The sequence below is a fragment of the Streptococcus sp. HMSC074B11 genome, from assembly GCF_001808705.1.
Taxonomy (GTDB): Bacteria; Bacillota; Bacilli; order Lactobacillales; family Streptococcaceae; genus Streptococcus.
Map to the genome: position 1 here is coordinate 111,915 of NZ_KV794309.1, position 57,671 is coordinate 169,585.

At 39.3% G+C, this 57,671-nt stretch carries 57 protein-coding genes, 1 tRNA gene, 1 pseudogene, 1 riboswitch and 1 other annotated feature (1 of these 61 only partly in view); of the genes and pseudogenes, 51 read left to right on the forward strand and 8 right to left on the reverse strand.

The annotated features are described in order from the left end of the window. The first annotated feature begins 82 nt into the window (after positions 1-82). Entirely contained in the window at positions 83-1,489 is a 1,407-nt protein-coding gene (gene atpD / locus HMPREF2619_RS09945; protein ID WP_000094353.1) for a F0F1 ATP synthase subunit beta, read from the forward strand. A gap of 10 nt (positions 1,490-1,499) precedes the next feature. Beyond that, complete coding sequence (locus HMPREF2619_RS09950) at positions 1,500-1,919, forward strand: F0F1 ATP synthase subunit epsilon (protein WP_049503620.1); 420 nt, start codon at positions 1,500-1,502, stop codon at positions 1,917-1,919. 189 nt (positions 1,920-2,108) lie between these two features. Here the strand turns inward: HMPREF2619_RS09950 and HMPREF2619_RS09955 are convergent, their stop codons facing one another. Beyond that, positions 2,109-3,116: a lactonase family protein gene (locus HMPREF2619_RS09955; RefSeq protein WP_049528181.1), complete on the reverse strand. Its 1,008-nt coding sequence runs from the start codon at positions 3,114-3,116 to the stop codon at positions 2,109-2,111. Positions 3,117-3,325: 209 nt separating this feature from the next. Between HMPREF2619_RS09955 and HMPREF2619_RS09960 the strand changes: the two genes are divergently transcribed. The 5 genes from HMPREF2619_RS09960 to HMPREF2619_RS09980 all read left to right on the forward strand — a co-directional run bounded on the left by HMPREF2619_RS09960 (position 3,326) and on the right by HMPREF2619_RS09980 (position 7,770). Continuing rightward, the gene (locus tag HMPREF2619_RS09960; protein WP_049528185.1) at positions 3,326-4,489 is read left to right on the forward strand and encodes an AI-2E family transporter; all 1,164 of its coding nucleotides are present in this window, start codon (positions 3,326-3,328) and stop codon (positions 4,487-4,489) included. Beyond that, positions 4,479-5,708 carry a tetratricopeptide repeat protein gene (locus tag HMPREF2619_RS09965; protein ID WP_049528187.1) on the forward strand — a complete coding sequence of 410 codons (1,230 nt, stop codon included), beginning with the start codon at positions 4,479-4,481 and terminating at the stop codon, positions 5,706-5,708. Before HMPREF2619_RS09960 ends, HMPREF2619_RS09965 begins: the two co-directional genes overlap by 11 nt. Positions 5,709-5,889: 181 nt before the next feature. After that, complete coding sequence (locus HMPREF2619_RS09970; RefSeq protein WP_049528190.1) at positions 5,890-6,726, forward strand: DegV family protein; 837 nt, start codon at positions 5,890-5,892, stop codon at positions 6,724-6,726. A 106-nt stretch (positions 6,727-6,832) separates the two neighbouring features. After that, positions 6,833-7,108, forward strand: a complete 276-nt coding sequence (locus HMPREF2619_RS09975; RefSeq protein WP_001284633.1) for an HU family DNA-binding protein — start codon at positions 6,833-6,835, stop codon at positions 7,106-7,108. A 341-nt stretch (positions 7,109-7,449) separates the two neighbouring features. Next, positions 7,450-7,770 carry a heavy metal-binding domain-containing protein gene (locus HMPREF2619_RS09980; protein ID WP_070461032.1) on the forward strand — a complete coding sequence of 107 codons (321 nt, stop codon included), beginning with the start codon at positions 7,450-7,452 and terminating at the stop codon, positions 7,768-7,770. A 43-nt stretch (positions 7,771-7,813) separates the two neighbouring features. Here the strand turns inward: HMPREF2619_RS09980 and HMPREF2619_RS09985 are convergent, their stop codons facing one another. Next, positions 7,814-8,056, reverse strand: coding sequence for a type B 50S ribosomal protein L31 (locus tag HMPREF2619_RS09985; protein ID WP_000710764.1), 243 nt, complete (start codon positions 8,054-8,056; stop codon positions 7,814-7,816). Between the two features lie 96 nt (positions 8,057-8,152). After that, entirely contained in the window at positions 8,153-9,088 is a 936-nt protein-coding gene (locus HMPREF2619_RS09990) for a DHH family phosphoesterase (RefSeq protein ID WP_070461034.1), read from the reverse strand. A gap of 103 nt (positions 9,089-9,191) precedes the next feature. Here HMPREF2619_RS09990 and HMPREF2619_RS09995 point away from each other — a divergent pair, with 103 nt between their 5' ends. From HMPREF2619_RS09995 to HMPREF2619_RS10020, 6 genes are all read left to right on the forward strand, one after another. Continuing rightward, positions 9,192-9,635: a flavodoxin gene (locus HMPREF2619_RS09995; RefSeq protein ID WP_001162134.1), complete on the forward strand. Its 444-nt coding sequence runs from the start codon at positions 9,192-9,194 to the stop codon at positions 9,633-9,635. Between the two features lie 116 nt (positions 9,636-9,751). Continuing rightward, positions 9,752-10,018, forward strand: coding sequence for a chorismate mutase (locus HMPREF2619_RS10000; protein ID WP_070461038.1), 267 nt, complete (start codon positions 9,752-9,754; stop codon positions 10,016-10,018). Beyond that, complete coding sequence (crcB, locus tag HMPREF2619_RS10005; protein WP_070461040.1) at positions 10,015-10,389, forward strand: fluoride efflux transporter CrcB; 375 nt, start codon at positions 10,015-10,017, stop codon at positions 10,387-10,389. Before HMPREF2619_RS10000 ends, crcB (HMPREF2619_RS10005) begins: the two co-directional genes overlap by 4 nt. Then, the gene (crcB, locus tag HMPREF2619_RS10010) at positions 10,383-10,712 is read left to right on the forward strand and encodes a fluoride efflux transporter CrcB (RefSeq protein ID WP_070461041.1); all 330 of its coding nucleotides are present in this window, start codon (positions 10,383-10,385) and stop codon (positions 10,710-10,712) included. Before crcB (HMPREF2619_RS10005) ends, crcB (HMPREF2619_RS10010) begins: the two co-directional genes overlap by 7 nt. 118 nt (positions 10,713-10,830) lie before the next feature. Beyond that, complete coding sequence (gene rplS, locus HMPREF2619_RS10015; protein ID WP_001068670.1) at positions 10,831-11,178, forward strand: 50S ribosomal protein L19; 348 nt, start codon at positions 10,831-10,833, stop codon at positions 11,176-11,178. A gap of 42 nt (positions 11,179-11,220) precedes the next feature. Next, positions 11,221-11,292, forward strand: a tRNA-Arg gene (locus HMPREF2619_RS10020). Positions 11,293-11,613: 321 nt separating this feature from the next. Here HMPREF2619_RS10020 and yidA read toward each other — a convergent pair. Continuing rightward, a complete protein-coding gene (gene yidA / locus HMPREF2619_RS10025) occupies positions 11,614-12,420 on the reverse strand; it encodes a sugar-phosphatase (protein WP_070461042.1) in 807 nt (268 codons plus the stop codon). A 13-nt stretch (positions 12,421-12,433) separates the two neighbouring features. After that, positions 12,434-13,738, reverse strand: a complete 1,305-nt coding sequence (locus tag HMPREF2619_RS10030; RefSeq protein WP_070461044.1) for an HD domain-containing protein — start codon at positions 13,736-13,738, stop codon at positions 12,434-12,436. Positions 13,739-13,809: 71 nt separating this feature from the next. Between HMPREF2619_RS10030 and HMPREF2619_RS10035 the strand changes: the two genes are divergently transcribed. Then, positions 13,810-14,187 (forward strand): YwiB family protein, encoded by a 378-nt coding sequence (locus HMPREF2619_RS10035; protein WP_083279655.1) that lies wholly within the window; start codon positions 13,810-13,812, stop codon positions 14,185-14,187. A gap of 115 nt (positions 14,188-14,302) precedes the next feature. On the opposite strand, the gene HMPREF2619_RS10040 is transcribed toward HMPREF2619_RS10035, so the two are convergent. Then, positions 14,303-15,385 carry a DEAD/DEAH box helicase gene (locus HMPREF2619_RS10040; protein WP_070461046.1) on the reverse strand — a complete coding sequence of 361 codons (1,083 nt, stop codon included), beginning with the start codon at positions 15,383-15,385 and terminating at the stop codon, positions 14,303-14,305. Then, the gene (locus HMPREF2619_RS10045) at positions 15,382-16,359 is read right to left on the reverse strand and encodes a Gfo/Idh/MocA family protein (RefSeq protein ID WP_070461048.1); all 978 of its coding nucleotides are present in this window, start codon (positions 16,357-16,359) and stop codon (positions 15,382-15,384) included. Before HMPREF2619_RS10045 ends, HMPREF2619_RS10040 begins: the two co-directional genes overlap by 4 nt. 145 nt (positions 16,360-16,504) lie before the next feature. Between HMPREF2619_RS10045 and HMPREF2619_RS10050 the strand changes: the two are divergent. The 10 genes and pseudogenes from HMPREF2619_RS10050 (at position 16,505) to sdbB (ending at position 24,225) form a co-directional block, all read left to right on the forward strand. Continuing rightward, positions 16,505-17,145: pseudogene (locus HMPREF2619_RS10050) on the forward strand (YoaK family protein). A 64-nt stretch (positions 17,146-17,209) separates the two neighbouring features. Continuing rightward, positions 17,210-17,296 (forward strand) — a sequence feature (ribosomal protein L21 leader region). A gap of 35 nt (positions 17,297-17,331) precedes the next feature. Then, positions 17,332-17,646 (forward strand): 50S ribosomal protein L21, encoded by a 315-nt coding sequence (gene rplU, locus HMPREF2619_RS10055; protein ID WP_000109137.1) that lies wholly within the window; start codon positions 17,332-17,334, stop codon positions 17,644-17,646. 15 nt (positions 17,647-17,661) lie between these two features. Next, positions 17,662-18,006: a ribosomal-processing cysteine protease Prp gene (locus HMPREF2619_RS10060; RefSeq protein WP_000613695.1), complete on the forward strand. Its 345-nt coding sequence runs from the start codon at positions 17,662-17,664 to the stop codon at positions 18,004-18,006. 16 nt (positions 18,007-18,022) lie between these two features. Further along, the gene (gene rpmA, locus HMPREF2619_RS10065; RefSeq protein WP_000916509.1) at positions 18,023-18,316 is read left to right on the forward strand and encodes a 50S ribosomal protein L27; all 294 of its coding nucleotides are present in this window, start codon (positions 18,023-18,025) and stop codon (positions 18,314-18,316) included. Between the two features lie 527 nt (positions 18,317-18,843). Next, positions 18,844-20,103 carry a UDP-N-acetylglucosamine 1-carboxyvinyltransferase gene (locus tag HMPREF2619_RS10070; protein WP_045763439.1) on the forward strand — a complete coding sequence of 420 codons (1,260 nt, stop codon included), beginning with the start codon at positions 18,844-18,846 and terminating at the stop codon, positions 20,101-20,103. A gap of 16 nt (positions 20,104-20,119) precedes the next feature. After that, positions 20,120-20,671, forward strand: coding sequence for a GNAT family N-acetyltransferase (locus HMPREF2619_RS10075; RefSeq protein WP_001028718.1), 552 nt, complete (start codon positions 20,120-20,122; stop codon positions 20,669-20,671). Beyond that, a complete protein-coding gene (gene spxR, locus HMPREF2619_RS10080; protein ID WP_045763437.1) occupies positions 20,664-21,941 on the forward strand; it encodes a CBS-HotDog domain-containing transcription factor SpxR in 1,278 nt (425 codons plus the stop codon). Before HMPREF2619_RS10075 ends, spxR begins: the two co-directional genes overlap by 8 nt. A 14-nt stretch (positions 21,942-21,955) precedes the next feature. Beyond that, positions 21,956-22,816, forward strand: a complete 861-nt coding sequence (locus tag HMPREF2619_RS10085; RefSeq protein WP_049525847.1) for a methionyl aminopeptidase — start codon at positions 21,956-21,958, stop codon at positions 22,814-22,816. 125 nt (positions 22,817-22,941) lie between these two features. Next, positions 22,942-23,649, forward strand: coding sequence for a thiol-disulfide oxidoreductase-associated membrane protein CcdA2 (gene ccdA2, locus HMPREF2619_RS10090; RefSeq protein ID WP_049526265.1), 708 nt, complete (start codon positions 22,942-22,944; stop codon positions 23,647-23,649). Positions 23,650-23,661: 12 nt separating this feature from the next. Next, positions 23,662-24,225: a thiol-disulfide oxidoreductase-associated lipoprotein SdbB gene (gene sdbB / locus HMPREF2619_RS10095; protein ID WP_070461049.1), complete on the forward strand. Its 564-nt coding sequence runs from the start codon at positions 23,662-23,664 to the stop codon at positions 24,223-24,225. A gap of 57 nt (positions 24,226-24,282) precedes the next feature. Here sdbB and HMPREF2619_RS10100 read toward each other — a convergent pair whose 3' ends face one another. After that, entirely contained in the window at positions 24,283-25,269 is a 987-nt protein-coding gene (locus HMPREF2619_RS10100) for an L-lactate dehydrogenase (protein ID WP_070461050.1), read from the reverse strand. Between the two features lie 195 nt (positions 25,270-25,464). Here HMPREF2619_RS10100 and gyrA point away from each other — a divergent pair, with 195 nt between their 5' ends. The 27 genes from gyrA to HMPREF2619_RS10235 all read left to right on the forward strand — a co-directional run. After that, positions 25,465-27,933, forward strand: a complete 2,469-nt coding sequence (gyrA, locus tag HMPREF2619_RS10105; protein ID WP_070461053.1) for a DNA gyrase subunit A — start codon at positions 25,465-25,467, stop codon at positions 27,931-27,933. Beyond that, positions 27,933-28,682, forward strand: a complete 750-nt coding sequence (locus tag HMPREF2619_RS10110; RefSeq protein WP_000078698.1) for a class A sortase — start codon at positions 27,933-27,935, stop codon at positions 28,680-28,682. Before gyrA ends, HMPREF2619_RS10110 begins: the two co-directional genes overlap by 1 nt. A gap of 287 nt (positions 28,683-28,969) precedes the next feature. After that, entirely contained in the window at positions 28,970-30,046 is a 1,077-nt protein-coding gene (locus HMPREF2619_RS10115) for an aspartate-semialdehyde dehydrogenase (protein ID WP_070461054.1), read from the forward strand. 50 nt (positions 30,047-30,096) lie between these two features. Next, a complete protein-coding gene (dapA, locus tag HMPREF2619_RS10120) occupies positions 30,097-31,032 on the forward strand; it encodes a 4-hydroxy-tetrahydrodipicolinate synthase (RefSeq protein ID WP_070461056.1) in 936 nt (311 codons plus the stop codon). 112 nt (positions 31,033-31,144) lie between these two features. Continuing rightward, positions 31,145-32,002 (forward strand): DNA-processing protein DprA, encoded by an 858-nt coding sequence (dprA, locus tag HMPREF2619_RS10125; RefSeq protein ID WP_083279658.1) that lies wholly within the window; start codon positions 31,145-31,147, stop codon positions 32,000-32,002. A gap of 118 nt (positions 32,003-32,120) precedes the next feature. After that, on the forward strand, positions 32,121-34,208 hold the full coding sequence (gene topA, locus HMPREF2619_RS10130) for a type I DNA topoisomerase (RefSeq protein ID WP_070461058.1): 2,088 nt from the start codon (positions 32,121-32,123) through the stop codon (positions 34,206-34,208). A 212-nt stretch (positions 34,209-34,420) separates the two neighbouring features. Then, positions 34,421-34,780: a YbaN family protein gene (locus tag HMPREF2619_RS10135; protein WP_045763427.1), complete on the forward strand. Its 360-nt coding sequence runs from the start codon at positions 34,421-34,423 to the stop codon at positions 34,778-34,780. Between the two features lie 93 nt (positions 34,781-34,873). After that, a complete protein-coding gene (locus tag HMPREF2619_RS10140) occupies positions 34,874-35,506 on the forward strand; it encodes a copper homeostasis protein CutC (protein WP_070461059.1) in 633 nt (210 codons plus the stop codon). 43 nt (positions 35,507-35,549) lie between these two features. After that, positions 35,550-36,206: an MmcQ/YjbR family DNA-binding protein gene (locus HMPREF2619_RS10145; protein WP_070461061.1), complete on the forward strand. Its 657-nt coding sequence runs from the start codon at positions 35,550-35,552 to the stop codon at positions 36,204-36,206. A gap of 313 nt (positions 36,207-36,519) precedes the next feature. Beyond that, positions 36,520-38,082 (forward strand): 2-isopropylmalate synthase, encoded by a 1,563-nt coding sequence (locus HMPREF2619_RS10150; protein ID WP_070461067.1) that lies wholly within the window; start codon positions 36,520-36,522, stop codon positions 38,080-38,082. An 11-nt stretch (positions 38,083-38,093) separates the two neighbouring features. Next, positions 38,094-39,131, forward strand: a complete 1,038-nt coding sequence (gene leuB, locus HMPREF2619_RS10155; protein ID WP_070461069.1) for a 3-isopropylmalate dehydrogenase — start codon at positions 38,094-38,096, stop codon at positions 39,129-39,131. Then, positions 39,128-39,397, forward strand: a complete 270-nt coding sequence (locus HMPREF2619_RS10160) for a DUF1294 domain-containing protein (RefSeq protein ID WP_070461071.1) — start codon at positions 39,128-39,130, stop codon at positions 39,395-39,397. The genes leuB and HMPREF2619_RS10160 overlap by 4 nt, the downstream gene beginning before the upstream one ends. A gap of 3 nt (positions 39,398-39,400) precedes the next feature. Next, positions 39,401-40,783 (forward strand): 3-isopropylmalate dehydratase large subunit, encoded by a 1,383-nt coding sequence (leuC, locus tag HMPREF2619_RS10165; RefSeq protein ID WP_070461073.1) that lies wholly within the window; start codon positions 39,401-39,403, stop codon positions 40,781-40,783. A gap of 9 nt (positions 40,784-40,792) precedes the next feature. Continuing rightward, the gene (gene leuD / locus HMPREF2619_RS10170; protein ID WP_070461075.1) at positions 40,793-41,386 is read left to right on the forward strand and encodes a 3-isopropylmalate dehydratase small subunit; all 594 of its coding nucleotides are present in this window, start codon (positions 40,793-40,795) and stop codon (positions 41,384-41,386) included. A 27-nt stretch (positions 41,387-41,413) separates the two neighbouring features. After that, the gene (locus tag HMPREF2619_RS10175; RefSeq protein WP_000160505.1) at positions 41,414-42,193 is read left to right on the forward strand and encodes an L-threonylcarbamoyladenylate synthase; all 780 of its coding nucleotides are present in this window, start codon (positions 41,414-41,416) and stop codon (positions 42,191-42,193) included. A gap of 297 nt (positions 42,194-42,490) precedes the next feature. Continuing rightward, positions 42,491-43,474, forward strand: a complete 984-nt coding sequence (gene guaC, locus HMPREF2619_RS10180) for a GMP reductase (protein WP_049526681.1) — start codon at positions 42,491-42,493, stop codon at positions 43,472-43,474. Further along, positions 43,467-43,563, forward strand: a riboswitch (purine riboswitch). It overlaps the preceding gene by 8 nt. 76 nt (positions 43,564-43,639) lie before the next feature. Further along, positions 43,640-44,221: a xanthine phosphoribosyltransferase gene (locus tag HMPREF2619_RS10185; RefSeq protein ID WP_070461077.1), complete on the forward strand. Its 582-nt coding sequence runs from the start codon at positions 43,640-43,642 to the stop codon at positions 44,219-44,221. Then, complete coding sequence (locus HMPREF2619_RS10190; protein WP_000813114.1) at positions 44,221-45,480, forward strand: nucleobase:cation symporter-2 family protein; 1,260 nt, start codon at positions 44,221-44,223, stop codon at positions 45,478-45,480. Before HMPREF2619_RS10185 ends, HMPREF2619_RS10190 begins: the two co-directional genes overlap by 1 nt. A 93-nt stretch (positions 45,481-45,573) precedes the next feature. Beyond that, on the forward strand, positions 45,574-47,532 hold the full coding sequence (gene ligA / locus HMPREF2619_RS10195) for an NAD-dependent DNA ligase LigA (protein ID WP_070461079.1): 1,959 nt from the start codon (positions 45,574-45,576) through the stop codon (positions 47,530-47,532). Between the two features lie 3 nt (positions 47,533-47,535). Further along, positions 47,536-48,468 carry a diacylglycerol kinase family lipid kinase gene (locus HMPREF2619_RS10200; RefSeq protein WP_070461081.1) on the forward strand — a complete coding sequence of 311 codons (933 nt, stop codon included), beginning with the start codon at positions 47,536-47,538 and terminating at the stop codon, positions 48,466-48,468. A gap of 49 nt (positions 48,469-48,517) precedes the next feature. Then, on the forward strand, positions 48,518-50,800 hold the full coding sequence (gene pulA / locus HMPREF2619_RS10205) for a type I pullulanase (protein ID WP_070461083.1): 2,283 nt from the start codon (positions 48,518-48,520) through the stop codon (positions 50,798-50,800). Between the two features lie 503 nt (positions 50,801-51,303). Beyond that, complete coding sequence (gene glgB / locus HMPREF2619_RS10210; protein WP_070461085.1) at positions 51,304-53,232, forward strand: 1,4-alpha-glucan branching protein GlgB; 1,929 nt, start codon at positions 51,304-51,306, stop codon at positions 53,230-53,232. Next, positions 53,222-54,364, forward strand: coding sequence for a glucose-1-phosphate adenylyltransferase (locus HMPREF2619_RS10215; protein ID WP_070461087.1), 1,143 nt, complete (start codon positions 53,222-53,224; stop codon positions 54,362-54,364). The genes glgB and HMPREF2619_RS10215 overlap by 11 nt, the downstream gene beginning before the upstream one ends. Further along, positions 54,354-55,493, forward strand: a complete 1,140-nt coding sequence (gene glgD, locus HMPREF2619_RS10220) for a glucose-1-phosphate adenylyltransferase subunit GlgD (protein WP_070461089.1) — start codon at positions 54,354-54,356, stop codon at positions 55,491-55,493. Before HMPREF2619_RS10215 ends, glgD begins: the two co-directional genes overlap by 11 nt. Then, positions 55,490-56,923 carry a glycogen synthase GlgA gene (gene glgA / locus HMPREF2619_RS10225; protein WP_070461091.1) on the forward strand — a complete coding sequence of 478 codons (1,434 nt, stop codon included), beginning with the start codon at positions 55,490-55,492 and terminating at the stop codon, positions 56,921-56,923. Before glgD ends, glgA begins: the two co-directional genes overlap by 4 nt. A 62-nt stretch (positions 56,924-56,985) precedes the next feature. Then, positions 56,986-57,627, forward strand: a complete 642-nt coding sequence (gene serB / locus HMPREF2619_RS10230; protein ID WP_070461093.1) for a phosphoserine phosphatase SerB — start codon at positions 56,986-56,988, stop codon at positions 57,625-57,627. 16 nt (positions 57,628-57,643) lie between these two features. Further along, positions 57,644-57,671 carry the 5' portion of a glycerate kinase gene (locus HMPREF2619_RS10235; RefSeq protein WP_070461094.1) on the forward strand. 1,142 nt of this gene lie beyond the right edge of the window, so only the first 28 of its 1,170 coding nucleotides appear in the window; the start codon lies at positions 57,644-57,646; its stop codon lies off the right edge, out of view.

Here is a 57,671-nt window from a genome sequence, read left to right on the forward strand (position 1 = left end):
TGGTTTGAAGAGATTTTCGAAGAGTATTAGGACCTAGTTGAGCTAGGAACCGACAGTATCTTATATAGAATAGGAGAAGGAGATGAGTTCAGGTAAAATTGCTCAGGTTATCGGACCCGTTGTAGACGTTTTGTTTGCAGCTGGAGAAAAACTACCTGAGATTAACAATGCACTTGTCGTCTACAAAAATGACGAAAAGAAAACAAAAATCGTCCTTGAAGTAGCCTTAGAGTTGGGGGATGGTATGATTCGTACCATCGCCATGGAATCAACAGATGGTTTGACTCGTGGAATGGAAGTATTGGACACAGGTCGTCCAATCTCTGTACCAGTAGGTAAAGAAACCTTGGGACGTGTCTTCAACGTTTTGGGAGACACTATTGACTTGGAAGCTCCTTTTGGAGAAGATGCAGAGCGTCAGCCAATTCATAAAAAAGCACCTACTTTTGATGAGTTGTCTACCTCTTCAGAAATTTTAGAAACAGGGATTAAGGTTATCGACCTTCTTGCCCCATATCTTAAAGGTGGTAAGGTCGGGCTCTTCGGTGGTGCCGGAGTTGGTAAGACTGTCTTGATTCAAGAGTTGATTCACAACATTGCCCAAGAACACGGTGGTATTTCAGTATTTACTGGTGTTGGGGAACGTACTCGTGAAGGGAACGACTTATATTGGGAAATGAAGGAATCAGGCGTTATCGAGAAAACAGCCATGGTATTTGGTCAGATGAATGAGCCACCAGGAGCACGTATGCGTGTTGCCCTTACTGGTTTAACAATCGCTGAATACTTCCGTGATGTAGAAGGTCAAGACGTTCTTCTCTTCATTGACAACATTTTCCGTTTCACACAAGCTGGTTCAGAAGTATCTGCCCTTTTAGGTCGTATGCCATCAGCCGTTGGTTACCAACCAACCCTCGCAACAGAAATGGGTCAATTGCAAGAACGTATCACTTCAACTAAAAAAGGTTCTGTAACCTCTATCCAGGCTATCTACGTGCCAGCGGATGACTATACTGACCCAGCGCCAGCAACAGCCTTCGCTCACTTGGATTCTACAACTAACTTGGAACGTAAATTGGTTCAATTGGGGATTTACCCAGCCGTTGACCCACTTGCTTCAAGTTCACGTGCCTTGGCACCTGAAATTGTTGGAGAAGAGCATTATGCAGTAGCTGCTGAAGTGAAACGTGTGCTTCAACGTTACCATGAGTTGCAAGATATCATCGCCATCCTTGGTATGGATGAACTTTCTGATGAAGAAAAGACTTTGGTTGCTCGTGCACGCCGTATTCAGTTCTTCCTTTCACAAAACTTCAACGTTGCGGAACAATTTACTGGTCAACCAGGTTCCTATGTTCCAGTAGCGGAAACAGTTCGTGGATTTAAGGAAATTCTTGATGGAAAACACGATCATCTCCCAGAAGATGCCTTCCGTGGAGTAGGTTCAATCGAAGATGTTATTGCTAAGGCTGAAAAAATGGGATTTTAAGAGGTGATCTATGGCTCAGTTAACTGTCCAGATCGTGACACCAGATGGCCTCGTCTATGATCACCATGCCAGCTTTGTATCGGTTCGAACTCTGGATGGTGAGATGGGGATCTTGCCACGACATCAAAATATGATTGCGGTATTAGCAGTTGATGAAGTTAAAGTCAAACGTATTGATGATGATTCTCATGTGAACTGGATTGCAGTAAATGGAGGAATCATCGAGATTGCAAATGATGTGATTACTATCATTGCAGACTCAGCTGAGCGTGCTCGTGATATCGATATTAGCCGTGCAGAACGTGCCAAACTTCGTGCCGAACGTGAAATTGAAGAAGCACAAGACAAACACTTGATTGACCAAGAGCGTCGTGCTAAGATTGCATTACAACGTGCTATTAACCGAATCAATGTCGGAAATAAACTATAAAAAAATGAGGTTGGGACAAAAAGATCCCGACCTCACTTTTTATTAGCAATCAAACTTTGACGCGGTAGCTGAATGAACTTTTTGTTCGTCTTTTAGATTCCAAAAAGCTCCTAATCATCCTCGCGGGGTTGGGACTACAAAATCTAGACTTTGTCTATAGATTTCTGTCCCACCGCCATTTTTCTATGTTTAAAAAGTGACGCAAACCGCTTCAGGAACGTGAAAGTCATTGGAAAGTTCTGCAAGACGACCAGTTTCTGGATTGCGTTTAAATACTGTTGCATTATCAGAATCCTGATGAACAGCGATGAGAAATTCTTGGTCTGGTGAGAGAATAAAATCTCGAGGAGTTTTTCCGTTTGTAGGAACGAATTCCAACAATTCTAAACTGCCATCAGCTAGAATTGTGTAGACTACAATAGAATCGTGACCACGGTTTGATGCGTAAAGATATTTTCCATCTTCTGAGAGACGAATTGCAGCAGTTCCATTAAAGTCATTAAATCCTTCAGGGAGTGTAGAAATAACTTGCATTTTTTCAAATGCACCAACACCATCATAAATCAAAACTTCAATTGTACTATTGAGTTCACAGATGAGATAAGCAATTTTGTAGTGGTTATGAAAAACAAGGTGACGTGCACCAGCACCAGGGCTGCAGTTGTAAGTAGCTAGCTTATTTAGTTTTCCTTCTGGATTGACATCATAAGTAGTAACCTCATCAGTACCCAAGTCGCAAGTCACTAAATACTGATCTGGTGTTAAATCTGTAAAGTGTACATGTGGAGTAGTTTGATTTTCATGAGGACCATGACCTCTATGTTGAACTGTATCAGCCAATTCAAGACTACCATCTTTTTTTCGTTTATAGACCAGAACTTGTCCCTTATGATAGTTAGCACCGTATACTAGACCACGTTTTTCATCGACAGCAACATAACAGTGAGGGGCACCTTCTGTTACAACATGGTTAAGCAAAGTACCATCAGTTTGATAGGCAGCAATTCCCCCTTGTCCGTCTTTGCTACCGACAGTGTAGAGGTGATTTTCTTGATCAAATGCAAGATAGGTAGGACTTGGTTCAGTAGTAAATAGTTTAAGATTTGATAATTGCCCAGTCTCTGTATCAAAATCAGCTTGATAAATCCCTTGGGATAAGCGACGAGTGTAGGTTCCGAAATAAATTGTTTCAATCATATCTATACCTCTAAATAAAGATGTTTCTATTATATCATAAATTGGGATAACTGAAGATAATGGTAGGGAAAAGAATGAAACTTCTAAGTATAAAATTAGTAAAATGCAAGATGGATTTTTAGAGTTTTCAATCGTCACCTCAACACTTTAAAAACAGTTTATTCTCTGTAAAAATGGTATAATGAAAAGACAAAGGAAAGGAAGTAGATATGGAACAAAAAGAGAAACATTTTAATTTATCTTGGTTTTTTAAATGGTTTTTAGATAATAAGGCTGTTACTGTATTTTTGGTAGCCTTGTTACTAGGTCTGAATATTTTTATTTTAAGTAAGATTAGTTTTTTATTTATCCCTGTCGTTGATTTTTTATCAGTGGTCATGTTACCTGTTATTTTATCAGGATTGCTTTTTTATCTCTTAAACCCACTGGTGGATTTGATGGAGAAGTACAAGATAAATCGTGTCTTAGCCATTAGTATTATCTTTGTCATTATTGCTGTACTTCTGATTATTGGTCTGGCTGTCGCGATTCCAAATCTTCAACGTCAAGTAGTTATTTTTGCGCAAAATGTACCAAATTATCTCGAAGATGCTGATAGAGTTATTGATGATCTTGTAACTAAGCGTTTGCCAGATGACTTTAGACCTCAACTGGAACAGGTTCTGGCTCAGTTTTCAACACAAGCAACTGCTTGGGCAAGTAATATATCTTCTAAGGCTGTGAACTGGGTGAGTGCTCTTATCAGTGGAACGTCTCAAGTCATTGTCGCTCTAATTATCATGCCGTTTATGCTCTTTTATCTCCTTAGAGATGGGAAAGGTTTGAGAGATCATATCACTCAATTCTTACCAAATAAATTGAGAGAACCAGTAGGTAAGGTTCTAACGGATGTGAACCAACAACTTTCTAACTATGTTAGAGGACAAATTACTGTTGCTATTATCGTGGCAATTATGTTTATCATCTTCTTTAAAATTATTGGTTTGAGATATGCGGTGACTCTTGGTATTACTGCTGGGGTCTTAAATCTTATCCCTTATCTTGGAAGTTTCCTTGCTATGATACCAGCTCTGGTCTTAGGGTTAATTGCTGGACCAGTTATGCTCTTGAAAGTTATTATCGTTTTTATCGTAGAGCAGACAATTGAAGGTCGTTTTGTGTCTCCATTGATTTTAGGTAGTCAGCTAAACATCCATCCAATCACTATTCTATTCGTTTTGTTGACGTCTGGTTCTATGTTTGGTGTTTGGGGAGTCCTATTGGGAATTCCTGTTTATGCTTCAGCCAAAGTTGTTATTTCAGCTATTTTTGAATGGTATAAAAAAGTTAGTGGTCTGTATGAGTTAGAAGAGGAGGTTGAAGGTGAGCAATAGTCAAGAAATGCTTGAAGCTTTGGATCAGCAAGATTTAACAAGAGCTGATCACTATTTTCAAAAAGCATTGCTAGAAGACTCTGATGATCTTCTTCTGGAACTGGCTTATTATCTAGAGGGTATTGGTTTTTATCCACAAGCTCGTCAAATCTATGAAAAAATAGCTCCATTATTTCCAGAAGTAAATCTCAATCTAGCTAGTATCGCAAGTGAAGACGGACAAATTGAAGAAGCATTTGCCTATCTGGAAGAAATTCAACCCAATAGCGATTCTTATGTATCTGCTCTTGTTTTAAAGGCTGATTTCTATCAAATGGAAGGATTGACGGATGTAGCTCGCGACAAGCTATTAGAAGCTCTTAATTATTCTGATGATCTTTTATTGATTTTTGGGCTAGCAGAGTTAGATAGTGAACTTGGAAATGATTTAGAAGCGATTAAGGGCTATGCTCAACTGGATAATCGTGAAATATATGAGCAGACAGGGATTTCGACCTATCAACGAATTGGAACTGCCTATGCTCGACTTGGAAAGTTTGAATCAGCCATAGAGTTTTTAGAAAAAGCTTTAGAGTTAGAGTATGAAGATCAGACTGCATTTGAATTAGCAAGTCTTTATTTTGATCAAGAGGAATATCAAAAGGCAGTTTTATATTTTAAACAACTGGATACTATTTCTCCAGATTTTGAAGGGTATGAGTATGGTTATAGTCAGGCTCTACATAAGGAACACCAGACTGAGCAAGCCTTACTGATAGCTCAACAAGGTTTGGAAAAAAATCCATTCGAAACACGTTTACTACTCCTTGCTTCACAATTATCTTACGAATTGCATCAACCTGAGCAGGCGGAAACTTATCTTCTTCAAGCTCAAGAAGATGCGGAAGACCAAGAAGAAATCCTCTTGCGACTAGCAACCATGTATCAGGAGCAAGAACGATATGAGGATATTCTAGCCTTAGAAGTATATGAGCCAGAAAATCTCTTGACTAAGTGGATGATTGCACGGAGTTACCAAGAAACTGAAGATTTGGATGTTGCCTATGAATCTTATCAGGCATTGGTTTCAGAACTCAAGGAAAATCCTGAGTTTTTAGAGCAATACATTCATCTATTACGCGAACTTGGAAGGTTTGAAGAAGCAAAAGAACAGATCCAACACTATCTCAAGTTGGTTCCTGATGACATACAGATGCAAGATTTGTATGAACGTTTATGATGATACCAAAATAGTCGTCTTAGCAGGCGACTATTTTTATAAAATGAAAGATTTAAAAATCTATAAATTCCATCATAAAAATGAATAGATACAGTATGAATTTTTAGCATTTTTTTGATATAATTGTTATAGTTAAATTGAAAAAACTCACTCAAAAAGTGAAAATAGAAAGATTTGAATTATGACACAAGTAAAAATCGTAACAGATTCTTCTGTTACCATTGAACCAGAAGTGGTCAAAGAATTAAATATTACCGTCGTTCCGCTCTCTGTAATGATTGATAGTGTTCTTTATTCGGATGCTGATCTTGAAGAAGGGGAATTTCTTCGCTTGATGAAAGAGAGTAAAAATCTGCCTAAAACAAGTCAACCTCCAGTTGGACTCTTTGCTGAGATTTTTGATGAGTTAAGTAAAGACGGTAGTCAAATTTTAGCCATTCATATGTCTCATGCCTTATCAGGAACTGTCGAAGCAGCTCGTCAGGGTGCAAGTTTGTCAACGGCTAATGTGACCGTATTGGATAGTTCTTTTACAGATCAAGCCCTAAAATTTCAAGTGGTTGAAGCAGCTAAGTTAGCTCAAGAAGGACAAAACATAGAAACAATTGTGGCTCATGTTGAAGAAGTCAAGAAAAATACAGAGCTCTACATCGGTGTTTCTACCTTAGAAAACCTTGTTAAAGGTGGTCGTATTGGCCGAGTGACAGGTCTTTTAAGCTCTCTATTAAATATCCGAGTAGTCATGCAGATGAAGGATGACGAATTGCAACCAATTGTTAAAGGACGTGGGGCTAAGACCTTTAAGAAGTGGTTGGATGAACTGGTTTCAAAACTGTCAGAGCGTTCTGTTTCTGAGATTGGTATTTCCTATTCTGGAACTAGGGACTGGGCAGAAGAGATGAAAGAAATCCTACAACCATTCGTTGAAAAACCAATCTCTGTACTTGAAACAGGTTCGATTATTCAGACCCATACAGGTGAAAATGCTTGGGCTATTTTAGTCAGATATGAGTCCTAAAAAAATAAAGAAAATAGCAAGAAATAGCGTTTTTGACTTGACCTACAAGAGAATTTAGGATATGATTGTAATTGTTAATTAGAAAATATTTGGAGGAATTATTAACATGGCAAACAAACAAGATTTGATCGCTAAAGTAGCAGAAGCTACAGAATTGACAAAGAAAGACTCAGCAGCAGCAGTTGATGCTGTATTTGCAGCAGTAGCTGATTACCTTGCAGCTGGTGAAAAAGTTCAATTGATTGGTTTTGGTAATTTCGAAGTTCGTGAGCGTGCAGCACGTAAAGGTCGCAACCCACAAACTGGTAAAGAAATCACTATCGCAGCTTCAAAAGTTCCAGCATTCAAAGCTGGTAAAGCTCTTAAAGACGCTGTTAAATAATGAATTTAGAAAAAGCCTATTGTATCAAGCTTTCTAGCTTGGTCGATAGGCTTTTTTGTAGTTTTGGGGCAAAAAGGGGGCAGGAGAGAACAGTATCTTCTATATCAGTCATAGATTCTAAGATCTACTATTTGTAAGAATGGTGAAGCCGATAAGCCTATCTCAAGTTAGGCTTGCAAAGAAAAGATTTAGGCCATCATCCATACAATTGGCACTAAATGGATAGCAAATAAGGATGGTGAGAAGAGTTTCCTTTCAAGTATTGAGTCCCTTATAGTATTTCTTGACAGAGTTAGTGAAAGGGTTTACAATTATATAAAAGAAGTCAGGAGGAAGTGAAGATGATTATTTCAACTACGGGAATTGAAGGCAAGAAAATCCTAGCCTACAAAGGAATCGTCTTTGGTGAAGTGGTTGCTGGCGTTAATATGTTCAAAGATATGGCTGCTGGCTTCCGTAATGTTTTTGGAGGACGAGCGAGTAGTTATGAAGGTGAATTGACTCAAGCAAGAGAAGAAGATATAGCAGAAATGATGGAGCGTGCAAGTGAACGTGGAGCAAATGCTATTATAGGTATAAAAATGGACTATGAAACTTTAGGTGCTGAAAATGGTATGCTGATGGTCACTTGTAGTGGAACAGCAGTAGTCGTTGACTCCTGATTTGACGAAACAAAAAAGAACAGTCGAAACTGTTCTTTTATGATTATTTGAGACCGTATTTTTTGTTGAAACGATCCACGCGTCCATCTGCTTGAGTGAACTTTTGACGTCCAGTGTAGAATGGGTGTGAGTCTGATGAAATTTCCACACGGATCAATGGGTAAGTTTCGCCTTCGAACTCAACAGTTTCGTTAGAGCGTTTTGTTGAACCGCTAAGGAATTGGTAACCAGTAGTTGTGTCCATGAAGACAACTGGGCGATATTCTGGATGGATATCTTTTTTCATTTTGCAATATTTCCTTTCTGCCATGGTCTCTTTGCGAGCCATAGATTGTTACCATACTAGTCTAACAGATTATGCTAAGTTTGGCAAGCTTTTTATCTATTTTTTCAGTAAGTTTTTTAATTTTTGGTAGATGACTTCATTTTCCTCTAGGCTATAGGAGTTAGCACCACTTGCAAGTGGGTGACCACCACCATCATGTTCTTTTGCAACACCATTGATTGGAACGAATTTGCTGCGAAGTCGAACGCGATAGTGGCCATCTGCTTGTTCCACAAATATTCCCCAAAGGTTAACAGTATCAATACGACCTGGAGCACCAACAATGGCTGCTGTTTCTGCGTCTGTTACTTGATATGTTTTTAGAATTTCTTGAGTCAGAATGACACGCGCAACACCGTTTTCATCAACTTCTAAGTGATCATAGACATAACCTTGAAGTTTAGCAATTTTAAAGCTCATGGTGTCCATTTTACGTGCTAATTCAGCATAGTCAAAGTTATGTTCTCTTAGTTTACTAGCAATTCGAAGGGTACGAGCAGAAGTGGACGGATAAAGGAAACGGCCTGTGTCACCAATAATTCCAGCACAGAGCATTTTAGCTGCATAGTCAGATAATTCAAGATTAGTTGCTTCAGCAAAGAGAGCAATCATCTCACTGGCACTGCTTGAGTTGGTATCTACCCAAACAAGATCTCCGTAGACTTCGTCATTTGGATGGTGGTCAATTTTAATAATGGTTTCAGCATTGATATAACGTTTATCATCGATACGAGCAGTATTTGCTGTATCACAAATGATAGCAAGCGCCCCTTGATAATCTTTGTCTTCTACCTGATCCATCTTTGTAAGCCATGTTAGGGTAGGTTCATCATAACCGACTACCTTGATTTTTTTTTCTGGGAAATGATGTTCCAGAAGTGCTTTGAGTCCAACCTGACTTCCTAAGGCATCAGGATCGGGTTTCATGTGACGGTGAATGATAATGGTATCGTATGCTTTAATTTTTTCTAAAATTTGATGGCAAATTTCCATAAGTAACCTCAATTCTTTCTTATTTCATTGTAGCACAAGAGTTTTTATTTTTAAAATGAAAAAGATGTGATATAATGGAGGAAGATAAATTGAGGAGGACGATATGGCATTAGCAAAAATTGTATTTGCCAGTATGACCGGTAATACCGAAGAAATTGCAGATATTGTAGCAGATAAATTGCGTGAGTTGGGCTTAGAGGTAGATGTTGATGAGTGTACAACTGTTGACGCATCTGACTTTCTTGAAGCAGATATCGCAATCGTTGCAACCTACACTTATGGTGATGGAGAGTTACCAGATGAGATGATGGACTTCTACGAAGATCTAGCAGATCTTAATTTGAGTGGCAAGATCTACGGTGTGGTAGGATCAGGCGATACTTTCTACGATGAGTTCTGTAAAGCTGTTGATGACTTTGATCGTGTATTTGTGGCAACAGGAGCTGAAAAGGGCTCAGAGTGCGTCAAAGTGGATCTCTCTGCAGAAGAAGAAGATATCGAACGCTTGGAACAATTCGCAGAAGAATTGGCTGCTAAAGTAGGATAAGCATGAAGTTGCACTGATGAAAGTTGTCAGTGCAGTTTTTGTTAGTTGTTCCTAAAAATGTACCATTCCATCTAGAAGATTTTTGCTAAAATCATTCAAATAAAAAAGGAGACACTATGGATTTAGATATTATTAGACAAGAAATCGATCAAATTGATGATCAAATCGTGAAGCACTTGGAAGAAAGAATGCATCTTGTGGAAGGCGTAGTTGCTTATAAAAATGCTTCAGGAAAACCGATTTTGGACACCAAAAGAGAAGAAGCTATCTTTGAAAAAGTCAGAAGTCGTGTCAGCAATAAAAAATACGAAGAGACAATTGTCGCGACTTTTTCAGACATTCTCAAACGTTCACGCGATTATCAGGATAAAAACATCAAATGAAAAAAGAACAATTTTACCCACTAGGAATTTTTCTAGCTGCCATGTTGGGAGGACTTGTCCGATATCAGATTTCGAGATGGTTGCCAGCCAGCCCGGATTTTCCATGGGGAACTCTCTTTGCTAACTATTTAGGAATTTTCTGCTTAGTCTATCTTGTCAAAGGTTATTTGGTTTATAAGGGGAGCAGTAAGGGTCTGATTTTAGCACTTGGTACAGGCTTTTGTGGCGGTTTAACGACTTTTTCTAGCCTCGTGTTAGATGCCGTAAAATTGCTGGATACAGGTTCTTATCCAAGCCTGATAATCTATTTAGTTTTGAGCATTGGTGGAGGGCTTTTATTGGCTTATTGTTTAGGGAGGAAGAAATGGTAATCATATATTTAGCACTTGCTTGTGGCGTTGGAGCGCTTGTTCGTTATTTCCTTTCTACCCTCAATCAAGAGAGAGTTTTACCATTAGGAACACTTCTAGCAAATCTTTTGGGCTGTTTTTTGATTGGCTTATTTTACAATCATGTGGAGTCTAAAGAAGTCTATCTTATCCTTGCCACAGGATTTTGTGGAGGTTTAACCACTTTTTCAACCTTGAATGATGAACTCCAAAAACTCTTAACTGATAAGAAGAACTTTTACAGATATTTTCTCTTAACCTACTTAGGTGGTTTCGTAGCAATTTTTTTAGGAATTTTGCTATAAATTTCTTTACTTTTTTTTAGAAATTTGGTAAACTGTATCTTGTGTGTAATGGACGCACAAAAATACAGTTTATCCGCTGAGGAAGCTTCCTCATGATTGACAAAGATAGGAGAATAAAATGAATCCATTAATCCAAAGCTTGACTGAAGGTCAACTTCGTACAGATATCCCATCATTCCGTCCTGGTGACACTGTTCGTGTACACGCGAAAGTTGTCGAAGGTAACCGTGAACGTGTTCAGATCTTTGAAGGTGTTGTTATTGCACGTAAAGGTGCTGGCATCTCAGAAAACTACACAGTTCGTAAAATCTCTAACGGTGTAGGTGTTGAACGTATCTTCCCAATCCACACTCCACGTGTTGAAAAGATCGAAGTTGTTCGTTACGGTAAAGTACGTCGTGCGAAATTGTACTACTTGCGTGCTCTTCAAGGTAAAGCAGCTCGTATCAAAGAAATCCGTCGTTAATTCGACCAAAAAACTCTGCTCATTCGGCAGAGTTTTTCTCTAGCTCCCTTAGTTCAATGGATATAACAACTCCCTCCTAAGGAGTAGTTGCAGGTTCGATTCCTGCAGGGGGCATTTTTAGTAATGTAAAGAAAGACAAAGAAAATTCAAAATGTTTATTTAAAGGCAATTATCACAAGTTCATTTTTAAAAATAATTTAGTATTTTTAATTTTTTTGACCAAATCATGACCAAATTTTGACCAAAAATTATATTTTGTCAATGGCTAGAGAATAAAATGGATCATGAAAATGTCTTTGATTTATAGTAGTGTTAATTCTCCCATCAAATACAGTTTTTCTACTCTCAAGATTTAAGTAACTGTACAACCAATACTGGAAATTGAGTTCTAACATAGTAAAAACCGCTTAGCAGAGCGGTCTTTGTCTATTCTTTCTACAACACCCAAGTTCGAATAGCATGAGCAACGCCTGATTCGTCATTAGATTTAGTGATGTATTTGGCGATTTTTTTGAGTTCTGGATTTCCGTTTTCCATAACAACGGGGTTACCAACAACTTCAAGCATGGCACGGTCATTTTCCTCGTCACCGATAGCCATAGTTTCATCCTTGTTCAAACCGAGTTTCTCAGCTAAGTGAGTGATAGCTGAACCCTTGTCTACCCCCTTTTTGAGAAGTTCAAGGTAGAAAGGAGCAGATTTGTTGATAGAGTAGCGGTCGTAAAATTCTGCTGGAATCTTTTCAATCGCAGCATCGAGAATTTCTGGTTCATCGATAAACATACACTTGACGATTTCCTTATCAGCCATTTCTTCAGGCGTACGATAGAAGATGGGCATGCTGACGAGGGTTGATTCGTGAACAGTGTATTTTCCGATATTGCGATTGGCTGTGTAGATGCCATCCTTGGTAATAGCATGCATATGGACACCGAGCTTACGACTGAGGAATTCCATATCTAGATAATCCTCGTAAGTCAAGGATTCGCTGATAATTTCATGACCTGTAGCGGTTTCTTGAACAAGGGCACCGTTGAAGGTAACAACGTAGTCCCCTTCGTCTCTTAATTTCAAGTCATCTAAAAGTTTGGCAACTCCTGCGATAGGGCGCCCAGTTGCAATCATAACTTTGACACCAGCTTGTTTGGCATCTTGGATGGCAGAAAAGACTTCAGGAGTGATCTCCTTTTGACTGTTGACAAGGGTTCCATCGATATCGACGGCGATTAGTTTAATACTCATACTAGTTCCTCTTTTAGTATTTATTTGGTTTAAAATGATCGTTTTCAATCAAGTGTAAAAATTGCTGGGTGATAGTTGCAAAGATGCTGTTTTGATCCAACATTTCTTTTGGGAAGTAGAAACGATTATCTCCGTGGCGACTGCCAGCAAGGGATTGAACGATAGGAGAAAGGCTAGAGAGTTCGGCTAGTTCTCCATTTTTTTGTATAATCTCAATCTGCGTTCGTGGGTTTTCAGATTCAGGGCGATAGATATCATAAGGAAGGTCAAAGTTCTTATGAATAGCTGTGTAATATTCGGGCTCAAAGCCGATATCTTCTACCAGTTTTCTCATAGATGCAAGTTGTTCTTGATCTTCTTGTGAAAAGGTGATTGATTTAAAGACCTTGCGATTGACAAAGCGTTGTGACAGGTCAGCTAAAATCTTGTCAGAACTGGTCATCCATAGTTGGAAATAGGTATTCATAACTCCGTCATCCAAAGATAGATAGTCAGCTAAGCTAACATTTTTTTCGAAAAATGGCAGTAGATGTGGGGATGTAAGTGTAAAGAAGTCCTTGTTTCCTGGATAAAGTTCTTTAGCACGTTTCAAAAGATTCTGCAGAAGTACTTCCATAGCACGTGTTGCTGGATGGAAATATACCTGCATATACATTTGATAGCGACTTAGAACATAGTCTTCGATGGCATGCATCCCGTTTCGTTGGAAAGCAATTCCGTTTTCGATAGGGCGAATAACTCGTAAGATACGTGTTAGGTCAAATTCCCCATAAGAAGCCCCTGTAAAATAGGAGTCACGTAAGAGATAGTCCATGCGGTCTGCATCGATTTGACTTGAAATCAGTTGGACCACCTGCTTATTTGGATAAGTGTGGTCTATAACGCTAGCTACCTTTTCTGGGAAATCTGGAGCTACCTGTAAAAGAACCTGATGAATCTCTGTTTCAGGGCTTTGGATAATTTCCTGCGTAATCGCCTCATGATCGGTATCAAAGAGATTTTCAAAGGTATGCGAGTAGGCACCATGTCCTAAGTCATGAAGGAGGGCTGCAGTCATGGTTAGGAGGGACTCCGAAGGATCCCATTCTTTAGGATACTTTTCCTCAAAAATCTCGGTGATGCGTCGTGCAATCTCGTAAACACCCAGACAGTGAGAGAAACGACTATGTTCTCCACCATGAAAGGTGTAGCTGGATGTTCCGAGCTGCTTGATACGACGAAGCCGTTGAAATTCTTTGGTATTGATTAAGTCATAGATAATCTGATTATCAACATGGATATAATTGTGAACAGGGTCACGAAATACTTTTTCATTCATAAAACCATTATAGCAAAAAGCCACAGTTTTTGGTAAAATAGTAGGATAATAGTGAAGAAAGAGGACTTGAAGTGAAGATTCGAATGAGAAATACCATCCAATTTGATGAACAATTGGAAGTGATTGACCAACTTTATGACGTTGAGTTACGTGAGAAAGGTGATTTTTCCTATCTCCTTTTTTACAATGAAGAGAAGGAAAAAGTGGTACTCAAGTTTAATGATACAGAGTTGGTGATGTCTCGATTTTCCAACCCTAAGACCATCATGCGTTTTCTGAAGGAAGCTGATAGTTTAGCCTATATTCCTACACCAATGGGGATACAGGAGTTTATCATCCAAACAAGCCATTATCAAGTTGAACAACAAAAGATTGAACTAGCCTATCAACTACAAAACAAAGAAGGAGTTCCATTTGCGGACTATCGCTTAGAAATTACCTGGGGGTAAAAAGTCGGTGGAGGAGAGATTAGTATATAAAGTTTCGATTTCCTAGTTCCAAATCAGCTAGCAAGTCAAATTTTTTTACTAATAAAAAATGAGGTTGGGATTTTTATCCCAGCCTCTATTTGATATATAGTTCTTGATTTTTCAAAACAATTTCACGTACACTTGCAAATTTCTTAAGTTTTTTAAGATCTTCTGGATGTGTAACGAGGGTAATAACATATCCCTCGTTACCCATACGACCTGTACGTCCAGCACGGTGAGTATAGGTTTCAATATCTCTAGGGACGTCAAAGTTGAGCACACATTCCAGGCTATCAATGTCGATACCACGAGCTAGAAGGTCTGTCGCAAGAAGTAGTGTTAGCTGATTATCTTTGAATTTTTCTAAGATAACTTTTCTAAATTTGACGTTGACATCGCTAGCTAGTGAAACAGCTAAAACATCACGATACTGCAATTTTTCCTCGGCACTTCCAAGGTCTGACAAGCTATTGAAGAATACCAGTCCACGGAAGTCTTCGACATGTGCCAGTTTTCTAAGCATATCTACTCGATGACGTTGGTCTACTTGCATGTAGAAGTGTTGAATGTTGTCCAACTTTTGATCAGAGAGGTCGATGGTGCGAGTTTTAGGCGCAATCTTATCTTGGTCAAACTTGGTAGTGGCACTCATGTAAATAAGTTGGTGGTCGCGAGGTGCGTAGTGAGTAATCTTTTCTACAAAGTGGATTTGAGAGTCATCTAGCAACTGGTCAAACTCATCAAGTATGATAGTCTCCACATTCATCATCTTGATTTTTTTCAATTTGATCAGTTCGAAGATACGACCGGGAGTTCCGATCAAAATTTCTGGTCCTTTTTTTAGTCGTTCAATTTGGCGTTTTTGACTCGAACCTGACAGGAAGAGCTGAGCAGTCAAGCCAATAGCTTCACCCCAGGTTTTAGTTACCTCAAAAATCTGACCAGCCAGTTCAGTATTTGGTGCTAAAATCAATAGTTGTTGCGCTTTTTCCTTTTGGAGACGAAGAAGACTTGGTAGGAGATAAGCTAACGTTTTTCCTGTTCCTGTTGGACTGACTCCAAGGAGGGTTTGACCGTCTAAAATCGGATCAAAAAGCTGAGTTTGAATGGGGGTGAATTCTTGAAAGCCGAGTTGTTCGGTCAGCTCTTGCCATTCTTTAGGTAGTTTGGTTTTCATTTTTCTGCCTCAAATCTAATGCCAGCAGTCTGGCGCATGGTGTAGAGTAGCTTATGGACGTGTGTTGCATCATCCAACCAAGCTTGGTAAAGTTCTAGGTTTGGCTGCTTGATCATGTTTGCAAAAGCAGCGACCTCCTCAGTCATGGTATGAGGTGCTTGCTGAATAGGTAGATGTGTTTCATTACCTTGATGATCTGTAAAAATAGCAGAGCGGATATGCTCAATGGTGTTGAGTGTCAAGGTTCCATCTGTTGTATATATTTCACAATGCAGATTAGAAGTAATATTTTTACCAGCTTTGATATGGACTTGATAACCGGGATAAGATAAGATACCATCTCCGTTCAGATCAATAGTGTTGTCAAGTTGTTGAGCTTGATAGGTCGCATCGAGTGCTTTTCCAAATAAGCGAACCGCAGCATAGATTGGGTAAATACCTAAGTCCATGAGAGCCCCACCAGCAAAACGGTCTGAAAATACATTTGGCGTGTTTCCAGAAAGAAGGTCTGGCATCTTAGAAGAATACTTGGCAAAGTTGAGGTCTGCACCTAAAACCTCCTTATCTACTAAAAAGTTTTTAATAATTGTGAAGGATTCCTCATGATAGTTACGGGCTGCTTCAAAGATAAAACGGTGATGCTCCTGAGCTATTTGAATTAACTCTTGCCATTCTTGGGGTTGAGTCACAGCCGGTTTTTCAAGGATAACATGTTTACCAGCAGATAAGGCCTTTTTAGACTGACTATAATGCAGAGAATTGGGACTTGCAATATAGACAACATCAAATTCAGACTGGAAGAAATCCTCTAAATTATCAAATAGACTAACATTTGTATAGGAACTAGCAAATTGCTGAGCAGTCGTGAGCTTTCTTGAATAAACAGCCACTAACTGGAATTCCTGACTAGTATGAGCAGCTTCTATAAAGTGGTGACTGATTGCACCAGTACCGATAATACCGAGTTTAAGCATGAAATCTCCTTTTCTACAAGTAATGACTGCTTTCATTATATCACAGATAGACTAAACTAGCTAAAGGGAGACAATTCTTTTATTTGACACTTCGAATTTTCCTCAAAAAATGGTACAATAGATTCAGAAAAAATAGGAGTGTAGTATGAGATTATTACCTATGAGAAAAATTTCTCGTCATTCAAAAAGATTGGCGCTTTTTTTGACTTTTTGTGCGGGTTATGTAGATGCCTATACCTTTATCATACGTGGGAATACTCTAGTTGCAGGCCAAACGGGGAATGTCGTTTTCCTTTCCGTCGGTCTCATTCAGGACAATGTTTCAGATGCTAGTGCCAAGGTAATGACCTTGATTTCCTTCATGGTGGGTGTCTTCCTTTTGACAGTCTATAAAGAAAAGTTGAGGATTGTAAGAAAACCAATTCTATCCCTTATTCCACTAGCAATTTTATCTTTAATAATAGGATTTGTTCCCTTGACGGTTGATAATATATATATATAGTACCACCGTTAGCATTTTGTATGGGACTTGTAACAACAGCATTCGGAGAAGTTTCAGGAATTGCATACAACAATGCTTTTATGACTGGAAATATCAAACGAACCATGTTAGCATTTGGCGAATATGTTCGCACAAAACATACACCTTTTTTAAGAGAAGGTCTTATCTTTGTTAGCTTGCTGTCGAGTTTTGTGCTCGGGGTTGTTATATCAGCTTATCTTAGTATTTTTTATCTAAGTATGCTTTTTGCATCTTGGAGGAAAAAAATAAGAGAAAAAGTTTAAATTCGATGATAAATACTTGTCAAAAACTAGGAATCATGCTATACTTGAAGAGTTGACTATGCACAGTCCTGTGCAACCGCACGAACATCGTTGCTTGATTTTCAAGTGTAAGTGGTTCGTCCCACGATGCTAGGCGAGTCTTCACAAAAATACGGGGAAACCCCAAAAAATCATAGGAGGTGCATAATGAGCACATACGCAATTATCAAAACTGGCGGAAAACAAGTTAAAGTTGAAGTTGGTCAAGCAATCTACGTTGAAAAATTGAACGTTGAAGCTGGTCAAGAAGTTACTTTTAACGAAGTTGTTCTTGTTGGTGGTGAAAACACTGTTGTCGGAACTCCACTTGTTGCTGGAGCTACTGTAGTTGGAACTGTTGAAAAACAAGGAAAACAAAAGAAAGTTGTTACTTACAAGTACAAACCTAAAAAAGGTAGCCACCGTAAACAAGGTCACCGTCAACCATATACAAAAGTTGTCATCAACGCAATCAACGCTTAATTTTAAGGAGAACACATGATACAAGCAGTCTTTGAGAGAGCCGAAGATGGCGAGCTGAGGAGTGCGGAAATTACTGGACACGCCGAGAGTGGCGAATACGGCTTTGATGTCGTGTGTGCATCGGTTTCTACGCTTGCCATTAACTTTATCAATTCGATTGAGAAATTTGCAGGCTATGAACCAATCTTAGAATTAAACGAAGATGAAGGTGGCTATCTTATGGTTGAAATTCCTAGAGACCTTCCTTCACATCAGAGAGAAATGACTCAGTTATTTTTTGAATCATTTTTCTTAGGTATGGCAACCTTATCGGAGGACTCTTCAGAGTTCGTCCAAACCAGAGTTATCACAGAAAACTAACACGGAGGAAAACATTATGTTAAAAATGACTCTTAACAACTTGCAACTTTTCGCCCACAAAAAAGGTGGAGGTTCTACATCAAACGGACGCGATTCACAAGCAAAACGTCTTGGAGCTAAAGCAGCTGACGGACAAACTGTAACAGGTGGATCAATCCTTTACCGTCAACGTGGTACACACATCTATCCAGGTGTAAACGTTGGACGTGGTGGAGACGATACTTTGTTCGCTAAAGTTGAAGGCGTAGTACGCTTTGAACGTAAAGGTCGCGATAAAAAACAAGTTTCTGTTTACCCAATCGCAAAATAATCGCTCTAAGTAGCATAAAATAAGGCTTTCCGAGTTTTCGGAAAGCCTATTTTTTTGTTTTGGTACCCTTTTTGGTACCCAGAATGATTTTTATGTAAAATTTTTGTACAATATCATCGGTTTATACTCAATGAAAATCAAAGAGCAAACTAGGAAGCTAGCCGCAGGCTGTACTTGAGTACGGCAAGGCGACGTTGACGCGGTTTGAATTTGATTTTCGAAGAGTATTAATTTCTTATTTTATAAAAGTGTATATACTATCGCATATACTTATAAAGCCAGTCTTTCTTTAACAAATCACTAACTAAAAATGTGCAGTAATTATTTTATTACAAGCTTTAAAAATACAGGTGAGGAGATTTTTACTAGCTTTGAAAAGTATGATAATTCTAACTGATATAACCATAGTTATCGTATTAAATATCAAGATAGTTCTAGGCTTAATTTTTTTATAGGATTGGCTATTAGTAAGAAATATGGTATAATATAGGGTGAGACCTTCTTAATAAATAGTGAAAGAGTATAAAATGAAAAAAATTGTCATTAACGGCGGGAGACCATTGAAAGGTGAAATTACGATTAGTGGCGCTAAAAATAGTGTCGTTGCCTTAATTCCTGCCATTATTTTATCAGATGATGTTGTGATTTTGGATTGTGTTCCAGACATCTCTGATGTAGCTAGTCTTATTGAGATTATGGAGATCATGGGAGCTAGTGTCAAGCGTTATGACGATGTTCTTGAGATTGATCCTCGTGGTGTTCAAAATAAACCAATGCCTTATGGTAAAATTAATAGCTTGCGTGCGTCTTATTATTTCTATGGTAGTCTTTTAGGACGTTTTGGTGAAGCAACTGTAGGTTTGCCTGGAGGGTGTGACCTAGGACCACGTCCGATTGATTTGCACTTAAAAGCATTTGAAGCTATGGGAGCTAAGACAACCTACGAGGGAGATAATATGAATCTCTCAACCCAGGGATCAAGTCTACATGGTGCGCATATCTATATGGATACTGTTAGTGTTGGTGCAACAATCAATACAATGCTAGCAGCAGTAAAAGCTAAAGGTCGAACAGTTATTGAAAATGCTGCTCGCGAACCTGAAATCATTGATGTGGCTACATTATTAAACAATATGGGCGCTCACATTCGTGGAGCAGGTACAGATATGATTACAATTGATGGTGTGGATAGCTTGCACGGAACACGCCACCAAGTCATCCCTGACCGTATCGAAGCAGGTACATATATTTCAATGGCAGCTGCAGTAGGTCATGGGATTCGAATTAATAATGTACTTTATGAGCATTTAGAAGGATTTATTGCTAAACTTGAAGAAATGGGTGTTCACATGACTGTTTCTGAAGACAGTATTTTCGTCGAAGAGCAAACAAATCTAAAGGCTGTTAATATTAAGACAGCTCCTTATCCAGGTTTCGCAACAGATCTTCAACAGCCTATTACTCCCTTGCTATTAAAAGCAGAAGGTCGTGGCACATTGATTGATACAATCTATGAAAAACGTGTCAACCATGTTTTTGAATTAGCCAAAATGAATGCAGATATTTCAACAACAAACGACCACATACTTTATAAGGGTGGAAATCCTTTGCAGGGTGCAAAAGTTAAGGCAACAGACCTACGTGCTGGAGCTGCCTTAGTTATTGCTGGCTTGATGGCTGAAGGAAAAACAGAGATTACCAATGTTGAATTCATCCTTCGAGGCTACTCGAATATTATCGAAAAATTGCGTAATCTTGGAGCAGATATTGAGCTAATTGAAGATTAGCAATTTGAGGATTGCAATGAATATCTGGACTAAATTAGCAAAATTTTCTTTCTATGAGACGGAACGTTTATATTTCCGTCCCTTCTTTTTTACGGATGTAGATGATTTTCATCAACTTGCATCAGATCCTGAAAATCTTCAATTTATCTTTCCTGCACAAGCAAGTATTGAAGAAAGTCAGTATGCTCTTGCCAATTATTTTATGAAATCACCTTTGGGGATTTGGGCTATTTGTGATAAAAAAGAGCAAAGAATGATTGGAGCTATCAAGTTTGAAAAGCTTGATGAAATTAAGAAAGAAGCAGAAATTGGCTATTTTTTAAAGAAAAACTATTGGTCTCAGGGTTATATGACTGAAGCAGTTACCAAATTACGAGATTTATCCATGAACGAGTTTGCCTTGAAGCAACTTTCGATTGTGACACATCTAGAAAATGTTGCTAGTCAGAAAGTAGCAGAAAAATCAGATTTTGTTCTTTATCGTCGTTTTAAAGGTAGCGATCGTTATACCCGAAAGATGCGGGATTATCTAGAATTCCGTTATACAAAAGGAAATCTAAATGAGTAAACACCAAGAAATATTAGCCTACTTGGAAGAATTACCAGTTGGGAAGCGTGTTAGTGTTCGTAGTATTTCAAATCGGCTGGGAGTAAGTGATGGTACGGCATATCGGGCTATCAAAGAAGCTGAAAATAGGGGACTTGTTGAAACACGTCCTCGAAGTGGAACAGTACGTGTAAAGTCCAAAAAAGTAGCTATTGAGAAATTAACGTTCGCAGAAATTGCAGAAGTTACAGGCTCGGAAGTTTTAGCTGGTCAAGCTGGATTGGATAGAGAATTTAGTAAATTCTCCATTGGAGCGATGACTGAAAAGAATATTCTTTCTTATCTTCATGATGGTGGCTTACTTATCGTAGGAGATCGAACACGTATTCAGTTATTAGCACTTGAAAATGAAAATGCTGTCTTGGTAACAGGTGGATTTGAAGTTCATGAAGATGTTTTGAACCATGCTAATAAAAAAAATATTCCAGTATTACGCAGTAAACATGATACATTTACAATTGCGACTATGATCAACAGAGCTTTGTCTAATGTTCAGATTAAGACTGATATTTTGACGGTTGAAAAAATCTATCGTACCAGTCATGAATATGGTTTTCTACAGGAAACGGATACTGTCAAAGATTATCTAGACTTGGTTCGTAAGAATAGAACGAGCCGTTTCCCTGTCATCAATCAGCATCAGGTTGTTGTTGGTGTAGTTACTATGCGTGATGCTGGAGATAAATCACCTGGTACAACGATAGATAAGGTCATGACAAGGACAGTCTATATGACTGGTTTAGCGACGAATATTGCTAACGTTAGCCAGAGAATGATTGCTGAAGACTTTGAAATGGTACCTGTTGTGAGAAGCAATCAAACCTTACTTGGTGTCATTACTAGACGGGATGTTATGGAAAAGATGAGTCGCTCTCAAGTTTCAGCTTTACCAACATTTTCAGAACAGGTTGGTCAGAAGTTATCTTACCACCATGACGAAGTTGTCATCACGGTTGAACCATTTATGTTGGAAAAAAATGGAGTCCTTGCAAATGGAGTTCTTTCAGAAATATTGACCCATATGACGCAAGATCTGGTTGTGAATAGCGGACGTAACCTTATCATTGAACAAATGTTGATTTATTTCTTACAAGCTGTTCAGATTGATGATACCTTGCGGATTCAGGCTAGAATTATTCATCATACGAGAAGGTCAGCTATTATTGACTATGACATTTATATCAATCATCAAATCGTATCAAAAGCAAATGTTACTGTAAAAATTAATTAAAACTAGGAGAAAACATGATTACATTAAAATCAGCTAGAGAAATCGAAGCAATGGATAAAGCTGGCGATTTTCTTGCCAGTATTCACATCGGTTTGCGTGACATCATCAAACCAGGTGTAGATATGTGGGAAGTAGAAGAATATGTGCGTCGTCGTTGTAAAGAAGAAAATTTCCTTCCACTACAAATCGGTGTTGATGGGGCAATGATGGATTATCCTTATGCCACTTGCTGTTCACTCAATGACGAAGTAGCCCATGCTTTTCCACGCCACTATATTTTGAAGGAAGGCGATTTGCTGAAGGTTGATATGGTTCTTGGTGGGCCAATCGCTAAGTCTGACCTCAATGTTTCTAAACTCAACTTTAACAACGTTGAGCAGATGAAAAAATATACTCAAAACTTTACGGGCGGCTTGGCAGATTCTTGTTGGGCATACGCTGTTGGTAAACCGTCAGAAGAAGTTAAAAACTTAATGGACGTGACCAAGGAAGCTATGTACATTGGTATTGAAAAAGCTGTTGTAGGAAACCGTATTGGAGATATTGGAGCTGCTATTCAGGAATATGCTGAAAGTCGTGGTTACGGCGTTGTTCGTGATCTTGTAGGACACGGCGTTGGTCCAACTATGCATGAAGAACCAATGGTTCCTAACTATGGTATCGCAGGTCGCGGTCTCCGCCTTCGTGAAGGCATGGTTTTGACAATCGAACCTATGATCAATACAGGTGATTGGGAAATCGATACAGATATGAAAACAGGTTGGGCACATAAAACAATCGATGGTGGACTATCATGTCAGTACGAGCATCAGTTTGTTATTACTAAAGATGGGCCTGTAATCTTGACAAGTCAAGGTGAAGAGGGAACTTATTAAAAAAAAAGGAGCTGAGCTCCTTTTTTGATTCTTTCAAGTTGAAAATAAATTTGCGTAGCGGATTTCTTACAAACGTTTTCTTTTATAGTAAAATAAAAGATGACTATATGAAAGAAGGTTCTTAATTGGAAAGTATTTTATTTTTTATTTCTGTCTTTATAGCTGGGATTTTGTCATTCTTTTCTCCCTGCATCTTTCCCTTGTTACCAGTCTACGCAGGTGTTCTGCTAGATGATCAAGAGGAGTCAAGGACATTTCGTTTTTTGGGTAAAGATGTTGCCTGGTCAGGATTGATTCGGACACTCTGTTTCATTGCGGGTATCTCTCTCATCTTCTTTATTCTTGGATTTGGAGCAGGATTCCTTGGGAATTTACTTTATACTGACTGGTTCCGTTATGTCATGGGAATCATGATTATTATACTGGGTTTGCATCAGATGGAAATTCTTCACTTACAAAAATTAGAGGTACAAAAAACAGTAACATTTAAGCAAAAACAATCTAGCAAATATATGTCGGCCTTTTTACTGGGTATCAGCTTCAGCTTTGGCTGGACTCCATGTATAGGCCCAGTTTTAAGTTCTGTTTTAGCACTGGCTGCCTCAGGAGGAAATGGAGCTCTTCAGGGAGCCTTATTAACCCTCATTTACACTCTCGGAATGGCGCTTCCATTTTTAGTTCTGGCCTTGGCATCAGGTCTTATCATGCCTTATTTTAGTAGAATCAAATCCCACATACTTTTATTGAAGAAAATTGGTGGTTTATTGATCATTCTCATGGGAATTTTATTAATGTTGGGACAGTTAAATGTCTTATCTGGAATATTAGGATAAAAGGAGTTATCTATGAAAAAAATTATCTATTTTGGGCTTAGTTTCTTGTCTCTCTTTCTTCTGATTGCTTGTGGCAAGGAAGAGAAAAAATCAAGTCAAGAAAATCAAACGACTCAGACACAGCAGCAAGCAACTGTGAAGCAAGTGGCTGTAGGAGCAGAAGCACCTGATTTTACGCTTCAATCAATGGATGGAAAAGAAGTGAAATTATCTGATTTTAAAGGTAAAAAAGTTTATCTTAAATTTTGGGCATCTTGGTGTGGACCATGTAAGAAGAGTATGCCAGAATTGATGGAGCTTGCTGCTAAGGAAGATCGTGATTTCGAAATTTTATCTGTCATTGCGCCGGGTATTCAAGGTGAAAAAACGATAGATCAATTTCCAAAGTGGTTTGAAGAACAAGGTTATAAAGACATTCCTGTTTTATATGATACAAAAGGAACTGTTTTTCAAGATTATCAAATTCGAAGCATCCCTACAGAGTATCTAATTGATTCACAGGGTAAAATTGCTAAGATTCAATTAGGTGCGATTAGTAACGCAGATGCAGAAGCAGCTTTTGCTCAAATGAAATAAAGTAATGAAATATAAAAATGTCTAGACAAACCGTCTAGACATTTTTTCTAACTTAAATTAGTTTTTAGAAGCTTCTTGGAATTCAGGGTTTTTCCAAGCTTCATCAATGATAGCTTTCAATTCTTTAGCAGAAGCTTGCATTTTTTGAAGTTCAGCATCGTTCAATGGGATGTTCACTGGACGTACAATACCGTGTGCTCCAACAACAGCTGGTTGACCAATGAAGACATCATTGATTCCGTATTGGCCTTCTTGGAATACAGAAAGTGGAAGTACTGCGTTTTCATCATCAAGGATTGCTTTAGTGATACGAGCAAGGGCAACGGCGATACCATAGTATGTAGCACCTTTTTTGTTGATGATTGTGTAAGCAGCGTCACGAACACCTTCGAACAATTCGATCAATTCAGTTTCTTGAACATTTTGAGTGTCCTTAAGGAATTCTTCAAGGTTAACACCAGCAATGTTAGCGTGTGACCAAACGGCAAATTCTGAGTCACCGTGTTCACCCATGATGTAGGCGTGAACTGAACGAGCGTCTACATCCAATTTTTCAGCAAGGGCTTGACGGAAACGAGCTGAGTCAAGAGAAGTACCTGAACCGATAACGCGTTCTTTAGGGAATCCTGAGAATTTCCATGTAGAGTATGTCAAAACGTCAACTGGGTTAGCAGCTACAAGGAAGATACCGTTAAATCCTGATTCAACAACTTGTGTTACGATTGATTTGTTGATTGCAAGGTTTTTACCAACAAGATCAAGACGAGTTTCACCTGGTTTTTGAGGAGCACCAGCAGTGATAACTACAAGGTCAGCGTCCGCACAGTCAGCGTATTCAGCAGCATAGATCTTTTTAGGTGAAGTGAAAGCAAGGGCGTGGCTAAGGTCAAGAGCGTCACCAACAGCTTTTTCGTGTAATTGAGGAATTTCAATGATACCAAGTTCTTGGGCAATTCCTTGGTTAACAAGAGCGAAAGCGTAAGATGAACCTACGGCACCATCACCAACGAGGATAACTTTTTTGTGTTGTTTAGTTGCTGTCATTAGTCTAAACATCTCCTTTGTTTTTTTAAGGGTAATACCCTGTCTGATTTCATTCTATCACTTTTAAATAGCTTTGTCACGGATATAACATCCAGTTATCAATGTAAACGTTTTAGGGGTATCCAGAGACTGAAATATAAGCTAAACTATGGTATAATATATCTAGTTACTAATAGTGAAATGAGGCATTTTTTAATGCAAGATAAAAATTTAGTGAATGTCAATCTGACAAAGGAGATGAAGACCAGCTTTATCGACTACGCCATGAGTGTTATCGTATCGCGGGCCCTTCCTGATGTTCGAGATGGGTTGAAACCAGTTCATCGTCGTATTTTGTACGGAATGAACGAATTAGGGGTTACACCTGATAAACCTCATAAGAAATCTGCCCGTATTACAGGGGATGTTATGGGTAAATACCACCCACACGGTGATTCATCTATTTACGAGGCTATGGTCCGTATGGCTCAATGGTGGAGCTACCGTTACATGCTTGTAGATGGACATGGAAACTTTGGTTCCATGGATGGTGATGGTGCCGCAGCTCAGCGTTATACTGAAGCGCGCATGAGCAAGATTGCACTTGAGATGCTTCGTGACATCAATAAAAATACCGTTGATTTTGTAGATAACTATGATGCCAATGAACGTGAACCTGTTGTTCTACCAGCTCGTTTCCCAAATCTTTTGGTCAATGGTGCTACAGGTATTGCCGTTGGTATGGCGACCAATATTCCGCCACATAACTTGGGTGAAACCATTGATGCGGTTAAGTTGGTTATGGATAATCCAGAAGTTACTACCAAGGACTTGATGGAAGTACTCCCTGGGCCTGACTTCCCAACTGGTGCCCTTGTTATGGGGAGATCAGGGATTCATAAGGCCTATGAAACAGGAAAAGGCTCCATTGTTCTTCGTTCCCGTACAGAAATCGAGGAAACAAAAACTGGTCGCGAACGTATCGTTGTAACAGAATTTCCATACATGGTTAATAAGACTAAAGTCCATGAGCATATTGTGCGTTTAGTTCAAGAAAAACGTATCGAAGGAATCACAGCTGTTCGTGACGAATCTAACCGTGAGGGTGTTCGCTTTGTTATCGAAGTGAAGCGTGATGCCTCTGCCAATGTCATCTTGAACAATTTGTTCAAGATGACTCAAATGCAAACGAGTTTTGGGTTTAACATGCTGGCTATCCAGAATGGTGTACCAAAGATTCTCTCTCTTCGTCAAATCTTGGATGCTTATATTGAGCACCAAAAAGAAGTGGTGACTCGTCGTACTCAATTTGACAAAGAGAAAGCTGAAGCGCGTGCACATATCTTAGAAGGTTTGTTAATTGCCCTAGACCATATTGATGAAGTTATTCGTATCATTCGTGCCAGTGAAACGGATGCAGAAGCCCAAGCTGAATTGATGAGCAAGTTCAAGTTATCTGAACGTCAAAGTCAAGCAATTCTCGATATGCGTCTACGTCGTTTGACAGGTTTGGAACGTGACAAGATTCAGTCGGAATATGATGAGCTTATTGCTTTGATTGCTGACTTGGCAGACATTCTTGCAAAACCAGAACGCGTAGCGCAAATCATCAAGGAAGAATTGGATGAGGTCAAACGTAAGTTTGGCAATCCACGTCGTACTGAGTTGATGGTTGGTGAAGTCTTGACGCTTGAAGATGAAGACTTGATTGAAGAGTCTGATGTTCTCATCACTCTATCAAATAAAGGTTATATCAAACGTTTGGACCAAGACGAATTTACAGCTCAAAAACGTGGTGGACGTGGCGTTCAAGGAACTGGAGTTAAGGACGATGACTTTGTGCGTGAATTGGTTTCAACCAGCACTCACGATCATTTGCTATTCTTTACTAATAAAGGGCGTGTGTATCGTCTTAAGGGATATGAAATTCCAGAGTATGGTCGCACTGCCAAGGGCTTGCCAGTCGTCAATCTTTTGAAACTAGACGAAGGTGAAAGTATTCAAACCATTATCAATGTCGAATCTGAACGCAGTGATGATGCCTATCTCTTCTTTACAACTCGTTCTGGTATTGTTAAGAGAACCAGCGTTAAAGAATTCGCAAACATTCGTCAAAATGGTCTCAAAGCCTTGAATCTGAAAGATGAGGATGAGTTGATTAATGTCTTACTAACTGAAAAAGACACGGATATCATCATCGGAACCAAATTAGGTTATGCAGTTCGTTTCAATCAGTCTTCAGTTCGTAGTATGAGTCGTATCGCCACTGGTGTTAAAGGGGTAAACCTTCGTGAAGGTGATGCAGTAGTAGGAGCGAGAGTGATCACTGACCAAGATGAAGTCCTCATCATAACTGAAAAAGGATACGGTAAGCGCACAGTTGCGACTGAATACCCAACAAAAGGTCGTGCCGGTAAGGGAATGAAAACAGCCAATATTACTGAAAAAAATGGTCCTCTGGCTGGTCTCTTAACAGTAAACGGTGACGAAGACTTGATGATTATCACTGACACAGGTGTCATGATTCGAACAAATGTAGCTAATATTTCGCAAACGGGGCGTTCAACTATGGGAGTAAAAGTGATGCGTCTAGATCAAGATGCTAAGATTGTGACTTTTACAAGTGTTGCAGCAGCAGAAAAAGAAGAAGTTGGGGCAGAACAGGAAACAGAAAGTGAAGCATAATGTCTCAAAAAAAGAATCAAAGTAAAAAAAATAAACGTAAGAATCTACTGATTAACATACTGGCAGGATTCCTAATCTTGTTATCTATCGCTTTAATCTTCAATGCTAATATTCGTGATATGTTCATGATTTGGAATACTAATAAGTATCAGGTCAGTCAAGTGACCAAGGAAGAGATTGAAGAGAACAAAGAAACAGAAGGAAATTTCGATTTTGATTCTGTAAAATCACTTTCCTCGGAGGCAGTCCTATCAGCTCAGTGGAATTCTCAGCAACTTCCAGTAATCGGAGGGATTGCCATTCCAGAGCTTGAAATGAACCTACCAATATTTAAGGGACTCGATAATGTTAACCTCTTTTATGGTGCTGGGACAATGAAAGCCAATCAGGTAATGGGGGAAGGAAATTATTCTCTAGCAAGTCACCGTATCTTTGCAGGTGAAAATGCAGATAAGAAATTATTCTCTCCTCTTGCTCGCGCTGAGAAAGGGATGAAAATTTATCTCACTGATAAAGAGAAAGTCTATACATACGAGATTGAAGAAGTTAAAATTGTAACTCCTGATCGAGTAGATGTAATTGACGAACGTGATGGGATTAAAGAGATTACCTTAGTAACCTGTGAAGATGCTAATGCAGTTGAGAGAATCATCGTTAAAGGAAATTTGACAGAGATAAAATCTTATGCAGAAACTCCATCAGATATCTTAGAAGCCTTTAATAAACCCTATAAACAATTTTATGAATAGTAGAAGAGGTTGGGACAAAAGAGCCCGACCTCATTTTTTATTAGCAATCAAACTTTGACGCGGTAGCTGATTGAACTTTTTGTTCGTCTTTTAGACTCCAAAAAGCTCCTAATCATCCTCGCGGGGCTGGGACTACGAAATCGAGACTTTGTCTATCGATTTCTGTCCCACCGCCTTTTCTTGTCAATTTCAGAAAATAGATAGGAAAAAGACTTTTCAATTTTGGTAAAAAGTAGTATAATGTTTCTATTATAGAAATTTTTAGAAAATTCCGAAAGAGGTTTGTTATGGGATACACAGTTGCTGTTGTCGGCGCTACAGGTGCCGTTGGTGCTCAAATGATCAAAATGTTGGAAGAATCAACTCTTCCGATCGATAAGATTCGTTACCTTGCGTCTGCACGTTCTGCAGGAAAGGTCTTGCAATTCAAAGGTCAAGATGTGACCATCGAAGAAACAACAGAAGACGCTTTTGAAGGAGTTGATATTGCTCTTTTCTCAGCTGGTGGATCAACTTCTGCAAAATACGCACCTTATGCTGTAAAAGCAGGAGCAGTCGTCGTAGATAACACTTCTTACTTCCGTCAAAATCCAGATGTACCATTGATTGTTCCTGAAGTGAATGCTCACGCCCTTGATGCTCATAACGGAATCATCTCTTGTCCTAACTGTTCAACTATTCAAATGATGGTAGCTCTTGAACCAGTTCGTCAGAAATGGGGCTTGGACCGTATTATCGTATCAACTTATCAAGCAGTTTCAGGTGCTGGTATGGGAGCAATTCTTGAAACCCAACGTGAGCTTCGTGAAGTCTTGAATGACGGTGTTAATCCACGTGATGTGCATGCGGAAATCTTACCTTCAGGTGGCGATAAGAAACACTATCCAATTGCTTTTAATGCCCTTCCTCAAATTGATGTTTTCACAGATAATGACTACACTTACGAAGAGATGAAGATGACAAACGAAACCAAGAAAATCATGGAAGACGATAGCATTGCCGTATCAGCAACATGTGTACGTATTCCAGTTTTGTCAGCTCACTCTGAGTCAGTCTATATTGAAACAAAAGAAGTGGCCCCAATTGAAGAAGTGAAAGCAGCTATTGCTGCCTTCCCAGGTGCAGTTCTTGAAGATGATGTTGCTCACCAAATTTACCCACAAGCTGTCAATGCTGTTGGTTCACGTGATACTTTCGTTGGACGTATCCGTAAAGACTTGGATGCAGAAAAAGGTATTCATATGTGGGTAGTCTCTGATAATCTTCTTAAAGGTGCAGCTTGGAACTCAGTTCAAATCGCAGAAACACTTCACGAACGTGGTCTAGTACGCCCAACAGCTGAATTAAAATTTGAATTGAAATAATGTGTAGGAGTTCATTTGAACTCCTTCTTTAAAATAGAGAGGTGTTTTGTATGTCTTATCAAGATTTAAAAGATTGTAAAATTATCACGGCCTTTATTACTCCTTTTCATGAAGATGGGTCAATCAATTTCGATGCCATTCCAAAGTTGATTGAACATTTATTAGCACATCATACAGACGGAATTCTCCTAGCAGGAACAACTGCTGAGAGTCCGACTCTAACTCACGATGAGGAGTTGCAGTTGTTTGCGGCTGTTCAAAAGGTTGTCAATGGCCGTGTTCCTTTAATTGCTGGTGTTGGTACCAATGATACACGTGACTCTATCGAGTTCGTCAAAGAAGTAGCGGAATTTGGTGGTTTTGCGGCTGGTCTTGCGATTGTTCCTTACTACAATAAGCCACCCCAAGAAGGTATGTATCAACACTTTAAAGCTATTGCAGATGCATCTGATTTACCTATCATTATCTATAACATTCCAGGTCGTGTAGTTGTAGAAATGACTCCAGATACCTTACTTCGTTTGGCGGAACATCCAAATATCATTGGTGTTAAGGAATGTACCAGTCTTGCCAATATGGCTTACTTGATTGAGCATAAGCCAGAAGAATTCTTGGTATACACTGGTGAGGATGGAGATGCTTTCCATGCTATGAACCTTGGCGCAGACGGAGTTATATCTGTTGCTTCCCACACTAATGGGGATGAGATGCATGAAATGTTCACTGCAATCGAAGAAAGTGATATGAAGAAAGCGGCAGCTATTCAACGTAAATTTATTCCTAAGGTTAATGCTCTATTCTCTTACCCGAGTCCGGCACCTGTTAAGGCAGTACTCAACTATATGGGATTCGAAGCTGGGCCTACTCGTCTACCTTTGGTTCCTGCGCCTGAAGAGGATGCTAAACGCATTATCAAGGTTGTTATTGATGGGGATTACGAAGCAACCAAGGCAACTGTCACCGGAGTTCTTCGTCCTGATTACTAAAATTTTCATTATTAATGATAGAAACTTTCTAAACAAGTCAATTTGTTGGGAAGTTTTTTTCTTTTTTTACGAATAAATAGATAGAGAGAAAAATAAGGAGTCTATCATGAAAATTAAGATTGATAATTTTGAGATTTATAAGTTAAAACAAGCAGGTCTGAGTAATCAACAGGTTTTAAAGGTTCTTCAATATGGAGAAATTTATGATCAGGAATTAAGCTTAGAAACGATAGCAGAAGCATCTGAGTGTAGAAATCCAGTGGTTTTTATGGAACGTTACCATAAACTCACCTTTGAAAGTATGGAGAGATTAAGAAGTGACTTTGAAAAATTTCCCTCATTTTCCATTCTAGACGATGTCTATCCCTTTGCTCTCAGTGAAATCTATGATGCTCCAGTATTGTTATTTTATAAGGGCGATTTAAATCTCTTAAAGTTGCCTAAGATTGCAGTTGTAGGCAGTCGCTCTTGTAGTCAAACAGGGACAAAATCGGTCCGCAAGGTTATTGAAGAACTGGAGAATGAACTAGTCATTGTCAGTGGCCTTGCTAGAGGGATTGATACTGCAGCCCATATGTCTATTCTTCAAGGTGGTGGAAAAACTATTGCAGTTATAGGGACTGGCTTGGATGTCTATTATCCTCGATCTAATAAACGACTGCAGGACTACATTGGTGAATATCATTTGCTACTGAGTGAATATGGACCTGGTGAAGAACCCTTGAAATATCACTTTCCAGCTCGAAATCGGATTATTGCTGGCCTATGTATGGGTGTTATAGTTGCTGAAGCAAAGATGAGATCTGGTAGTTTGATTACCTGTGAGCGAGCTATGGAAGAAGGAAGAGATGTTTTTGCTATTCCGGGTAGCATTTTAGATGGTCGTTCAGATGGTTGTCATCACTTGGTTCAAGAAGGTGCAAAACTTGTTTCGAGTGGTCAGGATGTGCTAGCAGAATTTGAATTTTAAGAACTAGTAAGATTTTATCGGTTAAACTTTTCTTCTATATATAAGAGTTAAGTCTTGACAGGTTTTTAAAAATGGTTTACACTTTATAAAGTTTATTACTTTGAAAAGGTGTGATACTGTGGCTACGGCAACAAAGAAAAAAAAATCAACAGTTAAAAAAAATCTAGTAATCGTGGAGTCGCCTGCAAAGGCTAAAACGATTGAGAAATACCTGGGTAGAAATTATAAGGTTTTAGCCAGTGTTGGTCATATTCGTGATTTGAAAAAATCCAGTATGTCAGTCGATGTAGAAAATAATTATGAACCCCAATATATCAATATTCGTGGGAAAGGTCCTCTGATCAATGACTTGAAAAAAGAAGCTAAAAAAGCCAGTAAAGTCTTTCTCGCAAGTGACCCGGACCGCGAAGGAGAAGCAATTTCTTGGCATTTAGCTCATATTCTGAATCTAGATAAAAATGATGCTAACCGTGTTGTTTTCAACGAGATTACCAAGGATGCGGTAAAAAATGCCTTTAAAGAACCTCGTAAGATTGACATGGATTTGGTGGATGCCCAACAAGCCCGTCGTGTCTTGGACCGCTTGGTAGGTTATTCTATTTCACCAATTTTATGGAAAAAGGTCAAGAAGGGCTTATCAGCTGGCCGTGTTCAGTCTGTTGCGCTCAAGTTAATCATTGACCGTGAAAATGAGATCAATGCTTTTCAACCAGAAGAATATTGGACTATTGATGGAATCTTCAAAAAGGGGACTAAGCAATTCCAAGCATCCTTCTATGGAATGAATGGCAAGAAGATGAAATTGACTAGTAATGAAGAGGTCAAAGAAGTCTTGTCTCACCTATCCAGCAAAGACTTTACAGTGGATCAGGTAGATAAAAAAGAGCGCAAGCGTAACGCTCCACTACCTTATACTACCTCAACTATGCAGATGGATGCAGCTAATAAAATCAATTTCCGTACTCGAAAGACCATGATGGTTGCCCAGCAACTCTATGAAGGGATTAATATTGGTACGGGCGTCCAAGGTTTGATCACCTATATGCGTACAGACTCGACTCGTATCAGTCCAGTTGCACAAAATGAAGCTGCAAGCTACATCAATGAACGTTTTGGTAGTAAGTATTCTAAGCATGGTAGCAAGGTCAAAAATGCTACTGGTGCTCAAGATGCCCATGAGGCTATTCGCCCATCAAGTGTCTTTAACACGCCAGAAAAAATTGCTAAATACTTAGACAAAGACCAACTAAAACTCTATACCCTTATCTGGAACCGTTTTGTAGCGAGTCAGATGACTGGTGCCATCTTTGATACCATGGCTGTTAAGCTCTCTCAAAATGGAGTTCAATTTGCAGCAAATGGTAGTCAAGTTAAGTTTGATGGTTACTTGGCCATTTACAATGACTCAGATAAGAATAAGATGTTGCCAGACATGGCAGTTGGTGATGTGGTCAAACAGGTCAATAGTAAACCTGAGCAGCACTTCACTCAACCACCAGCTCGATATTCGGAAGCAACACTGATTAAGACCTTGGAAGAAAATGGTGTTGGACGTCCATCAACTTATGCACCCACTATTGAAACCATTCAAAAGCGCTATTATGTGCGTTTGGTAGCCAAGCGTTTTGAACCGACAGAACTGGGAGAAATTGTCAATAAACTGATTGTTGAATACTTCCCAGATATCGTCAATGTAACCTTTACAGCTGAAATGGAAGGTAAACTAGATGATGTCGAAGTCGGTAACGAACAATGGCAACGAGTCATTGATGAATTTTACAAACCCTTCTCTAAAGAGGTTGCCAAAGCCGAAGAGGAAATGGAAAAAATCCAGATCAAGGATGAACCAGCTGGATTTGATTGTGAAGTGTGTGGCAGTCCAATGGTCATTAAACTTGGTCGTTTTGGTAAGTTCTACGCTTGTAGCAATTTCCCAGATTGCCGTCATACCCAAGCAATCGTGAAAGAGATTGGTGTTGAGTGTCCAAGCTGTCATCAAGGACAAATTATTGAACGAAAAACTAAGCGTAATCGTATCTTCTATGGTTGCAATCGCTATCCAGAGTGTGAATTCACTTCTTGGGACAAGCCTGTAGGGCGAGATTGTCCAAAATGTGGAAACTTCCTCATGGAGAAAAAAGTCCGTGGTGGGGGTAAGCAAATCGTTTGTAGCAATGGTGATTACGAAGAAGAAAAAATCAAATAAAAAAATGAGTCCTGAAAGTAAATTTCAGGCTCTTTTTAGTAAAAGCTTGACAAAATTCATCATTGTATGCGAAACTAGAAGAAGATTATTTTATACTCAATGAAAATCAAAGAGCAAACTAGGAAGCTAGCCGCAGGCTGTGCTTGAGTACGGCAAGGTGAAGCTGACGTGGTTTGAATTTGATTTTCGAAGAGTATTAACTAGGAGAAGTTATGCGTATTATCTATCTGATTATTGGATTTCTGTCATTAGCTCTGGCTATTGTTGGAGTTGTCTTGCCCCTGTTGCCTACGACTCCTTTTCTTCTGTTGTCTATTGCTTGTTTTTCCAGAAGTTCCAAGCGTTTTGAAGATTGGCTTTATCATACCAAACTTTATCAGACTTACGTAGCGGACTTTCGTGAGACCAAGTCTATTGCGCGTGAACGTAAGAAAAAGATTATTGTATCGATTTATATCTTGATGGGAATTTCCATTTATTTTGCGCCTCTTTTACCAGTCAAAATCGGTTTGGGATGTTTAACCATCTTTATTACCTACTATCTTTTTAAGGTTATTCCTGATAAAGAATAGCTTTAATAAGTAACGATTTCCCTTGATAAAAATAAAAACATATTCAAAATAATATGATATAATAAATTTAAACTAATCTTCAAGGAGAATCAAATGATTTACGAATTTTGTGCTGAAAATGTAACCTTGCTTGAAAAAGCTATGCAGGCAGGAGCTCGCCGTATCGAGCTTTGTGATAATCTAGCAGTTGGTGGAACAACTCCAAGCTACGGAGTGACAAAGGCAGCTGTGGAACTGGCGGCCGACTACGATACGACCATTATGACTATGATTCGCCCGCGTGGTGGTGATTTTGTCTACAATGATTTAGAAGTTGCTATCATGCTTGAGGATATTGCTCTAACTGCTCAAGCAGGAAGTCAAGGCGTTGTCTTTGGTGCATTGACTGCTGATAAGAAGTTGGACAAGGCCAATCTTGAAAAATTGATTGCTGCATCTAAAGGTATGGAAATTGTTTTCCATATGGCATTTGATGAATTGAGCGACCAAGATCAGTTAGAAGCTATTGATTGGCTCAGCCAAGCTGGAGTGGCACGCATCCTGACTCGTGCTGGCCTATCTGGCGATTCTCTAGAGAAACGTTTTGCGCACTATCACAGAATCCTAGAACACGCTGCAGGAAAAATTGAAATTTTACCTGGTGGGGGGATTGACATGGACAACCGTCAAACCTTTATTGACCAACTGGGCGTGACACAATTACATGGAACTAAGGTTGTCTTTTAAAAAATAGAAAGGAACTGCTAGCTTTTGGTAGCAGTTTTCGCTTATGTTTGAAATTTTTAAAGCTTATCAGTTTAATAGTAAAAAGGCTAAAGAGTATGGATTTGTAGAAAATCAAGGTGTATGGACCTATAGTTCGACTATCTTGCAGGGATATTTTCTCATGATGGTTACAGTTGAGGATGGGGACTTAAGTTTTCATATTTATGACCAAGAAACTGGCGAACTCTATCCTCAAGTCCACATGGAAAGTATGAGAGGTACTTTTGTCGGAAGCGTTCGAGAGGCATGTCTAGAGGAACTTTTTGATATTAGAAAGGCCTGTTTTGAGGTACAGGAATTTCTCTGTTCACAGACCAAGAGAATCATGGCGCTTGTTCAAGAAAAGTATGGGAATCAATTAGAATATCTATGGGAGAAATCGCCTGATACAGCTGTTTTGCGCCATGAAAATAATCAGAAGTGGTATGCGGTTCTTATGAAGATTTCTTGGGATAAGCTTGAAAAGGGCAGAGAAGGGTTAGTGGAAGCAGTCAATCTCAAACATGATCAAGTGTCTGATTTGTTGGTAAAAAAAGGGATTTATCCAGCCTTTCATATGAACAAGCGCTACTGGATTAGTGTGCCACTGGATGACAGTTTATCAGATGAAGAGATGCTAGAATTGATCGAAAAAAGCTGGAACTTGACCTTGAAAAAGTAATTAGATTTACTTGATTTTTCAAATACTTTCAATTAGCAAAATATTCTTTACTGAAGAAATTTTCAGAAAATATTGGATTTTTTCTTGACATGTGTTTTTTCCTATGCTAAAATACTAAACAAGATATCAAACGAAGGAGAAAGTCAAACATGAAAACAGCTAAGTTTAATCAATTTGCTTTGTTGTTGAGGTACTCGGGCTAGTGCAGAAGCATTAGTCCTGTTTGGCTTACCAAGCGGGAGTAAATCAACATCTCGCTTGGAACTCCGAGCGAGATGTTTTTTTAAACCAAATTTAGAAAAGGGGAAATCTTATGAGAACAGTTGAATTTCTAGATACTAGCCTTCGAGATGGTGAGCAGACACCAGGTGTTAATTTTTCTATTAAGGAAAAGATTGCCATAGCAAGACAACTGGAAAAATGGGGAATTTCGGCAATTGAAGCTGGTTTTCCAGCAGCTAGTCCTGACTCATTTACTGCAGTTCAGGAAATTGCAAAAGTCTTGAAGAAAACAGCAGTGACTGGTTTAGCTCGCTCTGTTAAATCAGATATTGACGCTTGTTATGAAGCACTTAAGGATGCTAAGTATCCACAAATCCATGTTTTTATCGCTACTAGTCCTATCCATCGTGAATTTAAGTTGAATAAAAGCAAAGAGGAAATTTTGGAAGCTATTAAAGAGCATGTTTCCTATGCACGTTGTAAATTTGAAGTAGTAGAATTCTCTCCTGAAGATGCGACTAGAACTGAGTTGGATTTTCTCCTACAAGTCGTTCAAACAGCGGTAGACGCAGGGGCAACCTATATCAATATTCCTGACACGGTTGGTTTTACCACACCAGAGGAATATGGGAATATCTTCATGTATCTGATTGACAATGTTAAAACCGACCGTCAGATTATCTATTCGCCTCACTGTCACGATGACCTTGGAATGGCAGTTGCAAATAGCCTTGCTGCTGTTAAAAATGGTGCGGGGCGTGTTGAAGGAACCATTAACGGTATTGGAGAACGAGCTGGGAATGCTGCTTTAGAAGAAATAGCAGTAGCCCTCAATATTCGACAAGATTATTATCAAGCAGAGACAAGTATCGTCCTAAACGAAACGATTAATACGTCCGAAATGGTCTCTCGCTTCTCAGGAATTCCAGTTCCAAAAAATAAGGCGGTTGTTGGAGGAAATGCCTTCTCTCACGAATCAGGTATTCACCAAGATGGCGTTCTTAAAAATCCTCTTACTTATGAAATCATCACACCTGAATTGGTTGGTGTCAAAAGTAACAGTCTTCCGCTCGGTAAATTGTCTGGTCGTCATGCCTTTGTAGAAAAACTGAGAGACTTAGCCCTAGATTTTACAGACGAAGACATCAAACCACTTTTTGCTAAGTTCAAGGCCTTGGCAGATAAGAAGCACGAAATCACTGATGCTGATATTCGAGCTCTGGTAGCTGGAACCATGGTCGAAAATCCAGAAGGCTTTCACTTTGATGACTTGCAACTTCAAACCCATACAGATAACACAATTGAAGCACTTGTTAGTCTAGCAAATATGGATGGTGAGAAGGTCGACTTTACAGCTACAGGTCAAGGTTCTGTTGAAGCTATCTTTAATGCTATCGACAAGTTCTTTAACCAATCGGTTCGCTTAGTATCCTATACGATTGATGCGGTAACTGATGGGATTGATGCACAGGCACGTGTATTGGTCACTGTTGAAAACAGAGATACAGAGACTATCTTTAACGCAGCCGGGCTTGATTTCGATGTGCTGAAAGCTTCAGCTATTGCCTACATCAATGCTAATACCTTTGTTCAAAAAGAGAATGCTGGCGAGATGGGAACAACAGTTTCCTATCGAGACATGCCTAGCGTGTAAAGGAGAAAGCTATGACAAGGAAAATAGTTGCCCTAGCAGGTGATGGTATTGGCCCAGAAATCATGGAAGCTGGTTTAGAAGTTCTAGCATCTATATCCGAAAAAACAGGCTTTGACTATGAGATAGATAGACGACCTTTTGGAGGTGCAGGTATTGATGTTACAGGACATCCCTTGCCAGACGAAACGCTCAAGGCTTCTAGAGAAGCGGATGCTATTCTACTCGCTGCAATTGGTAGTCCTCAGTATGATGATGCTCCAGTTCGCCCCGAACAAGGACTTTTGGCTCTCCGAAAGGAACTCAATCTCTATGCTAATATTCGTCCTATTAAAATATTTGAGAGTCTCAAGCACTTATCACCTCTTAAGCCAGAACGAATAACTGGTGTTAACTTTGTAGTAGTACGTGAGTTGACAGGTGGGATTTACTTTGGTGATCATATTCTTGAAGAGAAAAAAGCGCGTGATATCAATGACTATAGCTATGAAGAAGTAGAGCGGATTATTCGTAAGGCTTTTGAAATTGCAAGAAGTCGGAGAAAAATCCTTACCAGTATTGATAAGCAAAATGTTCTAGCGACCTCAAAACTCTGGAGGAAAGTGACTGAAGAAGTCGCGAAAGGTTTCCCCGATGTAACCCTGGAGCACCAGCTGGTCGACTCGGCTGCCATGCTCATGATTACAAATCCATCCAAATTTGATGTTATTGTGACAGAGAATCTTTTCGGAGATATCTTATCTGATGAATCAAGTGTTCTATCAGGTACACTCGGGGTTATGCCATCAGCCAGCCACTCTGAAGATGGTCCGAGTCTCTATGAACCGATTCATGGTTCGGCGCCTGATATTGCAGGTAAAGGAATTGCCAATCCTATTTCTATGATTTTATCAGTTGCTATGATGTTGCGTGATAGTTTTGGACGATATGAGGATGCTGACCGTATCGAAGATGCTGTTGAAACAACTTTAGCTGCAGGAATTTTAACGAGAGATATAGGAGGACAGGCTTCTACCAAGGAAATGACGGAAGCCATTATCGCAAGACTATGAAACTAAACGAAGGAATTACTTTTGCCCTCCTGATTTGGAATCTCATCATTTTCTTGATATATGGCATTGACAAATTTAAGGCAAGGAGAAGAGCTTGGCGCATCCCAGAGAAAATCTTACTCATTTTAGCCTTTGCTTGTGGTGGTTTTGGTGCCTGTCTAGCAGGAATCGTTTTTCATCACAAGACTAGAAAATGGTATTTTAAAACAGTTTGGTTTCTAGGAATGGTGCCTACGCTAGTAGCCTTATATTTTATTTGGAGGTAATGGATGGCAGGAAAATCAATTTTTGATAAATTATGGGACCTCCATGTGATTACAGGAGAAGAAGGACAGCCTCAACTCATGTATGTAGATCAGCACTATATTCACGAGGTGACCAGTCCTCAAGCTTTTCAAGGATTGCGAGATGCAGGACGTAGATTGAGACGACCCGATTTAACATTTGGGACCTTTGACCACAATGTCCCGACGGTCAATATATATGATATTCGAGATGTAATTTCCAAAGCACAGATTGATAAGTTAGCTGAAAATGTTGAAGAGTTTGGAATCGAACATGCTGCCCACGGTTCAGAAAAACAAGGTATCGTTCATATGGTTGGTCCAGAAACAGGAAGAACACAACCTGGGAAATTCATTGTCTGTGGAGATAGCCATACAGCTACCCACGGAGCTTTTGGAGCGATTGCCTTCGGAATTGGAACCAGTGAGGTCGAACATGTCTTTGCAACCCAAACCATTTGGCAGGTTAAACCCAAGAAAATGTTGGTAGAATTCACTGGTGTCCCTAAAAAAGGAGTCTATTCCAAAGATTTTATTTTAGCCTTGATTGCCAAGTACGGTGTTGCTTGTGGTGTTGGCTACGTGGTGGAGTATCGAGGTCAGGCTATTGATGCACTGAGCATGGAAGAGCGAATGACCATCTGCAATATGTCCATTGAGTTTGGCTCTAAGATGGGAATTATGAATCCAGATCAGACCACTTTTGACTATTTAAAGGGACGAGAGTGTGTACCCAAAGATTTTGATGCAGCAGTAGCTGATTGGAAAAGGCTTGTTAGCGACGACGATGCCGTTTATGATAAGGTTATCCGGATGGATGTCTCAGACTTGGCTCCCATGGTAACCTGGGGAACCAATCCTGCTATGGGGGTTGGTTTTGACAGTAGTTTCCCAGAAATTAAGGATATGAATGATGAACGAGCCTACAATTACATGGATTTGGAGCCTGGTCAAAAGCCAGCAGATATTGAATTAGGCTATATCTTTATAGGTTCATGTACCAATGCTCGGCTCAGTGACTTGCAACTGGCTGCTCGATTTGTCGAAGGGAAGAAGATTGCCCCTAACTTAACAGCTATTGTGGTACCTGGTTCTCGACCAGTCAAGCGAGCTGCTGAAAAGTTGGGCTTGGATAAGGTTTTCCAAGATGCTGGTTTTGAGTGGAGAGACCCAGGTTGCTCCATGTGCCTAGGAATGAATCCTGACAAAGTACCAGATGGTGTTCACTGTGCCTCAACCAGTAACCGCAACTTTGAAGATCGACAAGGATTTGGCGCTAAGACCCATCTCTGTAGTCCAGCCATGGCAGCAGCAGCAGCTATTGCAGGGCGCTTCGTAGATGTTCGACAAATGCCAGAAGCCCAGTAAGGAGAGGATATGGAAAAATTTACTGTTTATACAGGAACGACTGTTCCTCTTATGAATGATAATATTGATACCGACCAAATTCTACCCAAGCAGTTTCTGAAATTGATTGACAAGAAAGGTTTTGGTAAATATCTCATGTATGCTTGGCGTTATCTGGACGATAAGTACACTGAGGATCCAGACTTTGTCTTTAACCGACCAGAATATCGCAGGGCGAGTATTCTCATCACAGGAGATAACTTTGGGGCTGGTTCCTCTAGGGAACACGCAGCTTGGGCGCTAGCAGACTATGGTTTTAAGGTCGTAATTGCAGGATCTTTTGGAGATATTCATTACAATAATGAACTCAATAATGGCATGTTACCCATTGTTCAACCTAGGGAAGTTAGAGAAAAACTCGCCCAGCTCCAACCAACTGACCAAGTGACGGTTGACTTGGAACAACAAAAAATCATCTCACCAATTGGAGAATTCACTTTTGAAATCGATAGTGAATGGAAACACAAACTCTTAAATGGTTTGGATGATATCGGTATTACCTTGCAGTATGAAGATTTGATTGCTGCTTATGAAAAACAACGACCAGCCTACTGGCAGGATTAGAAGAAAAATAGAAAAGGAAATAGAACTATGACAAAACACATTCAATGGAACGGAACACTTTCACAAGAAGGTTATGACATTTTAAAAGGTGAAGGCGGATGTATCGTTTGTCCTACTAAGGTTGGTTACATCATCATGACTAGCGATAAGGCTGGACTTGAGCGTAAGTTTGAAGCCAAAGAACGTAATCGTAACAAACCAGGCGTAGTCCTCTGTGGTAGTATGGATGAGCTTCGCGCTTTAGCACAGCTAAATCCTGAAATTGAAGCCTTCTACCAAAAACATTGGGACGAAGATATTCTTCTCGGTTGTATTCTTCCGTGGAAACCAGAAGCCTTTGAAAAACTTAAAGCATATGGTGATGGTCGCGAAGAACTCATGACTGACGTGCGTGGAACGAGCTGTTTCGTTATCAAGTTTGGTAAAGCTGGTGAACAATTGGCTGCTAAACTCTGGGAAGAAGGAAAAATGGTCTACGCTTCATCTGCAAATCCTTCTGGAAAAGGAAATCGTGGTAAGGTTGAAGGAATCGGAGAACGTATCGAAGGAGCAGTGGACCTTGTTATCGAGGCAGACGACTACGTGGCATCAATCCAACCTGACAAAACGATTGAAACTCGCTACGAGCAAGGTGTGATGGTCTCCATGGTAGATAAAGACGGCAAACTCATTCCAGAACAAGGTGGAGCACGTTCAACTTCACCAGCTCCAGTGGTTATCCGTAAAGGGCTTGACATTGATAAGATTATGATGCATTTATCAGATACCTTTAACTCATGGGATTACCGTCAAGGTGAATATTACTAAAATAAGAAAGAAGTCTAGTGTTGAAAGGGAAGAAAAACTCTACACTAGGCTTTTTCTTTTTTATCTTCAAAAACGTTTTATAGCAAGCATCATTAAGGCAGTGCAATTTCAGACATAAGACATCTCAATGTCTACTTATTGTCTAAATCAATAAGTATAAACACGAACATTATTTGTTTTCAGTCATAATAATTGACAAAAAACGGACATTAATGTAAACTTGTTAGAGTAATTGTCTGGAAAAGACGAGGCTATTCCTAACTTTAGGAAGGTCTAAAGAAGAGAAATGAGAGATATATGTTAAACGAATTTCCAATCTTTGACTATGAAGATATTCAGCTAATCCCAAATAAGTGTGTCCTTCAAAGTCGAGCAGAAGCTGATACACATGTGACCTTGGGGAAACATACCTTTAAGTTGCCAGTTGTCCCTTCTAATATGCAGACGATCTTGGATGAAGATGTTGCTGAACAGCTTGCCAAGGGTGGCTATTTTTACATCATGCATCGTTTTGATGAAGAAGGACGCATTCCTTTTGTCAAACGTATGCACGATCAGGGCTTGATTGCTTCAATCTCAGTAGGTGTTAAAGACTACGAGTATGATTTTGTTAGTCAATTAAAGGATGATGCTCCAGAGTACATTACCATTGATATTGCTCATGGTCATGCTGATAGCGTTATTTCAATGATTCAGCACATCAAGAAAGAATTGCCAGAGACTTTTGTCATCGCTGGTAACGTTGGAACTCCAGAAGCTGTGCGTGAACTTGAAAATGCTGGAGCTGATGCTACTAAGGTCGGAATCGGTCCAGGTAAAGTATGTATTACTAAGGTTAAAACTGGTTTTGGTACTGGTGGTTGGCAGTTGGCAGCTCTTCGCTGGTGTGCTAAAGCTGCACGTAAACCGATTATTGCTGATGGTGGGATTCGTACACATGGAGATATTGCCAAGTCAATCCGCTTTGGTGCAAGTATGGTTATGATTGGTTCTTTATTTGCAGGCCATATCGAAAGCCCTGGTAAAACTGTCGAAGTCGATGGTAAACAATTTAAAGAATACTATGGTTCCGCTTCAGAATACCAAAAAGGTGCCTATAAGAATGTCGAAGGTAAGAAAATTCTTCTTCCTGCCAAAGGACATTTACAAGATACCCTAACTGAGATGGAACAAGATTTGCAAAGTTCGATTTCTTATGCTGGAGGTCGAAAGGTAGCTGATCTTAGACATGTAGATTATGTGATTGTGAAGAACTCTATCTGGAATGGAGATGCTCACTAAAAATATGATTACTTATTTATGTCGCGAATTGGCGTGGCGTTTCTACAAGGTACCGTAAATACCTAACAATGAGTAAGTCGAAGAGAGATAAAAGAAGCAGGGATATCTGTTTCAATCTTTCTAAGGGGCTTACTATGTAAGTCCCTTTTTATTTCGGAGGTTATTGTGAAATTACTAGAGGAACGTATTTTAAAAGATGGGAATATTCTAGGTGAGAATATTCTTAAGGTGGATTCTTTCTTAACTCACCAAGTTGATTATAAGTTAATGCGCGAGATTGGTCGTACTTTTGCAGAGCATTTTAAAAATGCTGGTATTACCAAAGTCGTAACCATTGAGGCATCTGGAATTGCCCCAGCCCTTTATGTGGCTGAACAGTTAGATGTACCCATGATTTTTGCTAAGAAGGCAAAAAATATTACTATGAATGAAGGAATTTTGACTGCTGAAGTTTATTCTTTCACTAAACAAGTAACTAGTACCGTATCTATTGCAGGTAAGTTCTTATCTCCTCAAGATAAAGTATTAATTATTGATGATTTCTTGGCTAATGGTCAAGCAGCTAAAGGTTTGATTCAGATTATTGAACAGGCTGGTGCTACAGTTGAAGCTATCGGAATTGTGATTGAAAAATCTTTCCAAGATGGCCGTCAACTGTTAGAAAAATCAGGTCATCAAGTAGTATCACTCGCGCGATTAGAGCGCTTTGAAAATGGAAAAGTTATCTTCAAGGAGGCAGATATCTAATGAAACAACAGGAAAACCACTCACAGGCAGCCGTTCTTGGTTTGCAACACTTGCTAGCCATGTACTCAGGTTCAATCCTAGTACCAATCATGATTGCAAGTGCTTTAGGGTACTCAGCTCAACAGTTGACCTACCTTATTTCAACAGATATCTTTATGTGTGGGGTTGCAACTCTTTTACAATTGCAACTCAATAAACATTTTGGTGTTGGTTTACCTATTGTTCTTGGGGTAGCCTTCCAGTCTGTTGCTCCACTTATTATGATTGGACAAAGTCATGGTAGCGGTGCTATGTTCGGAGCTTTGATTGCTTCAGGGATTTATGTTATCCTGATTTCAGGTATCTTCTCTAAGGTTGCCAATCTTTTCCCTGCAATCGTAACTGGATCTGTCATTACGACGATTGGTTTGACCTTGATTCCTGTTGCCATCGGAAATATGGGAAATAACGTTGAAAAACCAACTGGACAAAGTTTAGCTTTGGCAATGATTACAGTTCTCATTATTCTTTTGGTCAATATCTTTACCAAAGGATTTATCAAATCTATTTCAATTTTGATTGGTTTGATTGCAGGTACTATCATCGCTGCGACTATGGGCTTGGTTGATTTCTCTCCAGTAGCAGAAGCTCCACTTGTTCATATCCCAACTCCATTCTACTTTGGTGCTCCACAATTTGAGATTTCTTCTATTGTAATGATGTGTATTATCGCTACTGTATCAATGGTAGAATCAACTGGCGTATATCTTGCCCTTTCTGATATTACTAAAGATCCAATCGATAGCACTCGTCTTCGTAATGGTTATCGTGCTGAAGGTCTTGCTGTTTTACTTGGTGGACTTTTCAATACTTTCCCTTATACAGGGTTTTCACAAAACGTAGGTTTGGTTAAATTATCAGGTATTCGTACACGTTTACCGATCTACTACGCTGCAGGTTTTCTTATCTTACTTGGTCTCTTGCCTAAGTTCGGTGCCTTAGCACAGATTATCCCTAGCCCTGTTCTTGGTGGAGCCATGCTTGTCATGTTTGGTTTTGTATCTCTACAAGGGATGCAAATCTTGGCGCGTGTAGACTTCGAACACAATGAACACAACTTCCTCATTGCAGCAGTTTCTATCTCTGCTGGGGTGGGATTAAACGGAAGCAATCTCTTCAATACTTTACCGACTGAATTACAAATGTTCTTTTCAAATGGTATTGTTATTGCAAGTACAGTAGCCATCGTCTTGAATGCTATTTTGAATCGTAAAAAATAAAAATAAATGAGAAGTGATAGAAATATCCTTCTCATTTTCTTTTTTAGAGCTTGAGAATTGTTTATAGAGTCCTTTTTATGGTAAAATGGTTCTATGAATGAAAGAATGAAAGAGCTCGTTGAACTGCTCAATCGCTATGCGACAGAGTATTATACAAGTGATAATCCATCTGTGTCTGATAGTGAGTATGACCGTCTTTATCGTGAACTGGTAGAGTTAGAAAAAGCTCATCCTGACCTAGTCTTGCCAGAAAGTCCGACACATCGTGTTGGTGGAAAGATTCTTGATGGATTTGAGAAATATAGTCATCAGTATCCTCTTTATAGTTTGCAAGATGCTTTTTCACGTGAAGAACTCGACTCCTTTGATGTGCGTGTTCGTAAAGAATTGGATGATGTCACTTATATTTGTGAGTTGAAGATTGATGGTTTATCGATTTCCTTGACTTATGAGCAGGGAATTTTTGTTGCTGGAGCAACTCGAGGTGATGGCTCCATTGGTGAAAACATCACTGAAAATCTTAAACGAGTGAAAGACATTCCTTTATCATTATCTGAAAAAATAGATATAACAGTTCGTGGTGAATGTTATATGCCGAGAGCCTCTTTTGACCAGGTCAATCAATCTCGTCAAGAAAACGGGGAGCCAGAATTTGCCAATCCACGAAATGCTGCTGCAGGAACCCTTCGCCAGTTAGATACAGGAGTAGTAGCCAAACGTAATCTTGCAACCTTCCTTTATCAGGAAGCAAGTCCTTCAACTAGAGACAGCCAAGAGAAGGTTTTGAAACATTTAGAACAATTAGGCTTTGTAGTTAATCAAAGACGTCTATTAGCTCATAGTATGGACGAGGTTTGGGCGTTTATTCAAGAAATTGGTCAAGAAAGAGATCAGTTGCCTTATGATATCGATGGAGTTGTGATTAAGGTCAATGATCTAGCTGGTCAGGAGCAACTAGGATTTACAGTCAAAGCACCTAAATGGGCAGTAGCATATAAATTCCCAGCAGAAGAAAAAGAAGCGAAACTTCTTTCTGTTGACTGGACAGTAGGGCGTACAGGAGTTGTGACTCCGACTGCTAATCTTACTCCAGTGCAACTTGCAGGTACAACTGTAAGTCGTGCAACTCTTCATAATGTCGACTATATCGCTGAAAAGGATATCCGTAAGGATGACACAGTCATTGTCTACAAAGCGGGTGATATCATACCAGCCGTTCAACGAGTGGTGGAGTCTAAACGTGTATCGGAGGAAAAACTAGATATCCCAACAAACTGTCCAAGTTGTGAGAGTAAGCTGTTACACTTTGAAGATGAGGTGGCTCTTCGTTGTATCAATCCACGATGCCCTGCTCAAATCAAGGAAGGTTTGACGCATTTCGCATCGCGTGATGCTATGAATATCTCTGGCCTTGGGCCATCAATCGTGGAGAAATTGTTTGCTGCCAATTTGGTTAAGGATGTTGCAGATATTTATCGCTTGACTGTGGAAGATTTGCTTTTGCTAGATGGTATCAAGGAAAAATCTGCTCAAAAGCTCTACCAGGCTATTCAAGCATCCAAAGAAAATTCTGCTGAAAAACTCTTGTTTGGTTTGGGGATTCGTCATGTAGGAAGTAAGGCAAGTCAGTTGCTTTTACAAAACTTCCAATCAATCGAATCGCTAGCACAAGCCAATCCTGAAGAAATTGCAAATATTGAAAGTTTGGGGAGTGTCATTGCTCAAAGCCTACAGACCTATTTTGCTACAGAGGGTTCTGAAATCCTTTTAAGGGAATTGAAAGAATCAGGTGTTAATCTAGACTTCAAAGGACAGACAGTTGCAGCAAATGCTGCCTTGTCTGGTCTAACTGTCGTATTGACAGGAAAGCTAGAGCGTTTGAATCGCTCAGAAGCTAAAAATAAATTAGAAAGTCTAGGAGCCAAGGTTACTGGTAGTGTGTCGAAAAAAACAGACCTTATTGTAGCAGGAGCAGATGCAGGAAGCAAGCTCCAAAAAGCACAAGAACTGGGAATAGAGATTCGTGATGAAGCTTGGCTTGAGAGTTTGTAAGCTATGAAAGAAGTAAAAAAACGCGCACGTCTCATTTATAATCCGACCTCAGGCCAGGAAATTATCAAGCAAAATATCGCAGAAGTTCTAGAAGTGTTAGAGAGCATAGGCTATGAAACCAGTGCTTTTCAGACCAAACCTGAACACTTATCAGCTCAGAAAGAAGCAGAAAGAGCTGCAAAAGCTGGCTTTGATTTGGTTTTGGTAGCTGGTGGCGATGGTACTATCAATGAAGTGGTTAATGGAATTGCACCTCTGGAACATCGTCCAAAGATAGCCATCATTCCTACTGGAACTACCAATGACTATGCAAGAGCATTGAAAATCCCTATGGGGGATACAGTTGCTGCAGCCAAGATCATTGCTAAAAATGAAACCAAGCAAATCGATATTGGTCGTGCCTTTGGTGATAAGTATTTCATCAATATTGCTGCGGCAGGAACTCTTACGGAGTTAACTTTTAGTGTTCCGAGTGAGCTAAAGACGCGTTTGGGTTACCTGGCCTACGTTGCTAAAGGCTTCGAGATGTTTCCAAAATCCAAAGCCCGTCCTGTTCGTATTTACCATGATTGGGGAATTTTTACAGGAGAAGTTTCTCTTGTCTTTGTTGCCTTGACCAATTCTATTGGTGGATTTGAGCAATTCGCACCTGATACCAAACTGGATGATGGCAATTTTACGCTTATTCTAGTAAAGACAGATAAAATCTTCGATATGTTGAGTCTGCTAGTTCAGGCCATGAACGGAGGCCAACACGTGTCAGATGTCAATGTTGAATATCTGAAAACTAGTAAACTCCGAATTGAAACTTTAGATCAGGAAGAGCCATTTATGCTCAATCTTGATGGAGAATACGGTGGCGACACACCAGTAGATTTGGAAGTGTGCCATAATCACATTGAATTTTTTGTGAATCGTGAGGCACTTAATCAATAAATTATTAGTCACATATAAAATCAAATTTATTTAGAAATTAGGGAGAACCATGTACAATTATCCTGTACTTATTCATTATCATCGTAAAGATGAAGCTTACGAGACTTGCAGTTTCAGCAAAAAGCCTCTAGATTCAGCAGAACTTATCAAAGAGGAAGAATATTTTGGAGCAAAATTCTCACTGACTCAATCGAGTGAAGTAGCTCTTGAGACCATGACTTTTAGTGTTGAAAAAGATGGTGTCTACAAAGAATATCCTATTCGCTTCAATTATTATCCACTTTTGACAGAGGTTTGGATTTTGGATGGAGATGATACAGTTTATTATTCTGAAAATCCAGCTATTGCAAGTACTCATTATAAAGACCAAAATCCTTTTGCCTTCGACAAAGCAATCAATAGTGCTAGTTTTGACCACCACTGGGGTTATCAAGGAGAGTTGGGATGTCAAGTTTCTGAAACTGAAACAAGATTTAGCCTATGGGCACCAACCGCTACATCTGTCCAAGTAGTAGTCTATGAATCTGCAAGTAACGACGCACCTATCCTTAAAACCTTTGAAATGGAGCGAGGAAATAGTTACTCCTATAGTCACAAGTATAATACAATTGGTGTTTGGAGTTTATCAGTTCCAGAAAGCTTAGCAGGTCGTGCTTACCACTACCAAATTGACTTTCCTCATCACCTGTCATTAACTCGTGATCCATATACAATAGCGACAAGCCCTGATGGAAAACGTTCAGCCATTGTCTCAAACCAAGATCGTCAGGTAGAAGGTTTTGAGGTTAAGCATGGTACAGAAGCAACTTGGCGTTTGGAAAATCCTTGCCAGGCAGTTGTGTATGAAATGCATATCCGTGATTTGACTAAGTCTGAAACATCTGGTGTTGCGCCAGAATTAAGAGGAACCTTCTTAGGTGCAGCGCAAACTGGAACAGTTAACCAATATGGTCAATCGACTGCGTTTGATTACATCAAAGAACTTGGTGTCAACTATGTTCAGTTGCAACCAATTGCTGACCGTCATAAAGAATACGACGCTGATGGACATGTAACTTATAACTGGGGATATGATCCACAAAACTACAATGCTCCAGAAACTAGTATGTCTACAAATCCAAATGATCCAGGTCAAGCTATCCGTGATTTGAAAGCCATGGTCCAAGCTTATCACGATGCTGGTATCGGTGTTATTATGGACGTTGTTTACAATCATACCTTCTCAACCGTTGATGCACCATTCCAAACAACGGTTCCTGATTATTACTATCGAATGAACCATGATGGAACCTACCAAAATGGAACAGGAGTTGGTAACGAAACTGCCAGTGAGCATGAAATGTTCCGTAAATATATGATTGATTCTCTTCTCTACTGGGTAAAAGAATACAATATAGACGGTTTCCGCTTTGACTTGATGGGAATTCATGACGTCAAAACCATGCAGATGATTCGTTGGGCTATGGACGAAGTTGATCCGAAAATCATCCTGTATGGAGAAGGTTGGGATATGGGAACAGGTCTTGCTCCTTATGACAAGGCTAAGAAAGACAATGCCTACCAGTTGCCAAACATTGGATTTTTTAATGATAATCAACGTGATGCGGTCAAAGGTTGTGAAGTCTATGGCTCTATCAAATCTGGCTTCGTCAGTGGAGCAGGTACTGAGCCGATCCTCGCAAAGGCTATTCTTGGAAGTCGAGAGCTGGGTTCTTACCTCAGTCCAAACCAGGTTCTTAACTATGTAGAAGCCCACGATAACTACAATTTGCATGATTTACTTAAAACTCTTCATCCGATGGAGAGTGATAAACGCATCATGAAGAAAGTAGAAACAGCAACGGCTATGAATCTCCTTATGCAAGGGATGGCATTCATGGAACTGGGGCAAGAGTTTGGCCGTACTAAACTCGTAGCTACGGGCGAAAATGGAGAGTTGACTCATGCAGATCGTGAGCGAGCAATGAACAGTTACAATGCTCCTGATAGTGTCAACCAAGTCAACTGGGATCTGATCAATGAGCGTCAAGATAGCATCGAGTTTGTCCGTCAGATTATCCGTCTTAAAACACAAACTAGTGCCTTTTCATACCCTACCTATGAAGAAGTCTACCGTCATGTCTTTGTTCACACAGCTATTGAAAATAGTGGTTGGATTGTTTACGAGATTCAGGGAATTGAAGAGCACTTCTTGGTTGTTTTCAATGCTAAAGGGGCTTCATATTACTATGAAAATGCAGGCAACCTTGAAATGTTGGTAACTAATAGCCGTTCTGACCAAGAAAATGTTATTGACGACGTCAGTGTGGCAGTTATGAATGTTTTATCGTAAAAAATAACCTAAAACTCAAGATTTATGCTTGAGTTTTTTTATATTTCTAGATATATAGTGTATTGAATCTAGAATAGTCCACCAAGGATTCTAAAGCGTTTTTAGAAATTTATTTGACTTCCATAATCTCTTTGTTCATATCTTATTTCAATCCGCTATAAAAATAAAAATGGAACAATTACTAAAAATGGTTGAAAATTTCAGAAAATTTGGTAAAATTATATAAAAAGAGTTATCTACGAATATTATGTTATCAAAAACTGAAAACGTTCAGTTTTTTAAGTAAGTTATTTTATATAAAGATAATGTGAGTTATTTTTGTAACAGTGGCTGATAGAAAATTCCACTGCTTATTATCATTTATGAAAATTTTAGAAATGTTAAGATAACTATATGAAGATTTTCGAAAAAAATTTTAGTAGAATTCGGAAATTAGTTGAAAGTTTTCTTAAAAGATAGTATAATAAAGACATAGAAAACGCTTACAATAAAAGGGGGATTAAATGGATAAATTAGAAGCTTTAAGAACTTTTACTAGTGGCGAAAATTTCCATCTTCAACACTATTTAGGAGCGCATCGTGAAGAAAGAGACGGTGAGTATGGTTATACATTCCGTGTCTGGGCGCCAAATGCGCAGGCTGTCCATCTAGTTGGTGATTTTACTAACTGGGTTGAAAATCAAATCCCCATGGTTCGTAACGAATCTGGAGTTTGGGAAGTTTTTACAACTTTAGCTCAAGAAGGACATATTTATAAATATCATATTACTCGTGCTAATGGTCATCAGCTTATGAAGATTGATCCCTTGGCAGTACGCTATGAAGCTCGTCCAGGAACAGGGGCAGTTTTAACAGAAATTCCTGAGAAAAAATGGAAGGACGGTCTCTGGTTAGCTCGCAGAAAACGTTGGGGATTTTTCGAAAGACCAGTCAATATCTATGAGGCGCATGCAGGATCTTGGAAGAGAAATCCTGATGGGACACCTTATAGCTTTGCTCAACTAAAAGAAGAGCTCATCCCCTATCTTGTTGAGATGAACTATACTCATATCGAGTTTATGCCTTTGATGGCTCACCCACTTGGTTTGAGTTGGGGCTACCAGCTCATGGGATACTTTGCTTTAGAGCATGCCTATGGTCGTCCTGAAGAGTTTCAAGACTTTGTTGAGGAATGTCATATCAACAATATCGGAGTAATTGTGGACTGGGTACCTGGACACTTTACAATCAATGATGACGCTTTGGCATACTATGACGGCACACCGACTTTTGAATACCAGGATCATAATAAGGCTAACAACTACGGTTGGGGAGCACTCAACTTTGACCTTGGTAAAAATGAAGTCCAATCTTTCTTGATTTCTAGCATTAAGTTTTGGATTGATTTCTATCACCTAGATGGTATTCGTGTTGATGCCGTAAGTAATATTCTCTATCTAGATTATGATAATGCTCCATGGACCCCAAATAAAGACGGTGGCAATCTCAACTATGAAGGTTATTATTTCCTTCAACGTTTGAACGATGTTATTAAGCTAGCTCATCCGGATGTTATGATGATTGCAGAGGAGTCTTCTTCAGGTACCAAGATTACCGGTATGAAAGAAATGGGTGGACTTGGATTTGACTACAAGTGGAACATGGGGTGGATGAACGATATCCTACGTTTCTACGAAGAAGATCCAATTTACCGCAAGTATGACTTTAATCTTGTAACTTTCAGCTTCATGTATGTCTTTAATGAAAATTATCTCCTACCATTCTCACATGATGAGGTTGTACATGGTAAGAAAAGTATGATGCATAAGATGTGGGGTGATCGTTACAATCAGTTCGCTGGTTTGAGAAACCTCTACACTTATCAAATTTGTCACCCTGGTAAGAAATTGCTCTTTATGGGTAGCGAATTCGGTCAATTCTTAGAGTGGAAATCTGAAGAGCAATTAGAATGGTCAAACCTTGAAGATCCAATGAATGCCAAGATGAAATACTTCACATCTCAGTTGAATCAACTTTATAAGGACCACCGTTGTCTTTGGGAAATTGATACAAGCTATGATGGAATTGAAATTATCGATGCAGATAATAGAGATCAGAGTGTTCTTTCCTTTATTCGTAAAGGAAAGAAAGGCGAGATGCTAGTCTGTGTCTTTAATATGGCACCAGTCGAACGTCCTGATTTCACAATTGGACTGCCAGTTGCAGGTGTGTATGAAGAAATTTGGAATACAGAGTTGGAACAATGGGGAGGTGTTTGGAAAGAACACAATCAAACCGTTCAAACTCAAGAAGGGTTATGGAAGGATTATGAGCAAACTTTGACCTTTACATTGCCAGCTTTGGGGGCAAGTATCTGGAAAATCAAACGTCGCTTGAAACCTGCTAAAAAAGAATCAAATAAATCTCAAAAAGGAGTAGAAAATGAAGAATGAAATGCTAGCTTTAATCCTTGCCGGTGGGCAAGGGACTCGTCTCGGTAAACTCACTCAAAGCATTGCAAAACCTGCTGTGCAATTTGGTGGGCGCTATCGTATCATTGACTTTGCTCTTTCTAACTGTGCCAACTCTGGTATCCACAATGTTGGGGTTATCACACAGTATCAACCACTAGCTCTCAACAGCCACATTGGTAATGGTTCTAGTTGGGGTCTTGATGTAATTGATTCAGGTGTTTCTATCCTTCAACCTTACTCTGCAAGTGAAGGAAATCGTTGGTTTGAAGGTACAAGTCATGCGATTTACCAAAATATTGACTATATCGATAGCATTAATCCTGAGTATGTTTTGATTCTTTCAGGAGACCATATCTACAAGATGGACTATGATGATATGCTCCAATCACACAAGGATAACAATGCCAGCTTGACAGTTGCTGTTTTGGATGTACCACTAAAAGAAGCTAGTCGTTTCGGTATCATGAATACAGATGCTAATAATCGCATTGTTGAATTCGAAGAAAAACCTGCCCAACCAAAATCAACCAAGGCATCAATGGGGATTTATATCTTTGACTGGAAACGACTTCGCAACATGCTAGTTGCTGCTGAAAAGGCTAACCTAGATATGTCTGATTTCGGAAAGAATGTTATTCCAAATTATCTTGAAACTGGTGAAAGTGTCTATGCTTATGAGTTCAATGGATACTGGAAGGACGTTGGTACTATCGAATCACTCTGGGAAGCAAATATGGAGTACATCTCTCCAGAAAATGCTCTAGATAGCCGTAACCGTCAATGGAAAATTTATTCTCGTAACCTTATCGCTCCACCAAACTTCCTTGGAGAATTCGCTCAAGTAGAAGACTCTCTTGTAGTGGATGGCTGTTACGTAAATGGTACAGTGAAACACTCGATTCTTTCTACAACTGCTCAAGTTCGTAAGGGAGCAGAAGTTGTTGATTCTGTCATCATGAGTGGAGCAGTTATCGGTAGAGGTGCTAAAATTACACGTGCAATCATCGGTGAAGGTGCAATTATTGCCGATGGTGTTGAAATTGATGGTACAGAAGAAGTACAAGTAGTCGGATATAACGAAGTAGTGGGGGTAGCAACAGATGAAGATTGATAAATATTCAGCGATTTTAGGAAATACCGTTGGTTTCCATGATATGTCAACCTTGACAAGTAACCGTCCAGTGGCAAGTTTGCCATTTGGAGGAAAGTATCGTTTGATTGACTTCCCACTTTCAAGTTTAGCAAATGCTGGGGTTCGTAGTATCTTTGGAATCTTCCAACAAGATAACATCAGCTCTGTATTTGACCATATTCGTTCAGGTCGTGAATGGGGCTTGAATACGTTGCTTAGCCACTACTATCTTGGAATCTACAATACTCGTGTAGAAAGTAGCACTGTTGGTAAAGAGTACTATCAACAACTTTTGACTTACCTAAAACGTTCAGGTTCAGACCAAACCGTTTCCTTGAACTGTGATGTTTTAGTGAATATCGATCTCAATCAAGTTTTCCATTTGCATAATACAACAAAATCACCGATTACAGTAGTTTATAAGAAATTACCTAAGAAAGATATTTCAGAAGTAAATGCAATCCTTGATATTGATGAAACTGACCATGTGCTTTCTCACAAACTCTTTGATAAAAAATCAGACCAAGAATACTACAACATGTCGACAGATATCTTTGTAGTAGACACTCAATGGTTGATTAAACGTTTAGAAGAAGAAGCTCAAAAAGAATATCCAGAAAAATTACGCTATGTTCTTCGTGATTTGGCAGCAAAAGAAGGTGCTTTTGCATATGAATATACAGGTTACCTAGCAAATATTCATTCAGTAGAAACATACTATCAAGCGAATCTAGATATGCTTGATCAGCATAAATTCTACTCTTTGTTCTCACCAAATCAAAAAATTCATACTAAAGTAAAAAACGAAGAACCTACCTACTATGCATCAGGTTCAAAAGTGAACACATCTCAATTTGCTTCTGGTAGTATCATTGAAGGTGAAGTGGATAAATCTATTATTTCGCGTAATGTTCGAATCAATAAAGATAGCTTGGTTAAAGAGTCTCTTATTTTCCCTCGCGTTATCGTTGGTAAAGGTGCAAAGATTGAGTACGCAATTGTAGATAAGGGTGCTGAAATAGCTGATGGAGTGGTTATTCGTGGTATAGCAGAAAACCCTGTTGTCATCAAAAAAGGCGAAAAAGTAACAGAGGATGTCCTTTCATGAAAATTTTATTTGTAGCAGCAGAGGGTGCTCCCTTTTCAAAAACAGGTGGATTGGGAGACGTTATCGGAGCACTTCCTAAATCATTAGTAAAAGCTGGGCATGAAGTTGCTGTTATCTTACCCTACTATGACATGGTTGAAGCCAAGTTTGGTGATCAGATCGAAGATGTTCTTCAATTCGAAGTATACGTTGGTTGGCGCAGACAATTTTGTGGAATTAAGAAAACTGTTTTAAACGGTGTGACTTTCTACTTTATTGACAATCAATATTATTTCTTCCGTGGGCATGTGTATGGAGATTTCGATGATGGTGAACGCTTTGCCTTCTTCCAACTTGCAGCCCTTGAAGCTATGGAACGTATTGGATTTATCCCTGATGTTCTTCATGCTCATGACTACCATACAGCGATGATTCCTTTCTTGTTGAAGGAAAAATACAGATGGATTCAAGCATATCAAGGTATTAAGACAGTTTTAACCATTCATAACTTGGAATTTCAAGGTCAATTCTCTGAAAGTATGCTCTGGGACTTGTTCAGAGTTGGTTTTGAGCGCTATGCTGATGGAACTGTGAGGTGGAATGATTGCCTTAACTGGATGAAGGCAGGGATTCTCTATGCAGACCGTGTATCAACTGTGTCGCCAAGCTATGCTTATGAGATCATGACTACAGAGTTTGGTTGCGGTATTGATCAGATTCTTCGTATGGAATCTGGTAAGGTTTTAGGTATTGTTAATGGTATTGATACAGATTTGTACAACCCAGAGACGGATGCTTTACTTGACTATCATTTTAATAAAAATGATCTGTCAGGAAAGGCTCAAAATAAAGCAAAACTTCAAGAAAAAGTTGGTCTTCCAGTACGTTCCGATGTACCAATGATTGGTATTGTATCTCGCTTAACTCGTCAAAAAGGTTTTGATGTGGTAGTTGAGAGCTTGCATCGAATGCTTCAAGAGGATATTCAAATCGTTCTTTTGGGAACTGGAGATCCAGGATTTGAACAAGCCTTCTCTTGGTTTAGTCAAGTATTCCCAGAAAAACTTTCTGCCAATATCACTTTCGATGTGAAATTAGCTCAAGAGATTTATGCAGCATGTGATATTTTCCTCATGCCAAGTCGCTTTGAACCGTGTGGACTTTCACAAATGATGGCCATGAGATATGGAACCCTTCCTTTGGTAAATGAGGTTGGTGGTCTTAGAGATACTGTTCAAGCCTTTAATCCAATTGATGGAACAGGTACAGGCTTTAGCTTTAATAACCTAACTCCATACTGGCTCAACTGGGCATTGCAAACAGCTTTGGATGTTTATCACAACCATCCTGATGTTTGGAAGAACATGCAAGTTCAAGCTATCGAATGTGATTTCTCTTGGGATACAGCCTGCAAGTCCTATCTTGATTTGTACCATAGCTTAGCAAACTAAATAGTTAAAATCGTATGATACCTTCATACGATTTTTTGAGATTCTGAAAGTAAGGCAATTATATGAAAAAAATTAAAGGACTCTGTGTACTGGATGTTGATGGGACACTGATAGAAGAGGAAGTTATTGATTTGTTGGGGAAAGAAGCAGAATGTGAAGAAGAAGTAGCTCTACTGACTGCCCAAGCTATGAGAGGAGAACTTGATTTTGAAGAAAGCCTGAGAAAACGTGTTTCTTTATTACAAGGACTATCTGTAGATAAATTTGAACATCTTTATACACAGATTCATTTTAGCAAGAATGCCCAAGAGTTCGTTAAAATTCTTCAAAAACATGATATTGAGGTTGGTCTAGTTTCGGGTGGTTTTGTACCTATTGTCGAAAGACTGGCAACTGAACTTGGTATTAGCCTTATTGCTGCAAATCGTCTTGAAGTAAAGGATGGATTTTTGACAGGAAAACTTGAAGGAGAGATCATTACTAGGGAAGTCAAGGAAGAGACTCTAGTAAGATGGGGCAAAGAATTAGACCTTCCTATTGAGAGGACCATTGCTATTGGAGATGGAGCTAATGATTTAGCAATGTTGAAGAGAGCTGGAATCGGCATTGGCTTCTGTGCCAAAGCAATCGTGAAAGAGGAAATTCCCCTTCAAATTGAAGAAAGAGATTTCTCAAGAGTATTGAAGCTGATAGATTTATTTTGATTAGAAAGGAGAAGGTATGAAAATTGTTATCGCACCTGACTCTT

What these genes read in the sequence shown, in the direction of transcription:
- HMPREF2619_RS10200 (WP_070461081.1), top strand. Translation starts at nt 47,536, where the DNA reads ATGAAAGAAGTAAAAAAACGCGCACGTCTCATTTATAATCCGACCTCA.
- HMPREF2619_RS10070 (WP_045763439.1), top strand. Translation starts at nt 18,844, where the DNA reads ATGAAAAAAATTGTCATTAACGGCGGGAGACCATTGAAAGGTGAAATT.
- HMPREF2619_RS10040 (WP_070461046.1), bottom strand. Translation starts at nt 15,385, where the DNA reads ATGAAAACCAAACTACCTAAAGAATGGCAAGAGCTGACCGAACAACTC.
- crcB (WP_070461040.1), top strand. Translation starts at nt 10,015, where the DNA reads ATGAAAAAAGAACAATTTTACCCACTAGGAATTTTTCTAGCTGCCATG.
- HMPREF2619_RS10115 (WP_070461054.1), top strand. Translation starts at nt 28,970, where the DNA reads ATGGGATACACAGTTGCTGTTGTCGGCGCTACAGGTGCCGTTGGTGCT.
- HMPREF2619_RS10030 (WP_070461044.1), bottom strand. Translation starts at nt 13,738, where the DNA reads ATGAATGAAAAAGTATTTCGTGACCCTGTTCACAATTATATCCATGTT.
- HMPREF2619_RS09970 (WP_049528190.1), top strand. Translation starts at nt 5,890, where the DNA reads ATGACACAAGTAAAAATCGTAACAGATTCTTCTGTTACCATTGAACCA.
- serB (WP_070461093.1), top strand. Translation starts at nt 56,986, where the DNA reads ATGAAAAAAATTAAAGGACTCTGTGTACTGGATGTTGATGGGACACTG.
- glgD (WP_070461089.1), top strand. Translation starts at nt 54,354, where the DNA reads ATGAAGATTGATAAATATTCAGCGATTTTAGGAAATACCGTTGGTTTC.
- HMPREF2619_RS10110 (WP_000078698.1), top strand. Translation starts at nt 27,933, where the DNA reads ATGTCTCAAAAAAAGAATCAAAGTAAAAAAAATAAACGTAAGAATCTA.
- HMPREF2619_RS10140 (WP_070461059.1), top strand. Translation starts at nt 34,874, where the DNA reads ATGATTTACGAATTTTGTGCTGAAAATGTAACCTTGCTTGAAAAAGCT.
- leuD (WP_070461075.1), top strand. Translation starts at nt 40,793, where the DNA reads ATGGAAAAATTTACTGTTTATACAGGAACGACTGTTCCTCTTATGAAT.
- HMPREF2619_RS09985 (WP_000710764.1), bottom strand. Translation starts at nt 8,056, where the DNA reads ATGAAAAAAGATATCCATCCAGAATATCGCCCAGTTGTCTTCATGGAC.
- yidA (WP_070461042.1), bottom strand. Translation starts at nt 12,420, where the DNA reads ATGAGTATTAAACTAATCGCCGTCGATATCGATGGAACCCTTGTCAAC.
- HMPREF2619_RS10190 (WP_000813114.1), top strand. Translation starts at nt 44,221, where the DNA reads ATGAAACAACAGGAAAACCACTCACAGGCAGCCGTTCTTGGTTTGCAA.
- rplS (WP_001068670.1), top strand. Translation starts at nt 10,831, where the DNA reads ATGAATCCATTAATCCAAAGCTTGACTGAAGGTCAACTTCGTACAGAT.
- ligA (WP_070461079.1), top strand. Translation starts at nt 45,574, where the DNA reads ATGAATGAAAGAATGAAAGAGCTCGTTGAACTGCTCAATCGCTATGCG.
- HMPREF2619_RS10085 (WP_049525847.1), top strand. Translation starts at nt 21,956, where the DNA reads ATGATTACATTAAAATCAGCTAGAGAAATCGAAGCAATGGATAAAGCT.
- HMPREF2619_RS10000 (WP_070461038.1), top strand. Translation starts at nt 9,752, where the DNA reads ATGGATTTAGATATTATTAGACAAGAAATCGATCAAATTGATGATCAA.
- HMPREF2619_RS10075 (WP_001028718.1), top strand. Translation starts at nt 20,120, where the DNA reads ATGAATATCTGGACTAAATTAGCAAAATTTTCTTTCTATGAGACGGAA.
- crcB (WP_070461041.1), top strand. Translation starts at nt 10,383, where the DNA reads ATGGTAATCATATATTTAGCACTTGCTTGTGGCGTTGGAGCGCTTGTT.
- HMPREF2619_RS09960 (WP_049528185.1), top strand. Translation starts at nt 3,326, where the DNA reads ATGGAACAAAAAGAGAAACATTTTAATTTATCTTGGTTTTTTAAATGG.
- leuC (WP_070461073.1), top strand. Translation starts at nt 39,401, where the DNA reads ATGGCAGGAAAATCAATTTTTGATAAATTATGGGACCTCCATGTGATT.
- HMPREF2619_RS09975 (WP_001284633.1), top strand. Translation starts at nt 6,833, where the DNA reads ATGGCAAACAAACAAGATTTGATCGCTAAAGTAGCAGAAGCTACAGAA.
- sdbB (WP_070461049.1), top strand. Translation starts at nt 23,662, where the DNA reads ATGAAAAAAATTATCTATTTTGGGCTTAGTTTCTTGTCTCTCTTTCTT.
- pulA (WP_070461083.1), top strand. Translation starts at nt 48,518, where the DNA reads ATGTACAATTATCCTGTACTTATTCATTATCATCGTAAAGATGAAGCT.
- HMPREF2619_RS10135 (WP_045763427.1), top strand. Translation starts at nt 34,421, where the DNA reads ATGCGTATTATCTATCTGATTATTGGATTTCTGTCATTAGCTCTGGCT.
- HMPREF2619_RS10045 (WP_070461048.1), bottom strand. Translation starts at nt 16,359, where the DNA reads ATGCTTAAACTCGGTATTATCGGTACTGGTGCAATCAGTCACCACTTT.
- leuB (WP_070461069.1), top strand. Translation starts at nt 38,094, where the DNA reads ATGACAAGGAAAATAGTTGCCCTAGCAGGTGATGGTATTGGCCCAGAA.
- HMPREF2619_RS09950 (WP_049503620.1), top strand. Translation starts at nt 1,500, where the DNA reads ATGGCTCAGTTAACTGTCCAGATCGTGACACCAGATGGCCTCGTCTAT.
- HMPREF2619_RS09980 (WP_070461032.1), top strand. Translation starts at nt 7,450, where the DNA reads ATGATTATTTCAACTACGGGAATTGAAGGCAAGAAAATCCTAGCCTAC.
- gyrA (WP_070461053.1), top strand. Translation starts at nt 25,465, where the DNA reads ATGCAAGATAAAAATTTAGTGAATGTCAATCTGACAAAGGAGATGAAG.
- HMPREF2619_RS10060 (WP_000613695.1), top strand. Translation starts at nt 17,662, where the DNA reads ATGATACAAGCAGTCTTTGAGAGAGCCGAAGATGGCGAGCTGAGGAGT.
- HMPREF2619_RS09955 (WP_049528181.1), bottom strand. Translation starts at nt 3,116, where the DNA reads ATGATTGAAACAATTTATTTCGGAACCTACACTCGTCGCTTATCCCAA.
- dapA (WP_070461056.1), top strand. Translation starts at nt 30,097, where the DNA reads ATGTCTTATCAAGATTTAAAAGATTGTAAAATTATCACGGCCTTTATT.
- HMPREF2619_RS10175 (WP_000160505.1), top strand. Translation starts at nt 41,414, where the DNA reads ATGACAAAACACATTCAATGGAACGGAACACTTTCACAAGAAGGTTAT.
- HMPREF2619_RS10145 (WP_070461061.1), top strand. Translation starts at nt 35,550, where the DNA reads ATGTTTGAAATTTTTAAAGCTTATCAGTTTAATAGTAAAAAGGCTAAA.
- HMPREF2619_RS10215 (WP_070461087.1), top strand. Translation starts at nt 53,222, where the DNA reads ATGAAGAATGAAATGCTAGCTTTAATCCTTGCCGGTGGGCAAGGGACT.
- HMPREF2619_RS10150 (WP_070461067.1), top strand. Translation starts at nt 36,520, where the DNA reads ATGAGAACAGTTGAATTTCTAGATACTAGCCTTCGAGATGGTGAGCAG.
- glgB (WP_070461085.1), top strand. Translation starts at nt 51,304, where the DNA reads ATGGATAAATTAGAAGCTTTAAGAACTTTTACTAGTGGCGAAAATTTC.
- spxR (WP_045763437.1), top strand. Translation starts at nt 20,664, where the DNA reads ATGAGTAAACACCAAGAAATATTAGCCTACTTGGAAGAATTACCAGTT.
- atpD (WP_000094353.1), top strand. Translation starts at nt 83, where the DNA reads ATGAGTTCAGGTAAAATTGCTCAGGTTATCGGACCCGTTGTAGACGTT.
- guaC (WP_049526681.1), top strand. Translation starts at nt 42,491, where the DNA reads ATGTTAAACGAATTTCCAATCTTTGACTATGAAGATATTCAGCTAATC.
- rpmA (WP_000916509.1), top strand. Translation starts at nt 18,023, where the DNA reads ATGTTAAAAATGACTCTTAACAACTTGCAACTTTTCGCCCACAAAAAA.
- HMPREF2619_RS10160 (WP_070461071.1), top strand. Translation starts at nt 39,128, where the DNA reads ATGAAACTAAACGAAGGAATTACTTTTGCCCTCCTGATTTGGAATCTC.
- HMPREF2619_RS09995 (WP_001162134.1), top strand. Translation starts at nt 9,192, where the DNA reads ATGGCATTAGCAAAAATTGTATTTGCCAGTATGACCGGTAATACCGAA.
- glgA (WP_070461091.1), top strand. Translation starts at nt 55,490, where the DNA reads ATGAAAATTTTATTTGTAGCAGCAGAGGGTGCTCCCTTTTCAAAAACA.
- HMPREF2619_RS10100 (WP_070461050.1), bottom strand. Translation starts at nt 25,269, where the DNA reads ATGACAGCAACTAAACAACACAAAAAAGTTATCCTCGTTGGTGATGGT.
- HMPREF2619_RS09990 (WP_070461034.1), bottom strand. Translation starts at nt 9,088, where the DNA reads ATGGAAATTTGCCATCAAATTTTAGAAAAAATTAAAGCATACGATACC.
- rplU (WP_000109137.1), top strand. Translation starts at nt 17,332, where the DNA reads ATGAGCACATACGCAATTATCAAAACTGGCGGAAAACAAGTTAAAGTT.